Annotated in this window: 55 protein-coding genes (2 of these 55 only partly in view); 18 read left to right on the forward strand and 37 right to left on the reverse strand. The window is 52.0% G+C overall.

Going from position 1 to position 57,671, the window contains the following annotated elements:
- Positions 1–483, reverse strand: the 5' portion of a protein-coding gene (gene pssA, locus M5M_RS08465) for a CDP-diacylglycerol--serine O-phosphatidyltransferase (RefSeq protein ID WP_015047075.1). 366 nt of this gene lie to the left of the window's left edge; the window shows 483 of its 849 coding nt (coding positions 1–483); its start codon is at positions 481–483; its stop codon lies beyond the left edge, outside the window.
- Between the two features lie 24 nt (positions 484–507).
- On the reverse strand, positions 508–2,130 hold the full coding sequence (locus tag M5M_RS08470) for an NAD+ synthase (RefSeq protein WP_015047076.1): 1,623 nt from the start codon (positions 2,128–2,130) through the stop codon (positions 508–510).
- 120 nt (positions 2,131–2,250) lie between these two features.
- On the opposite strand from M5M_RS08470, the gene M5M_RS19860 reads away from it, so the two are divergent.
- The 3 genes from M5M_RS19860 (at position 2,251) to M5M_RS21065 (ending at position 5,863) form a co-directional block, all read left to right on the forward strand.
- Complete coding sequence (locus M5M_RS19860) at positions 2,251–3,858, forward strand: two-component system sensor histidine kinase NtrB (RefSeq protein ID WP_015047077.1); 1,608 nt, start codon at positions 2,251–2,253, stop codon at positions 3,856–3,858.
- Positions 3,858–5,201, forward strand: a complete 1,344-nt coding sequence (locus M5M_RS08480; protein ID WP_015047078.1) for a sigma-54-dependent transcriptional regulator — start codon at positions 3,858–3,860, stop codon at positions 5,199–5,201. The genes M5M_RS19860 and M5M_RS08480 overlap by 1 nt, the downstream gene beginning before the upstream one ends.
- Positions 5,202–5,341: 140 nt before the next feature.
- On the forward strand, positions 5,342–5,863 hold the full coding sequence (locus M5M_RS21065; protein WP_420834869.1) for a GspH/FimT family protein: 522 nt from the start codon (positions 5,342–5,344) through the stop codon (positions 5,861–5,863).
- Here the strand turns inward: M5M_RS21065 and M5M_RS08490 are convergent.
- The 17 genes from M5M_RS08490 to M5M_RS08570 all read right to left on the reverse strand — a co-directional run bounded on the left by M5M_RS08490 (position 5,860) and on the right by M5M_RS08570 (position 22,634).
- Complete coding sequence (locus M5M_RS08490; RefSeq protein WP_015047080.1) at positions 5,860–6,318, reverse strand: type IV pilin protein; 459 nt, start codon at positions 6,316–6,318, stop codon at positions 5,860–5,862. The two genes, M5M_RS21065 and M5M_RS08490, sit on opposite strands and share 4 nt — an antisense overlap.
- A gap of 8 nt (positions 6,319–6,326) precedes the next feature.
- On the reverse strand, positions 6,327–6,620 hold the full coding sequence (locus M5M_RS08495) for a hypothetical protein (protein WP_015047081.1): 294 nt from the start codon (positions 6,618–6,620) through the stop codon (positions 6,327–6,329).
- Positions 6,621–6,630: 10 nt separating this feature from the next.
- The gene (locus tag M5M_RS08500) at positions 6,631–9,978 is read right to left on the reverse strand and encodes a pilus assembly protein (RefSeq protein ID WP_016389309.1); all 3,348 of its coding nucleotides are present in this window, start codon (positions 9,976–9,978) and stop codon (positions 6,631–6,633) included.
- Positions 9,968–10,573, reverse strand: coding sequence for a pilus assembly PilX family protein (locus M5M_RS08505; RefSeq protein WP_015047083.1), 606 nt, complete (start codon positions 10,571–10,573; stop codon positions 9,968–9,970). Before M5M_RS08505 ends, M5M_RS08500 begins: the two co-directional genes overlap by 11 nt.
- Positions 10,573–11,574, reverse strand: coding sequence for a prepilin-type N-terminal cleavage/methylation domain-containing protein (locus tag M5M_RS08510; RefSeq protein WP_029880149.1), 1,002 nt, complete (start codon positions 11,572–11,574; stop codon positions 10,573–10,575). The genes M5M_RS08505 and M5M_RS08510 overlap by 1 nt, the downstream gene beginning before the upstream one ends.
- A 2-nt stretch (positions 11,575–11,576) precedes the next feature.
- Entirely contained in the window at positions 11,577–12,077 is a 501-nt protein-coding gene (gene pilV / locus M5M_RS08515) for a type IV pilus modification protein PilV (RefSeq protein WP_024330507.1), read from the reverse strand.
- Positions 12,068–12,601, reverse strand: coding sequence for a GspH/FimT family pseudopilin (locus tag M5M_RS19475; protein WP_015047086.1), 534 nt, complete (start codon positions 12,599–12,601; stop codon positions 12,068–12,070). The genes pilV and M5M_RS19475 overlap by 10 nt, the downstream gene beginning before the upstream one ends.
- Before the next feature lie 150 nt (positions 12,602–12,751).
- The gene (ispH, locus tag M5M_RS08525; protein ID WP_015047087.1) at positions 12,752–13,690 is read right to left on the reverse strand and encodes a 4-hydroxy-3-methylbut-2-enyl diphosphate reductase; all 939 of its coding nucleotides are present in this window, start codon (positions 13,688–13,690) and stop codon (positions 12,752–12,754) included.
- The gene (locus M5M_RS08530) at positions 13,690–14,127 is read right to left on the reverse strand and encodes an FKBP-type peptidyl-prolyl cis-trans isomerase (RefSeq protein WP_015047088.1); all 438 of its coding nucleotides are present in this window, start codon (positions 14,125–14,127) and stop codon (positions 13,690–13,692) included. The genes ispH and M5M_RS08530 overlap by 1 nt, the downstream gene beginning before the upstream one ends.
- Positions 14,124–14,621, reverse strand: coding sequence for a signal peptidase II (gene lspA / locus M5M_RS08535; protein WP_015047089.1), 498 nt, complete (start codon positions 14,619–14,621; stop codon positions 14,124–14,126). The genes M5M_RS08530 and lspA overlap by 4 nt, the downstream gene beginning before the upstream one ends.
- Positions 14,621–17,425: an isoleucine--tRNA ligase gene (ileS, locus tag M5M_RS08540; RefSeq protein WP_015047090.1), complete on the reverse strand. Its 2,805-nt coding sequence runs from the start codon at positions 17,423–17,425 to the stop codon at positions 14,621–14,623. The genes lspA and ileS overlap by 1 nt, the downstream gene beginning before the upstream one ends.
- A 22-nt stretch (positions 17,426–17,447) precedes the next feature.
- Positions 17,448–18,383: a bifunctional riboflavin kinase/FAD synthetase gene (gene ribF, locus M5M_RS08545; protein ID WP_015047091.1), complete on the reverse strand. Its 936-nt coding sequence runs from the start codon at positions 18,381–18,383 to the stop codon at positions 17,448–17,450.
- Between the two features lie 84 nt (positions 18,384–18,467).
- On the reverse strand, positions 18,468–19,091 hold the full coding sequence (locus tag M5M_RS08550; RefSeq protein WP_015047092.1) for a BamJ family beta-barrel-assembly machinery protein: 624 nt from the start codon (positions 19,089–19,091) through the stop codon (positions 18,468–18,470).
- A 69-nt stretch (positions 19,092–19,160) separates the two neighbouring features.
- Entirely contained in the window at positions 19,161–19,478 is a 318-nt protein-coding gene (locus tag M5M_RS08555; protein ID WP_015047093.1) for a DUF3301 domain-containing protein, read from the reverse strand.
- A complete protein-coding gene (locus M5M_RS08560) occupies positions 19,471–19,776 on the reverse strand; it encodes a DUF3144 domain-containing protein (protein ID WP_015047094.1) in 306 nt (101 codons plus the stop codon). Before M5M_RS08560 ends, M5M_RS08555 begins: the two co-directional genes overlap by 8 nt.
- A gap of 14 nt (positions 19,777–19,790) precedes the next feature.
- Positions 19,791–21,371, reverse strand: a complete 1,581-nt coding sequence (gene murJ, locus M5M_RS08565) for a murein biosynthesis integral membrane protein MurJ (protein ID WP_081640139.1) — start codon at positions 21,369–21,371, stop codon at positions 19,791–19,793.
- A 39-nt stretch (positions 21,372–21,410) separates the two neighbouring features.
- A complete protein-coding gene (locus tag M5M_RS08570; protein WP_016389310.1) occupies positions 21,411–22,634 on the reverse strand; it encodes a cyclic di-GMP phosphodiesterase in 1,224 nt (407 codons plus the stop codon).
- Positions 22,635–22,807: 173 nt separating this feature from the next.
- Between M5M_RS08570 and rpsT the strand changes: the two genes are divergently transcribed.
- The gene (rpsT, locus tag M5M_RS08575; RefSeq protein ID WP_015047097.1) at positions 22,808–23,074 is read left to right on the forward strand and encodes a 30S ribosomal protein S20; all 267 of its coding nucleotides are present in this window, start codon (positions 22,808–22,810) and stop codon (positions 23,072–23,074) included.
- Positions 23,075–23,167: 93 nt separating this feature from the next.
- Here the strand turns inward: rpsT and proB are convergent, their stop codons facing one another.
- The 4 genes from proB to rplU all read right to left on the reverse strand — a co-directional run bounded on the left by proB (position 23,168) and on the right by rplU (position 26,277).
- Positions 23,168–24,349, reverse strand: a complete 1,182-nt coding sequence (proB, locus tag M5M_RS08580) for a glutamate 5-kinase (protein WP_015047098.1) — start codon at positions 24,347–24,349, stop codon at positions 23,168–23,170.
- A gap of 12 nt (positions 24,350–24,361) precedes the next feature.
- The gene (gene cgtA / locus M5M_RS08585) at positions 24,362–25,567 is read right to left on the reverse strand and encodes an Obg family GTPase CgtA (RefSeq protein WP_015047099.1); all 1,206 of its coding nucleotides are present in this window, start codon (positions 25,565–25,567) and stop codon (positions 24,362–24,364) included.
- A 120-nt stretch (positions 25,568–25,687) separates the two neighbouring features.
- Entirely contained in the window at positions 25,688–25,948 is a 261-nt protein-coding gene (gene rpmA / locus M5M_RS08590; RefSeq protein ID WP_015047100.1) for a 50S ribosomal protein L27, read from the reverse strand.
- A 17-nt stretch (positions 25,949–25,965) separates the two neighbouring features.
- Entirely contained in the window at positions 25,966–26,277 is a 312-nt protein-coding gene (gene rplU, locus M5M_RS08595; protein WP_016389311.1) for a 50S ribosomal protein L21, read from the reverse strand.
- Between the two features lie 234 nt (positions 26,278–26,511).
- Between rplU and M5M_RS08600 the strand changes: the two genes are divergently transcribed.
- The 3 genes from M5M_RS08600 to fabB all read left to right on the forward strand — a co-directional run bounded on the left by M5M_RS08600 (position 26,512) and on the right by fabB (position 29,478).
- A complete protein-coding gene (locus M5M_RS08600) occupies positions 26,512–27,474 on the forward strand; it encodes a polyprenyl synthetase family protein (protein ID WP_015047102.1) in 963 nt (320 codons plus the stop codon).
- A 163-nt stretch (positions 27,475–27,637) separates the two neighbouring features.
- Positions 27,638–28,162, forward strand: coding sequence for a 3-hydroxyacyl-[acyl-carrier-protein] dehydratase FabA (gene fabA / locus M5M_RS08605; protein ID WP_015047103.1), 525 nt, complete (start codon positions 27,638–27,640; stop codon positions 28,160–28,162).
- Positions 28,163–28,266: 104 nt separating this feature from the next.
- Entirely contained in the window at positions 28,267–29,478 is a 1,212-nt protein-coding gene (gene fabB / locus M5M_RS08610; RefSeq protein ID WP_015047104.1) for a beta-ketoacyl-ACP synthase I, read from the forward strand.
- Between the two features lie 66 nt (positions 29,479–29,544).
- Here fabB and M5M_RS08615 read toward each other — a convergent pair whose 3' ends face one another.
- Positions 29,545–30,417 (reverse strand): sugar nucleotide-binding protein, encoded by an 873-nt coding sequence (locus tag M5M_RS08615; RefSeq protein WP_015047105.1) that lies wholly within the window; start codon positions 30,415–30,417, stop codon positions 29,545–29,547.
- Positions 30,418–30,592: 175 nt separating this feature from the next.
- Here M5M_RS08615 and prsK point away from each other — a divergent pair, with 175 nt between their 5' ends.
- The 6 genes from prsK to M5M_RS08645 all read left to right on the forward strand — a co-directional run bounded on the left by prsK (position 30,593) and on the right by M5M_RS08645 (position 37,409).
- Positions 30,593–32,668, forward strand: a complete 2,076-nt coding sequence (gene prsK / locus M5M_RS08620; RefSeq protein WP_015047106.1) for an XrtA/PEP-CTERM system histidine kinase PrsK — start codon at positions 30,593–30,595, stop codon at positions 32,666–32,668.
- Positions 32,665–34,026, forward strand: coding sequence for a PEP-CTERM-box response regulator transcription factor (prsR, locus tag M5M_RS08625; protein WP_015047107.1), 1,362 nt, complete (start codon positions 32,665–32,667; stop codon positions 34,024–34,026). The genes prsK and prsR overlap by 4 nt, the downstream gene beginning before the upstream one ends.
- Before the next feature lie 174 nt (positions 34,027–34,200).
- Complete coding sequence (locus M5M_RS19865) at positions 34,201–34,641, forward strand: hypothetical protein (RefSeq protein ID WP_081640140.1); 441 nt, start codon at positions 34,201–34,203, stop codon at positions 34,639–34,641.
- A gap of 203 nt (positions 34,642–34,844) precedes the next feature.
- Positions 34,845–35,594, forward strand: a complete 750-nt coding sequence (locus M5M_RS08635; RefSeq protein ID WP_015047109.1) for a PEP-CTERM sorting domain-containing protein — start codon at positions 34,845–34,847, stop codon at positions 35,592–35,594.
- A gap of 185 nt (positions 35,595–35,779) precedes the next feature.
- Positions 35,780–36,862 carry a glycosyltransferase family 4 protein gene (locus M5M_RS08640; RefSeq protein ID WP_016389312.1) on the forward strand — a complete coding sequence of 361 codons (1,083 nt, stop codon included), beginning with the start codon at positions 35,780–35,782 and terminating at the stop codon, positions 36,860–36,862.
- Complete coding sequence (locus M5M_RS08645; RefSeq protein ID WP_015047111.1) at positions 36,855–37,409, forward strand: acyltransferase; 555 nt, start codon at positions 36,855–36,857, stop codon at positions 37,407–37,409. Before M5M_RS08640 ends, M5M_RS08645 begins: the two co-directional genes overlap by 8 nt.
- Positions 37,410–37,413: 4 nt before the next feature.
- Here M5M_RS08645 and M5M_RS08650 read toward each other — a convergent pair whose 3' ends face one another.
- The 7 genes from M5M_RS08650 to M5M_RS08680 form a co-directional block, all read right to left on the reverse strand.
- Positions 37,414–37,989, reverse strand: coding sequence for an LbetaH domain-containing protein (locus tag M5M_RS08650; RefSeq protein WP_015047112.1), 576 nt, complete (start codon positions 37,987–37,989; stop codon positions 37,414–37,416).
- A 9-nt stretch (positions 37,990–37,998) separates the two neighbouring features.
- Complete coding sequence (locus M5M_RS08655; protein ID WP_015047113.1) at positions 37,999–39,384, reverse strand: phenylacetate--CoA ligase family protein; 1,386 nt, start codon at positions 39,382–39,384, stop codon at positions 37,999–38,001.
- A 1-nt stretch (position 39,385) separates the two neighbouring features.
- The gene (locus M5M_RS08660; protein ID WP_016389313.1) at positions 39,386–40,624 is read right to left on the reverse strand and encodes a glycosyltransferase family 4 protein; all 1,239 of its coding nucleotides are present in this window, start codon (positions 40,622–40,624) and stop codon (positions 39,386–39,388) included.
- 48 nt (positions 40,625–40,672) lie between these two features.
- Positions 40,673–42,130, reverse strand: a complete 1,458-nt coding sequence (locus tag M5M_RS08665) for a right-handed parallel beta-helix repeat-containing protein (protein WP_015047114.1) — start codon at positions 42,128–42,130, stop codon at positions 40,673–40,675.
- 81 nt (positions 42,131–42,211) lie between these two features.
- Positions 42,212–43,351 carry a glycosyltransferase family 4 protein gene (locus M5M_RS08670; protein ID WP_016389315.1) on the reverse strand — a complete coding sequence of 380 codons (1,140 nt, stop codon included), beginning with the start codon at positions 43,349–43,351 and terminating at the stop codon, positions 42,212–42,214.
- Positions 43,335–44,585: an O-antigen ligase family protein gene (locus M5M_RS08675; protein WP_016389316.1), complete on the reverse strand. Its 1,251-nt coding sequence runs from the start codon at positions 44,583–44,585 to the stop codon at positions 43,335–43,337. The genes M5M_RS08670 and M5M_RS08675 overlap by 17 nt, the downstream gene beginning before the upstream one ends.
- Positions 44,582–46,024, reverse strand: coding sequence for a lipopolysaccharide biosynthesis protein (locus M5M_RS08680; protein WP_015047118.1), 1,443 nt, complete (start codon positions 46,022–46,024; stop codon positions 44,582–44,584). Before M5M_RS08680 ends, M5M_RS08675 begins: the two co-directional genes overlap by 4 nt.
- Positions 46,025–46,199: 175 nt before the next feature.
- On the opposite strand from M5M_RS08680, the gene M5M_RS08685 reads away from it, so the two are divergent.
- Positions 46,200–46,823, forward strand: a complete 624-nt coding sequence (locus M5M_RS08685) for an acyltransferase (RefSeq protein ID WP_162141173.1) — start codon at positions 46,200–46,202, stop codon at positions 46,821–46,823.
- Here M5M_RS08685 and M5M_RS08690 read toward each other — a convergent pair.
- A complete protein-coding gene (locus M5M_RS08690; protein WP_015047120.1) occupies positions 46,809–47,501 on the reverse strand; it encodes an SGNH/GDSL hydrolase family protein in 693 nt (230 codons plus the stop codon). The genes M5M_RS08685 and M5M_RS08690 overlap by 15 nt on opposite strands.
- A 23-nt stretch (positions 47,502–47,524) precedes the next feature.
- On the opposite strand from M5M_RS08690, the gene M5M_RS08695 reads away from it, so the two are divergent.
- Positions 47,525–48,529 (forward strand): polysaccharide deacetylase family protein, encoded by a 1,005-nt coding sequence (locus M5M_RS08695; RefSeq protein WP_015047121.1) that lies wholly within the window; start codon positions 47,525–47,527, stop codon positions 48,527–48,529.
- On the opposite strand, the gene M5M_RS08700 is transcribed toward M5M_RS08695, so the two are convergent.
- From M5M_RS08700 to M5M_RS08710, 3 genes are read right to left on the reverse strand one after another with little or no spacing between them, the layout of a single operon-like run.
- Positions 48,507–49,544 carry a polysaccharide deacetylase family protein gene (locus M5M_RS08700; RefSeq protein WP_015047122.1) on the reverse strand — a complete coding sequence of 346 codons (1,038 nt, stop codon included), beginning with the start codon at positions 49,542–49,544 and terminating at the stop codon, positions 48,507–48,509. The two genes, M5M_RS08695 and M5M_RS08700, sit on opposite strands and share 23 nt — an antisense overlap.
- Positions 49,544–51,037 (reverse strand): exosortase/archaeosortase family protein, encoded by a 1,494-nt coding sequence (locus M5M_RS08705; RefSeq protein ID WP_015047123.1) that lies wholly within the window; start codon positions 51,035–51,037, stop codon positions 49,544–49,546. Before M5M_RS08705 ends, M5M_RS08700 begins: the two co-directional genes overlap by 1 nt.
- Entirely contained in the window at positions 51,028–52,128 is a 1,101-nt protein-coding gene (locus M5M_RS08710) for a glycosyltransferase (RefSeq protein ID WP_015047124.1), read from the reverse strand. Before M5M_RS08710 ends, M5M_RS08705 begins: the two co-directional genes overlap by 10 nt.
- Before the next feature lie 75 nt (positions 52,129–52,203).
- Between M5M_RS08710 and M5M_RS08715 the strand changes: the two genes are divergently transcribed.
- The 3 genes from M5M_RS08715 to M5M_RS08725 are packed head-to-tail and all read left to right on the forward strand — an operon-like array spanning position 52,204 to position 55,761.
- Complete coding sequence (locus tag M5M_RS08715; RefSeq protein WP_015047125.1) at positions 52,204–53,352, forward strand: glycosyltransferase family 2 protein; 1,149 nt, start codon at positions 52,204–52,206, stop codon at positions 53,350–53,352.
- Entirely contained in the window at positions 53,352–54,485 is a 1,134-nt protein-coding gene (locus M5M_RS08720; protein ID WP_015047126.1) for a DegT/DnrJ/EryC1/StrS family aminotransferase, read from the forward strand. Before M5M_RS08715 ends, M5M_RS08720 begins: the two co-directional genes overlap by 1 nt.
- Positions 54,478–55,761 carry a GNAT family N-acetyltransferase gene (locus M5M_RS08725; protein ID WP_015047127.1) on the forward strand — a complete coding sequence of 428 codons (1,284 nt, stop codon included), beginning with the start codon at positions 54,478–54,480 and terminating at the stop codon, positions 55,759–55,761. Before M5M_RS08720 ends, M5M_RS08725 begins: the two co-directional genes overlap by 8 nt.
- Here M5M_RS08725 and M5M_RS08730 read toward each other — a convergent pair.
- Both M5M_RS08730 and M5M_RS08735 read right to left on the reverse strand, forming a co-directional pair.
- Entirely contained in the window at positions 55,742–56,791 is a 1,050-nt protein-coding gene (locus M5M_RS08730; RefSeq protein WP_015047128.1) for a GNAT family N-acetyltransferase, read from the reverse strand. The two genes, M5M_RS08725 and M5M_RS08730, sit on opposite strands and share 20 nt — an antisense overlap.
- On the reverse strand, positions 56,788–57,671 hold the 3' end of the coding sequence (locus M5M_RS08735; RefSeq protein ID WP_015047129.1) for a tetratricopeptide repeat protein. Its footprint extends 1,756 nt past the window's final position; only the last 884 of its 2,640 coding nucleotides appear in the window; the start codon falls outside the window, past its right edge — the gene reads right to left on this strand; it ends in the stop codon at positions 56,788–56,790. The genes M5M_RS08730 and M5M_RS08735 overlap by 4 nt, the downstream gene beginning before the upstream one ends.

Consider the following 57,671-nt stretch of genomic DNA (forward strand, 5'->3'; position numbering starts at 1 on the left):
AATCTGGGTATTGAAGCGAGCCAACCGCAGGGCTGCGCCAGCGCAGTAGGTAAAAGCGGCCGCCCAACCGAATTTGCCAAGGTCCTGTAACGCCCAACTGAACATCACCAACGCGGGCGCCACGCCGAAGGAGACCATATCCGACAGGCTGTCGTACTGTTCGCCAAAGGCACTGCTGGTGTTAGTGAGCCGGGCAACGCGGCCGTCCAGCCCATCCAGCACCATGGCTACGAAGATGGCAATCGCCGCCGCCTCAAAATTGCCGTTCATGCCGGCAATAATCGCGTAGAAACCCGAAAACAGCGCCCCTGTGGTAAACAGGTTTGGCAGCAAGTAAATGCCTCGATGGCGGACCTTGCGCCCGTTTTCCTCCACCTCTTCCACATGCTCATCGATTAGCGCGGAATGCAAGGGATCAATGGTTTCCCCTTGAACCGCCTGCTCGTTTTCGACGGGCGACGCACTTTTTTTAGTCTCACTCATTCAGAGTCACTCCAGAAATTCGAATCAATCACCAATGGACCAGCCATTGGTGATGGGGTAACGCCGGTCGCGCCCGAATCCGCGCTTGGTCAAGCGCGGGCCAATAGGGGCCTGACGTCGTTTATATTCATTAATGTCCACCAACCTCAGTACCCGCCGCACGTCGGCTTCAGCATGGCCTGCAGCAATGATATCCGCCGCGCTCTCATCCCGCTCAACGTAGCGCTCCAGAATATCATCAAGTACCGGGTAGGCAGGCAAGCTGTCTTCATCTTTCTGATCTGGCCGTAATTCTGCTGACGGCGGACGGGTAATGACCGAATCGGGGATCACCTCGCGCACCCTATTGCGATGCCTGGCCAGTTCAAACACCAGGGTTTTGGGCACATCTTTGAGAACATCAAAACCACCGGCCATGTCGCCATACAAAGTAGAATAGCCTACCGCCATTTCGCTCTTGTTGCCCGTGGTCAGGACCAGACTACCGTGCTTATTGGACATTGCCATCAAAATCACGCCGCGGCACCGCGCCTGCAGATTCTCTTCGGTGGTATCCAACTGGGTACCGGTAAATGCGGGAGCCAGACTCGCCATAAATGCTTCGTAAATTGGCTCGATGCTCACCACATGGTATTTAACGCCCATCCGACGCGCCTGATCAGACGCGTCATCCTGACTCAGCTGGGAGGTATACCGGAACGGCATCATAACGGCCTCAACCCTGTCGGCACCCAATGCATCCACTGCGATTGCCAAAGTCAGGGCCGAGTCGATCCCGCCAGATAACCCCAATACCACACCGTTAAACCGGTTTTTGGTCACATAATCCCGCACACCCAATACCAGTGCGCGATAGACGCTCTCTAAAGAACACACATCTTCGGTTTGCTGCGCGGGAAGCAACTGCCCTGACTCAAGGTCCAACTCAATCGTAAAGAGCCCTGCGTCAAAAGCGGGCGCCTGCATCAGGCTTTTGCCCCCTGCATCCACCGCCATTGAGTGACCATCGAACACCAGTTCATCCTGCCCGCCAACCTGATTCACGTACAGTATGGGCATATTGCCCTCGACTGCCCGCTGCTTCAGCAGTGCGCGCCGCTCGGTGGTTTTTCCGCGATGATAGGGTGAGGCATTGATATTGAGCATCAGGCGTGCGCCAGCATCCCTTGCCTGCGCCATGGGACCGGCCTGCCAAATATCCTCACAAACAGTGATCGCTACGGGCAACCCCCATAGATCTATCACGCAGGGCTGAGTGCCCGCCTCAAAATAGCGCTTTTCATCAAACACCTGGTAATTAGGCAGACACTGCTTGTAGTACTCGGCCACCAATTGCCCCTGATCGATCAACCCTGCGGCGTTATACACCCTGCCAGCCTTAACCCGGGGATAGCCCACGAGCAGCTTGATGGGTAAGCGCGCCTCGCACAGGGCTTGCAACGCACGATCAATGCGCCGCGCAAGACTGGGGCGCAGCAACAAGTCCTCAGGAGGATATCCCGTCAATACAAGCTCAGGAAACAGAATCAAGCCGGCCTGATGCTCGTCGATCGCCCGACGGGCGAACTCCAGCACCAGCCTTGTGTTGGCATCAATATCGCCTACCAGGGGATTTACCTGTGCAAGCGCCATGGTCACTTTGGCCACAAAACACCTTAGCTCGTTAAATGGGGGCGCTATTTTGATTGAAAGCGGCGCCCAAATCAAAATACCCGTCGGTATTTCTGCTGTTGTATAGTAAGCCCAGCCAAAAACAGAGAATCCAGAATGTCCAGCGCGCAAGACAACAACAATATTCTCGGCCTGGAAAGCACCCATACGCTGCTCCGCATCTACAGCTACTACCGGGTGCTGCTTGGCAGCCTGTTACTGTTCATGTTCCACGGCGGTATCACCACCCAAACGCTGGGTATCGTGTCGCCCGATCTGTTCTCTTATACCTGCCTGATTTATACCGCCATAGGGGTCATGACCCTGCTATCGCTTTGGCAAAAAAATTTCCAACCCTCAGAGCAACAGCTCCTCGCACAACTGACCATCGACATCGCCGCCATTAGCCTGATGGTGGTCAGCAGTGGAAGTGCGACCAGCAGTTTGGGCTATCTGCTGATTATCACCGTGGCCTACGGGGGAATTTTTCTGAACCAACAGCTATCGCTGTTGCTGGCGGCATTCGCAAGCCTTGCCGCCATCATGGTTGGCCTGACCGACGCGCTCAGCAAATCCGGCGGCGAACAAGGCCTGTTTTCCGCCGGCGCTTTGGGCGTACTTCTGTTTCTCACTGCACTGTTGTTCCGCTATCTGGCACAGAAACTTCAATCCAGCCAAACAGAAGCAGCTCAGCAAGCCGCTGTAGCGCAGCACCTGCAATCCCTAACCCAACAAATCGTGGAAAGAATGAATACCGGCATTATGGTTATCGATCCCGTTGGTCGTTTACTGTTAGCCAATAATGCGGCCTATAGGCTGCTTAGCCGCTCACCCCACGAACCGCTTGAAAACCTGCCCGAGAAAATTTTTGACATGCTCAATGCGTGGCGGCAGTCAGGTGCTCACAAACAGCAGCTATTCAAGCCAGAGGCCAGCAGCAAAGAGATCAGAGTAAGCTTTGCGGCATTAAAAACCGATATCGAAGGAGATACGTTGGTTTTTCTGGAGGACAATCGCCAACTCATGCAACAAGCTCAACAAATCAAGTTGGCATCTCTAGGTCGCCTTACCGCCAGCATTGCACACGAAGTCCGCAATCCCCTGGGCGCCATCAGCCATGCAGGCCAGTTACTTGCAGAATCTGCCGATATAAGTCAGGCCGACCGGCAACTCACCAGCATTATTGCCCGCCATTCGGCTCGCGTGAACAATATTATTGAAAATGTACTGGAGTTATCCCGCCGAAAGCCCGCAAAAGCACACACCTTTGACCTGATCGAGTGGACTGAAAGTTTCGTTGAAGAATTTCAACACAGCAGGCTTGATACCTCAGACATCCAGGTCAGGCATCACGAAAGTTCACTGATGGCCACCATGGACACCACACAACTGCATCAGGTTCTGAGCAACCTTTGTGACAACGGGCTGCGCTATAGTAAGCTCAAAAATGAAATCAGTGCACTACGCATTGAAACCGGAATTGATGATCGCAGCGGATTGCCTTATATCGATGTAATCGATTTTGGTGAAGGTGTAGAGCCGGAACAAATTCAAGGCCTTTTTGAACCATTCAGTACAAGCAGCCCCACTGGCACAGGCCTAGGGCTTTATCTATCCAAAGAATTATGTGATGCGAACGAAGCGAGCCTGGAATACAAACCAACAGATGATGGAAAAAGCTGCTTCAGGATTTGCCTTGCGCACGATCAACGAGTATTGAACTGATGAAAAAAACTGTCTTGCTGGTAGACGACGAACCCGACATTCTGGAGCTACTGGACATCACCTTGTCCCGCATGGGGTTGGATTGTCTTCGCGCGGAAAATATTGAATCAGCCCGCCAACAGCTCGTGAAACGCTCACCCGACCTTTGCCTCACAGATATGAGGCTGCCGGACGGCAATGGATTAGACCTGGTCAAGCATATACAACAGCACTTCCAGAACACACCTATTGCTGTGATAACAGCCCATGGGAATGTGGACATTGCCATTGAGTCGATGAAAGCAGGCGCCTTCGACTTCCTCAGCAAACCCATCGACCTGGAACGCTTACGAACATTGGTATCCACAGCGTTAAAGCTAGGTGAAGAAGCCGCCAGTAACGATGAGCTCATACTGGGACAAACACCTGCTATCAGACATCTGAATACCCAAATCACCAAGCTCGCCCGCTCCCAGGCGCCTGTGCTGATTACCGGCGAGTCAGGCTCAGGAAAAGAACTAATTGCCCGCTCCATTCATCTGAAAGGCCCGCGCAATGCAGAGCCGTTCATCGCGGTAAACTGTGGCGCCATCCCAAAAGACCTGATGGAAAGCGAGTTCTTTGGCCATAAAAAAGGCACGTTCACCGGCGCCACCGCAGACAAGTTGGGAATGTTTCAGGCCGCCCAGGGTGGCACGCTATTCCTGGACGAAGTTGCAGATTTACCCTTGGATATGCAGGTCAAATTGCTCAGAGCGATACAGGAAAAAGCCGTCCGGCCGGTTGGCGCGCAGAAAGAAGAGGCCATTGACGTACGAATCCTGAGCGCGACCCACAAAAATCTCCAACGCGAAGTTGAAAACGGAAACTTCAGGCAGGACCTGTACTACAGAATCAATGTCATCGAAGTGCAGTCACCTGCGCTTCGCGAGAGAGCGGAAGACCTGCCGCTACTCACCAACAAAATACTCCATAAAATAGCCAATACCCACGGAGCAAAAACAGCAAGAATCACCGAAAAAGCTTTGGAGAAGTTGAAGCACTACAGCTTCCCTGGCAACGTCCGCGAACTGGAAAATATTCTGGAGCGCGCCTATACGCTATGTGAAAACGATACAATCGATATCAGCGACCTGCAGCTTTCTGAGCCGGAATCGACTACAGCCACCGACAATACACTGGCACCATCCACCCCAAGCATGCATGCGGGCACCTCTCTGGATACATACCTTGCAGACATAGAAAAAGAAGTGATAATCGACGCACTTGAGCGCTGCAAATGGAATCGGACACTAACGGCAAAGCAGCTCGGCATCAGTTTCCGATCGTTGCGTTATCGCCTCAAGAAATTGGGACTGGAGTAACAATCACACAAGAAAGAACATTGAATACTCGTGACACCGGCGCAAAAACTTGACCCGGATATTGGCTGGGATTAATTTGAGCGTGAACTATTCCAAGGATGGAAAAGCGCATGAAGAACGGAGCTCGTTCAAAACGCCCTATGGCCGGGCACACTCTACTTGAACTGTTGATTTATCTGACGCTGCTAGCGATATTAACAGTCTCTGCTACAAGCTTAAGTAACCTCTATAGTACCGTTCTGTTCCGCATCAACGCCCAAGCGCTGCTAGGTCTGGTCAGTGCTACCAGAGAAACTGCGGTAAACACCCGCAGCCACACGTTTCTCTGCCCCAGCTCAGATACTGTCACTTGCAGCCCATCATGGACAAATCAATACTATCTGTTAATCGTCGACATAAACGGCAATGCCCAGCCGGACCCGTCCGATAGGATTTTGAGAGTTACAAAAATCCCTCAAAGCATCAGAATCAGCTGGCAAGCATTTGGCAACAAGAGCACATTGAGGTTCACACCGGATGGTGTGACTGACAATCAAAATGGTCGGTTCCGCCTATGTCATACCGATCTCTCGGATCTGCAACCCGCAACAATTATAGTCAATAAGGCAGGCAGGCCTCGCCTGCATTTTATACCCGACGATAAAAGTCCATGCTCAATTTAGCGCCAACAATAATCAGCTGACTCGGTGCCGGTAGCTTTCTGCACTCCAATATGGTTGATAGTTAATGTCTTGCATTTTTCATCAGTTGCCACCGGCGTGGCAGTTATTTCAAACCCACGACAGAGACTGTTAGTGGCCGGCGCACACCCATTCGGCGAGGTCGTAACCGATAATGTATAAAATCCTTCGGTACTTTTATCGGAGGCCATATTCAACCCGCATGCTGTTCCAGAGCAGCCATTGGGACCCACAAGGGTTTTAGTGTATGACAGGTACTGGGTGTAGAACCGCTCCTGCCTGCTCACTAACTCCATAATAGATGTCTTTGCATCCGAACGACGCGCCTTGGTAACTTGGTCATTATAGGCAGGTATCGCCACTGCAACCAGCACAGCCACAACAGCAACAACCATCATCAGTTCAATCAGCGTAAAACCGCTTTCGTAGCGCTTCATTTGACCCCTCACTCTCTGTCGGAAACAATGGTAACTCGATTTATTGTCCCCGTTTCATGCGGCCCACGATCGAAATCAAACTCGACCAACATGCCCTGCTTCAGCGCATAACGGTTTACCGTCCGCCCTTTTTTATCGAAAAACTTTGCATTCAAGGCGAAACTGTATACGCGATCACCGATAACTACATACTTGTACGACTCATCAACATGATCGATTTCTGCTTCGTCCAGCTCGGCAAAAGCGAGTACCGGCAACACTAGCCCTAGAAAAGCCATGCTACGGATAATTGATTTGACCATAACAAACTCCTTAATGAATAACTGACCAGGATGTACGCCTGGACGGGTTATAGCCACCAGTTTGGGTTTTAAAGCTAATAATCTTACCGGCAGAATCTGAAAGGAAAAGCCGATCGGACAGTTTACTTAAACCGCCGGGAATAGCACCTAATGACAACCCAGCTGTAGGCGTCTCATCGAATACGCCGTCATTATTGTAATCCACCACCGTAAATGCGGGCATGCCACCAGTCATACGATCGGCGAACATCAGCCAACCGGTTCCGCCGGCAGAACATTGTGACGTTTCGGGGATTAGCGTCGCATAAAAAATCACCTTCTGATCAACCAGCATGTCGATCACGGTCCGCTCACCCGTTGACGGCGTGTCGTGATACCAACCGAATTGCCCGCCGGTACCTGTTAAGTAGTTAACCAGATTGCTGGTCAACATCCGGGCCGTACCGCTGGTGGTAATCACCTGCTCAACCAGGTCATCACGACTTTTACCAATGTGACTGGCACCGGCATCCCAGATACCGTAAGCGCTTTGCTGATCGGTATTAAAGTTATCATTTTTCGCAATAAACTGGCCGGTACCAAAATAAACCATCAGATTAGGCCAGGTAGACGCGTTTCGTCTGGTCGGATGCACACCGATGACAGGCATGGCGGTAATGGGTTGACGATTGGCTTTGGTGCACGTGGTACCTGCACAGGCCTGGAACAATGGTTTTGGTGTAGTGCTGTCTTTGTAGGCGACTCCCCAGTTAGAAGCGGTAGACGAAGTCAGGTCAAACACCCAAAGATTACCGTGCAGGTCACCTGCATAAACCCGGTCTATATAGGCATCACCGGTATGATCAAGCAAGAACGGTGTCGACAAACCGTTGCAGTCGCTCGCAGAGTCTTCGCAGTTTGCGTTTGCAACACTGCCCTGCTCGGTATCTATAATAACTGAGCCTGAACCATCCAAATAAACAATAAACAATTTAGCTCGGCCGTCGCCGGTTGGGTCGCTATTGTAACCATTACCGAAAATAGCGGCCCACTTGCCATTGTTCAGACGGCCTATCTGAGGCTTACTGAAAGTATAACCAAGATCTTTGTGGGTGAACTCGAACTTCACAACAGTGCTGGCAAAACTTTCTCGCAACTTCGATGGATCGGTGACATCGAGCACGTATATTCCTTTGCCGCCGTAGTTCAGCGCGCCAACGAGGTATGTGGCCCATTTTCCACCGATGAATACATCCGCAACCGTCAGCGGGCCATCCACGTAGGGTTGATGACCATAGGTTTGCTGAGCCAAGAAATGCAGCCCTTCACCTGAGGCAGCAGAAGCAATCATCTCCGGCACATAAGCAAACACTTCATTACCTAATTTGGCATCGAATGCGTGCAACATGCCATCATTTGCACCAACAAACACCAAGGGATCGCGATTTTTGTAAGCTTCAATGAAGGTACTGTAACCGACAGATTCCATATTTTCGGGGTAGGCGGTCTTGGGCACGCCGGAATAGACCGGCGAGGAATTAATAATATCCCCCAGTCGCTTATTTGTACGGGAGCGGAACTTATCGGTAGCACCCCCCTCATCGGTTCTCCAACCGCGCAAATAATTGACCAGTTTTTCAAGGTACGCCTGATTGGCAAGAATCTTGGTTGGGTCCGTTGTATTGGCGCTGTGCGGAGCGTTAGCCAACAGATCTGCCAACATGGCATTGGACATCTCGCTGGTGGTGGCCGTTTTGTAATTCAGCGGCGCACGGAATGGAACTCCCTTGTTGTTGTTAGAGGTGACAATATGCCGATCTTTCAGAAGAAGATTGCGCGACTCCAGAAGATCTCCGGCAGACCACTGTTTAATCCCCTTATTGCCATCGGCATCCAGGTTATAAGCGGCCAGATCCCCATACCAACCTTTGGGCTGAAAATTTGCCTGAAAAACAAAGGTATCCGTGTCGATACGGGTGGAGTTAAAGGTCACAGACGACGCCGAGCCTTCGCGCTCATCAATACTCAGGAAAGCTTGCGACAACGCAAAAATCAACTCTTCCGTATCATTGGCTTTAAGGAATTCCCCCCTGCCGTTCCACGCAGCATGGACCATATCATCTACGGTTTTGGCACCACCATCATGTGGATTTGTCCATTGGGGATCTTCCAATTCGCTGACAGGACCACCTTCTTTTCCTGTACCTTGGAGCCCACCTGAAGTTGAAAGCCCCAATGACACGGTGTAAGTCACCATATGTTGCGCGGTATTAGGATCATAAGGCTTGCCGGGCAGCTTGTCCGCCAGCGAGGGAGCCAAATCCCGTTGGTAATAATACATCGCCACATCGGCCAGGGTATTACTGTGGCTATCAGCATAGGACAAGCCCGAAAAGGGTTGATCCGACTTATCGGCATTGCCAACATTCGGATCGTCGCCATTCCAATAACCGTCGGACATGATAATCGAATAGTTGGCTTGGCATTCCCCCCCCTTACTGGCAGGCAGTATCGGTGAAGTCAGGTTCCCATTAAAAAGATCTGTGTTTGATTGCGTATCAAAATACTTGCCGGCACTTTCCAACGTCCGCCTGAGAGGAGTTCCACCTGTAGAATAAATCCTGAACAGATTGTCCAGTAGCAACGCTTTACTGGCGGCAGCACTCGAATCAATTGGGGTAGTGATATCATCAATATCTTTTACACCTTGCGGTAAGAAGCCGTAACCGCTTGCATACCCGCCATTACCGTTGTTTTGATTGTTATGCAAGGTTGCCAGGCCGATGCGGGCCTTTGAATAGGTGATGATTTCAGACAAAGCCCTTTTGGTTACATCTTCCCGCGTACGATAATAGCTATACCAGTTCGCATAGTTTTTTTGCTGTTCAGCATTTAAATTTTTTACGTAAACCCGATCACTATCTTTAGTCGAGCACTCACCAAAGTCGTACTTTCCGTCAGCATCCTTATCATCCCATTCCCAGTAGGACCTGTTGGTAATATCGCTGGTGGTCCCTGCAAATGGGTTATTGTACGCGTTGGTAAGGCCTCTATCAGTAAAGGCATTGCCATTCTTGTCCTTACCGACCCACGGAGTGTAAACGGTATTTGGATCGTATGTAATTGAGTTATACCCATAGCACAGCAGCAGCCTATTACGGTTATCCTCACTGCCGTCGGCACCATCCCTGTAAACATAATCCCACCCCATCGAACCGGAGTCGTCCACCAACATTAATACGTTTGGCTGCACTTGCGTGGTCAGGAATAAGGGGGTTTTAGTTAACTCTCCCGGGGCAGCCTGAGCCCACAGCGGGGACAGGGCGAGAATAGCAACGGGAAGCGCCTTGAGCCTAAACTGAGGAAAATTACTCTTCATATTCGAACACTCCTGCACCGGTGCCGGTCATAAAGTAGGATTGAAGGACTGAATACACGGCGGTATCCCTCGCCCATCCTATGGCAGTCACTTTAAAAATATGGGGAGCGCCGCGCTCGATTACCGCGGAAGGGCTCCATACACTAATGCCTGACTGGCTGCGCCGACCGACATATTCAATCGTATAACGGGGCTTTTTACTTTGTACGGCGCTCGATAGGTCATCAACCTCTACGCTGTTCGCAGCAGTCCAAATGGAAGGGTCAGCCGCATCAGCCAAGTCTGTCACCTGTTTAGCCAGCTTGGTCTCCAGAATAATGCCCGGCACGGGATAAGCCGAATAATACCCGGTATTGTCGCCGTTGAATTGAATCAGCTTTGACGTGGCCGTTATTTGCGTTGCAATAAATCGCTCTGCAGCCGCTAAGCCAGATTCAGCCGCCGCCCTGGCCAGCGTACGCTGCTGGGCGTTGGAGGCCATTTTTTCCTGCAAGGTACTGGATACCACTGACGACAACCCGATCAGGCTCATCACCAACAGCAGCACCATCGCAACAACCAGAGTTGCGCCTTGCTGGTTTCTGTTAACTATCATCAGATTTCTCCTGGCAACTGGTTACGCAACATGAACACTTTGTTGACTTCCTTGGTAGCATACTTACTGCCATCCAAGGTTGGCGCGGTTTGCACGGAATTTAACGTCAGCGCAACGAAAACCCGATCTACCGCGTTCCAGTCTGTTACTTTGTCTGCGGTATTGACGATCAAATTGCCCGCAGCATTACGCCAGCCGTAAGTCAGCTGAAAATCTTCAACCCCTTCCGCCATTTCTTCCCCATTGCGGAACAGTGCACAGTACTGACGAGCCGTATCAGAGCAGTCTACTTTGGCGTCAACACCAGATGCAGATGTCTGAATTCGCCACTCTACGGCGGAAGATTTACCACTAAACAAATAAGCAGTGGAACCTGTCACCACATTGGATTTACCGTATTCGCGCTGTAAACTGGTATACAAATTGGCTTGGCCGTCCACCGCCGTCGTGTTGTCATGATGAATGAGACCGTCATTGGCGGGGTCATTGGTAATCATGAATACATCCGCGAAGGAGCAATCAGACACCATGACCACATCACCTTTTTTCAGCTCCTTGTAAAGGGGCTCAGACTCCAACAAAGGCACCGGGCTGGAAACACTTGCCATGCCAGGAGATTGCACCTGAAGCTGGGCTGACGCGCTGAAAAAGCGGGTACGGAGAATGTCACTCTTGCGCAATCCGCTGCCATCTTCACCGCCGAGCAAATTCGAAAAGTCATACTTGGTGGTAATATCTTTGATCAGATGAACCTGGATAAGGGAGTCATCGCCTGTTCCACCTTGATAGGGTATACAGCCAAAATATCCCGTTTGCGTGATATCAGCTTCCAGGCGCGAAAACAGATAACGCATATTTTCCTGTATTCGGGAGGTGGCTTCCTGACTTCTCTGAGTTTGCGTCGCGGTAAGGTACAGCTGGAATACTCCAGCCATAATCAACAAGCCGATAGTGATAGAGATCATCAGTTCAACCAGGGTCAAACCTAACTGCTTCTTCATTTTCACAATCTGAACTCCACGCGGTAGCAGGTCAAATCAACGGCTGGATTCCCGCCACAGTTGGTGCCGTCGACACCTGTCCTATCCCGGTCCCACATAACGACAATCGTATAAACATTATTCAAATAGGAGACAGTACCTCGCCCACCAGGCAAGCGCGATTGAATAATCTGCTGCCACTCATAAGTATCCATTGCCTTAATCTGGTCGGCAGTGCAGCCGGTGTCTTTGCAGGCCGGATCGGTCGCCGCATTGCCGGTATCAATATTGTGGTAGTCGTCGTCATCGTCAGTGGTCAATACATCGTTGTACGCCATGATGCGGTCAATCATGTCTTGCGCAATAATCTGCGCATCTGACGTATAGACGGCGGATTGGGTGCTTCTGACACTACTGAATTGCAACGCCAAAGCTCCCATCAGGCCAACAGCCAGCACGAACAAGCCGACCATCAGCTCAATCATTCCACTACCTGTTTGATGTAATGGTGGTCTTATGGGCATGTGTCTTCCCTCACAGTAATAGACATAGCGCCGGACGCGGCTAACACCGCTTGGTGAACACGCTTAGCATTCGGGTGGCAAAGGGTAACGCGGGTGGCACTTGCCGCAATTCGTTCACCCTGAGCATTAAAACCAAATGCACTGGCATCCACGGTGACAGAGGTATTGGTAGCAAGGCCTTTATCCGCACGCAAAATGCAGTCTTCTGTATCGGTACAGTTCTTAGTACCCAACTCAGGAGTCATATTGCCATTGCGATCGCGGAACAATATCCAGCCACTGACCCATTGTCCGGCAGCACAACTCTCACCATCAGATGATGGACAAATAGATACATTGGCCGCCCGCGTGATCGATTCGGACCGGGCAAATGACAGCGCTGTCGTTAAGCGCGATACATCCGCTACGAGTGAACGCTCATTGATGAAGTTGGTCAGGGAAGGAATCCCAACGCCCAGCAAAACGGAGGCAATAAGCACCACCACCATCAATTCAATTACTGTAAAACCAGAATATTTTTTCATAGTCACGTTATATCAGAAGGTTGAGATACCTACCCGCCAAGGGCGATAAACGGAGGGCTTGAACGACCGGCGACAAGCCGTTGGGTGGGGTTTGACCACAAGCGTGAACCCCGTCACATACGGGGCCTGAGCCCCGACCGGGAAAAGAGTTTACCTGAGCTCGCGGGGGAGGGAGAAGGCGATATTTTCGGGCGTGCCGGCCATTTCGAGCGGCGCCAGGGCCCCCATGGTTTCAAGCCGGCGGATCACACCCTGCACCAGCACCTCGGGTGCGGAGGCGCCTGCGGTAATACCGATCGCGCGTTTGCCGGTCACCCAGGCAGGGGAAATGTCGTCTTCCGTGTCAATCAGGTGGGCTTCGGCGCCGCAGCGCTCCGCCAGCTCCCGCAACCGGTTGGAGTTGGAGCTGTTGACCGAGCCCACCACCAACACCAGGTCACATTCCAACGCCAGCTGCCGCACAGCGTCCTGGCGGTTGGTGGTGGCGTAACAGATGTCGTCTTTGCGAGGCCCCTGAATAGCCGGGAAGCGCTGGCGCAATGCATCGATCACCTGCGCGGTGTCGTCCATGGAAAGCGTGGTCTGGGTGACGTAGGCCAGGTGTTCCGGATCTCGCACCACCAGGTCTCGCACATTGGCTTCGTCCTCCACCAGATAAATGGCACCACCATTACTATCGTCATACTGACCCATGGTACCTTCCACCTCGGGGTGCCCCTCATGGCCAATGAGAATGCACTCCATGCCCGCCTTGGAATAGCGCGCCACCTCGATATGCACCTTGGTCACCAGCGGACAGGTGGCATCAAACACCTTGAGCTTGCGCTGCTCGGCCTCGTTGCGCACTGCCTGGGATACCCCATGCGCGCTGAAAATCACGATGGTATCGTCAGGCACCTCGTGCAGCTCATCCACAAAAATGGCGCCGCGGGCGCGCAAGTCGTCCACCACGTATTTGTTATGTACCACCTCGTGACGCACGTAGATGGGGGCGCCGAACACGTCCAGCGCCCGGTTCACAATATCGATGGCCCGATCGACGCCGGCACAGAAGCCGCGCGGATTAGCCAATTTCAGCTCAGCCGCCATTACGCCGCCTCCACCGACAGAATCTGCACCTCAAACAGGATGTCCTTGCCGGCCAGCGGGTGGTTGAAATCCACCGTGACCTGGTCCTGATCAAAGGCCGTAATTACGCCGGGCAACTCAGCCTTCTGGGCGTCGGCAAAGGAAACCACCAGGCCCTCAGCGAGGTCCATATCCGCTGCGAAGGTATGCCGAGGGAAGGTTTGCACATTATTCGGATTGGACTGACCGAACCCCTGTTCCGGGGCGATCACAAAGGTCTCCCGCTGGCCGGCAGTCATACCGATAAGCGGCCGCTCAAAACCGGGCAGCAGATTGCCATCCCCCACCACCAGCTGCGCGGGTTTACCGTCAAAATTGGAATCCACTACGCTGCCATCGCGCAATCGCAAAGCGAAATGCAGGGTCAACTTTGCCCCTTCTGCCACGGCTAGGGTCATTTTCTTTCTACCTCATCGGGCGTTTTCTTTGTGAAAAACACCATATCAACAATCAGCAAAGCCACCCCCACACAAATCGCGCTGTCGGCAATGTTGAAGGCGGGCCAGTAATAACTCTGGTAGTGGACGGAAATAAAATCCACCACGTATCCCAGTTGTACGCGGTCGATGAGGTTTCCGATGGCTCCGCCCAACACCAGCGAAAGTGCCAGCGATTCGAGCTTCTTGTCATCCGGCAAGCGCCAGATCCAGACCACCAGCACCAAGCTGACCACCAAAGCAATAGCCGTAAAAAACCAGCGTTGCCAGCCGCCCTGGTCACTCAGGAAGCTGAACGCCGCGCCGGGATTGTGCAACAAGGTCCAGTCCAGAAAGGCATTCACCGGCACAGGCACACCGTAACTCAGCGACTCAGTGGCATACCATTTGGTCCATTGGTCGAGCACAATCATCAGTACCGCAATGGCGTAGCCAAACAATATTCGTTTAGACATCATGCAAACGCCCGCGCTTCGCCCTGACCCGCCACGTTGTCCACACAACGCGCGCACAGCTCGGGGTGCGCTGCATTAGCACCCACATCAGCCCGGAAATGCCAACAACGGCCACACTTTTTGTGCACCGATTTAATCGCGGTCACTTTCAACCCTTTCACCTCGGTGGCAAAGCTTTCTGTTGGCGCGTCGGCGGATGACTTCAATTCGGCTTGCGAGGTGATCAACACGAAACGCAATTCGTCTTTCAATTTGGCCAACACCGCCTGCAGAGACTCATCCGCATACAACGCCACTTCAGCGGAAAGTGATGCACCCAGCTCGCCTGCGGCACGACGCTCTTCCAGCACCTTGTTGACAGCCGTTTTCGCCGCCGCCACCTGTGCCCATTCAGTTTTGCTCAATACAGCGTCACCGGAGGCTTGGGGGAATTCATACCACTCGGCCACGAACACCGGCACAGAGCGATCACCCGGAATAAACTGCCACATTTCGTCGGCAGTGAAACTCAGGATTGGCGCCACCCAACGGGCGAAGGCCTCGATGATGTGGTACAGCGCCGATTGCGCCGAACGGCGCGCGCGGCTATCGGCCTGCGTGGTGTACTGGCGATCTTTGATAATATCCAGATAAAAGCCGCCCATATCCACCACACAGAAGTTGTGCAGTTTCTGGTAAATCTGGTGGAACTGGTATTTGTCGTAGGCGCGCAGGATTTCAGCCTGCAATTCCGCTGCACGCTCCACTGCCCAGCGATCCAACGCGATCATGTCATCAATGGCCACCAGATCCGTTGCCGGGTCAAAGCCGGCCAGATTCGAGAGCATAAAACGCGCGGTATTGCGGATGCGACGATAGGAATCGGCCGTGCGCTTCAGGATTTCTTCCGATACGCTCATTTCGGTGCTGAAATCCGTCGCGGCCACCCACAGACGCAACACATCAGCGCCCAGATCGTTCATCACTTTCTGTGGCGGAATTACATTGCCGATGGACTTGGACATCTTGCGGCCGTTTTCATCCACGGTGAAACCATGGGTCAGCACGGCTTTGTACGGCGCCTCATTATTGATTGCCATCGCCGTTTTCAGCGACGACTGGAACCAGCCGCGGTGCTGGTCGCTGCCTTCGAGATACAGGTCGGCCGGGTACTGCAACTGGTCGCGGCGATTGAGCACAGCGTAATGGGTGACGCCGGAATCGAACCACACATCCAGCGTGTCGGTGACCTTGCTGTAATTATCCGCGTCATCGCCCAGTAATTCGCGCGCGTCCAGATCGAACCAGGCGTCCATCCCGGCCTGCTCCACCTTCAACGCCACCTGCTCGATCAGCTCGGCCGTTTGAGGATGCAGTTCCTGAGTATCTTTATGCACAAACAAGGCGATGGGCACGCCCCAGGTACGCTGACGGGAGATACACCAATCGGGCGATGAATCCAGCATGGAATCGATACGCGCACGGCCCCAGTCGGGAATCCACTGCACTTTTTCCACCGCGTCTTTCACCTGCGACAACAAACCGTTCTGGTTCATGCTCACAAACCACTGGGGCGTAGCGCGGAAGATCAGCGGCGTTTTGGTGCGCCAGCAATGCGGGTAGGAGTGGGTGATTTTGCTGTGCGCCCACAGCACGCCATTGGCCTTCAACAGATCAATGATCTTGTCATCCACCTTGTACACATGGTCACCGGCGAAAAACTCCACCTGCGGACGGTAGTTGCCGTTGTCATCCACGTAATTAAGCGTGCCAATGCCATTGGCTGTGCCCACCACAAAGTCTTCCATACCGTGATCGGGTGCGGTGTGCACACAACCGGTACCCGCATCAGTAGTGACGTGATCGCCGGTGATCAACGGCAGCTGTTTGTTATAGAACGGATGATTGACCTTCAGGCCTGCGAGCTTGTCGCCGGAAAGTGTTACCAACACATCGCCCGATTCAACACCGGCCTGCTTCAGTACACTTTCGTACAAGGCTTCTGCCACCAGAATGCGTTCATCGCCGGCCTGTACCAACACGTAATCGAGCGCGGCGTTGATACTCACGGCCTGACTGGACGGCAGGGTCCAGGGCGTGGTGGTCCAGATCACCACCGAGACTTTGCCACTTCCGGGCAGGGATCCCATCCGCGCAGCCAGATCTGCCTGGTCGCTTACGGGGTAACGCACATAAATGGAGTTGGAGGTTTTATCCTGATACTCCACTTCCGCCTCGGCCAGCGCCGAGCCGCCCACCACGCTCCAGTACACAGGCTTGAAACCGCGCATCAGGTGACCGTTATCGGCAATGCGTCCGAGCGCCCGAATGATATCTGCTTCGAATTTGTAATCCATGGTGAGGTAGGGATTATCCCAGTCGCCCAGTACACCCAAACGAATGAAATCGCGCTTCTGGCCTTCTACCTGCTTGGCGGCGTATTCACGACATTTCTGGCGGAAGGTTTTCACATCCACCTTGTCGCCGGCCTTACCCACTTTCTTTTCCACATTGTGCTCGATAGGCAGGCCGTGGCAGTCCCAACCGGGCACGTAGGGGGCGTCAAAACCGCTCAGGGTTTTGGCCTTGACGATAATGTCCTTCAGGATTTTATTGACTGAATGGCCAATGTGAATATCGCCATTGGCGTAGGGCGGGCCATCGTGCAAAATAAACTTGGGAGCACCTGCGCGGGCGTCGCGAATGATCTGATACAAGTTATCGCCGGTCCATTTTTTCAGGGTGTCCGGCTCGCGGTTAGCCAGGTTTGCCTTCATGGCAAAATCGGTTTGCGGCAAATTCAGGGTGGGCTTGTAATCGGTCATCGTTCAGTCAGCCAATCGCTTTTCATTCACTAAAGTAAGCCCGGCCTGCCGCCATATCCTGCTGGATTTGCTGGCGCAGTGCGTCGAGCGATTCGAATTTCTGTTCATCCCGCAGTTTCTTGCAAAATTGCACGGCAAGCTGCACGCCATATAAATCTTTTTCCGTATCGAACAGGTGAACTTCCAATATGGGCTTGGCACCTTCGGCCACGGTGGGTCGAACGCCCACATTGGCCACACCGGTAAACTGCTCGCCACGGGCACTGGCCCGCACGGCAAATACGCCGGCCAGTGGCGACCGGTAACGGTGCAGGTGGACATTCGCCGTGGGTGCGCCAATGGTGCGTCCCAATTGCTGCCCTTTAACAACCTTACCGGTCATACAGTAAGGGCGCCCCAACAGGGCCTCAGCCGTTTTGAGATCCCCCGCTTCCAACAGCTGACGGATACGGGTACTGCTGACCCTTTCTCCACCGAGCGTGAAGGTGGTGGTATCGGCTACGGTAAAGCCCAGCCGCTCACCTGCCGCACGCAAAAACGCAAAATCACCGGCGCGGTCACAACCAAAGCGGAAATCGTCACCGATGATCAATTCGCGTACGCCCAAACCTTGCACCAACACCTGCTCAACAAAATCGTTGGCGGTCATGTTGCGCAAGCGGGCGTTGAACGGCAAGCAGATGACGCGATCCACGCCCACCGACAGCAAGGCGTCAACCTTGTCGCGCAAGCGCATCAGGCGCGCCGGTGCTTGTTCACCGGAAAAATACTCGTAGGGCTGCGGCTCAAAGGTCATGGCCTGGGCCTGCACGCCCAACGCCTGCGCCCGGGCTTTCACCTGCGCCAACATGGCCTGATGCCCACGATGTACACCGTCAAAGGAACCAATGGTCAATACCCCGCCGCGCCCGGAGGCAGGCAGATTGTGCAGACCACGAATGAATGACGCTTGAGACATCTTGAGCCCAGATTTGGCGAGGCGGCAGTATAACCCGTTGCCGGCCAGCGTGGCACCCGCGCTGGCCGGCAGATTCAGACATGATCAGCCGATGATATCCAGCAGCTCGACATCAAACACCAGGGCCGCGAACGGCGGAATTGAGGCTCCCGCGCCACGTTCGCCGTAGGCCAGCTGGTAAGGAATATGCAAACGCCACTTGGAGCCCACAGGCATCAATTGCAGGGCTTCGGTCCAGCCGGCAATCACGCCACCTACGGGGAATTCCGCAGGCTCGCCGCGCTGGTAGGAACTGTCGAAAACGGTGCCGTCGGTCAGGGTGCCGTGGTAATGGGTACGCACGGTGGATTCGCGGCTGGGCTTGTCGCCACTACCTTCGTTGATGACTTCGTACTGCAGGCCGGAGGCCAGTGTCACAACCCCCTCGCGCTTGCCATTCTCTGCCAGGTACGCCTCGCCATCGGCAGCAGCTGCTTTGGCCTGCTCGGCCTGTTTGGCGCGCATGCGTTCACTCACTTCCTGGAAGGCTTTCTGCAGATCGGCTTCTGCAACCTGGCTGTGCTTGCCCGCCAACATGTCGGCCAGACCGGCTACCACGGCGTCAGGCGCCAGACCTTCAAACGGATTGGACATCAACTGCTCTCCCATCTGGCGGCCAATTCCGTAGCTCACCTGCTTTTCAACACTTTCAAACTTCAAATCAGACATGACTTTCTCGCTGGGCAAAAGGCGACCAGTTTAACAGAAAGCCCGGCCGGCTGTCCCGGGCCGCCCGATTCAGTGGATGCGATGGGGGGCCAGCTCTATGGCCTCCACCTTAGGGCCCAGGAGACTGATGAAGCCATTATTGCGATCCTCACCGGTGGCAGTGAACTCAAACGCATAGATCCGGCGGATTCTGAGCCAGCCGGCACTGTCGCGCGCCACGGCCAATTTCCGCAGTGCTACCGTGGCGTCCAACAGCTGCACGCCGTGTTGCTCACAGTGGCGATTTGCAGCCTGTAGCGTCAGTTCTTTAAGGCGCGCTACCTGCAAGGCATACCAGCCAAACCAGAACACCCCGAAAACCCACAACAGGTCGGTCAACTCAAGCATCACCGGCCTCGTCGGTATTGCCGATCAGGGTCTTGTAGTGATTGGCGTAATCTTCCAGATCGTCTGCCAACAAGCTGCGGAACTGGTTCACATAGTCTTTCAGCAACCCGTCCCGGTCATCCTTGAACGATGCCTTATCGATACTGCTTGCAGCGAGCGCATACGCATTGAAGCGCGAAGCGGCCACCATCAGCGCGCCCCCCACCTCGGTCAGCTCCAGCGACTCGGGCGCATCATTGGCCCGCTCAATAAACTGCTCTACCAACTGCCAGAAGGCGTCATCATTTGTTTGTGCCATGCATTTAATTCCGATTATCGATGTTTCAGATCCGCCATGCGCAAGCCAGCCAGAACCAGCAACCCCACATAAGCGATCAACCCCAGGCCACACACCAGCGCAAGCGCCAAAGTACGCTGCCACCAAAGACTGTCACCCCAGGCGGGCAACCAATAGAGACACAAGGCCAGCACAGCCACCATGCCAGCGTTCGCGACGCCGTATTGCCAGAACCGGCGACGCCACCGGCCATCGCTCACCCAGACATTCTGGCGGCGCAACCGGCTGAACAACATGCCGGCATTGAGAAAGGCCGACCCTGCCGTGGCCAACGCCAGCCCCATATGCCCCACCTGCCAATAGCTGTGCAAAGGCACCACGAACAACAGGTTCATCACCATATTGGCCACCATGGCAATGATGCCAATGCGCACCGGCGTTTTCATATCCTGACGGGCGTAGAACCCGGGCGCCAGCACCTTGATGGCCATGAATGCGGTCAAGCCAAGGGCATAGGCACACAAACTCAGGCGCGACATGGCAATATCCGCCGCCGTAGTTTTACCGTACATGAACAGAGTAGCCAGAATGGGCTCTGCCAGAATCAGCAGCGCCAGACTGGAGGGCAGCGCAATCAGGAAAATCAAGTGCAAAGACCAGTTCATCGTCCGGCTGAAGCGCTCACTATCGGCGCCAGTGTGCTGACGTGACAAGCTGGGCAGGATGACCGTGGCAATGGCGACTCCAAACACACCCAGCGGCAGTTCCGCCAGGCGATCGGAGTAATACAGCCAGGACACCGAGCCCGTGGGCAAGAATGACGCCAGCACGGTGTCGAGCAATAAATTGATCTGACTGACCGACACACCAAACAAGGCCGGCACCATCAGCGTGAGCACCCGCTTGACGCCGGGGTGGCTGAAGTTCACCGACGGCACCGGCAGCAAATGGATACGAGCCAGAAACGGCAGCTGGAACAACAACTGTACACAACCGGCGACAAAAACGCCCCAGGCCAGGGCCATCACCGGCTCGGAGATTTGTGGCGAGATCACCACTGCCGCCGTAATCAGGCTGACATTGAGCAACACCGGCGTAATCGCGGGCACAGCAAACCGGTCATAGCTGTTGAGGATGGCACCGGCAAAACCGGTGAGCGAAATCAACAATAGGTAGGGAAAGGTGATACGGATCATATCGCTCACCAAGCCAAACTTCTGTTCATCGGCGGCGAAGCCGGGGGCAAACAGATAGGCCACCACCGGCGCCGCCAGGCACGCCAGCACCGTGAGCAGGAACAGCACCGAGCCCAGACAGCCCGCCACCGCATTGATCAGCTCGCGCACCGCCGCGTGCGAACCCCGCTCCCGGTATTCGGACAGCACCGGCACAAAGGCCTGCGCGAAAGCGCCTTCAGCAAACAGCCGCCGCAAAAAATTAGGGATTTTGAAGGCCACAAAAAACGCGTCCGCACCCGCCTCTGCGCCGATGAAGCGGGCAAACACCACATCCCGCACCAGTCCGAGAATGCGGGAGACAAAGGTCATGGAGGACACCACAGAGCTGGCGCGCAACAGCCCTACGGGCTTCTTATCGGGAGGGGAAATGTCGCTCAATCTCTGTGCCCAGCATTAAAAGAGCGCAGTGTAGCGGTTTTAACCCTGCTGCCAAAGCTCATCGAGATCAGGAAAGCTCCAATCCTCGGTCGGCTCCCGCCCGAGGATTTTATCGTCCACCTTAGCCAGGTCCACCAATTTGGGCGGAATACGGACCTCACTGATGGTACTGAAAAACACTTTCACCTTGGGTTTCAGCAAATTACCTGGATTCTGCTCTACCACCACACCCAGCCGCTTAGAGCCTAGCCGCACCAACGATCCCACAGGGTATATGCCCAAACTTTTCACAAAGGCCTGAAAGATATGGGCATCGAAGTGGCCGTCGCTCCATTCGGCCATTTTTTTCAGGGATTCTGCTGGATCCCACCCCCGCTTGTAGGGGCGATTACTGGTGATGGCATCGTACACATCACACACCGCGGTCATGCGGGCAAGCTCACTGATCTCAGCGGCCTTTAGCCCACGCGGGTAACCCGAACCATTGGTCTTCTCGTGATGATACAGACAGGCATTCAACACCTCGTCACTGACGCCCCCCCTTTCCTTCAGCAGCGCCCAGCCTTTCTCGGGATGGGTTTTAATGATGGCAAACTCCTCATCGGTGAGCTTGCCGGGCTTATTCAGTACCTCCATCGGCACCAGCGCTTTACCCAAGTCGTGCAGCAGCCCTGCCATGCCCGCCTCCCGTACCTGCGCCTCCTCCATACCCAGCTCCCGCGCCAGCGCAATCATCAACGCACACACCGCCACCGAGTGCATGTAGGTATATTCGTCAGCTGTTTTCAGTCTGGCCAGACTGATGAGCGCGCCCGGGTTGCGCGCCACTGAATCGGAAATCTCGTTGACCATGGCCTGGCAGTGTTCGGGGTCGACCGCCTTGCCCATCCTGGCCTCTGAAAACATCTGCTCGACTGCCGCACGCGCTTTTTGACAGATACGACTGGCCCGGCGAACCTCATCGGCCATCGACCGTTTGGGTTGAACCAACGGCTGCGCACCGGCAACAAGCGCCTCTACGTGCACATCCTGAGGATCAGGGCATTCTTCTGCCTGCTCCCGGGTAACATCGGCCCCTTTGGCAGTATCAATCCACACGTGGGTAATATTACTGGACATGACTTTCTGCCTGTCCTGCTCCGACTCCAGCAGGAACTTCGCCCGCCAGAAGGGATGCTCCATCCAGGAACCGCAAAACTCCTCTATATACATTCCCAACGTCAGCAGTTCTTTGGGGATCTTGCGTCTGTTTGATTCATTCATGGGCGGAAACTACGTCCAATCCGGCTCAGCCCATTTAGCCTAGCCTGCCCCAATCAGGATCGCCATAAAGACCACCCTACCGGGAATAGCAGCTGGCTGTTGACACTGGGCGTTAAATGAGCATAATGTCGCGTCCTTGATTTGTACCTAGTGATTTTAACAGGAGCAACACGGTGGCAAACTCACCCCAAGCTAAAAAACGTGCTCGTCAGAACGAGAAGGCTCGTAAGCACAACGCCAGCCTGCGCTCCATGACGCGCACTTACATCAAAAAAGTGGTAGCAGCGATCAAAGCTGGTGACCAGGAAGCCGCAAAAGCAGCCTTCGCTGCCGCAGTACCTGTGATCGACCGCATTGCTGACAAAGGCATCATCCACAAGAACAAGGCCGCTCGTCACAAGAGCCGCCTGAACGCTCAGATCAAGGCCCTGGCTGCCTAAAATCCCGAGCAGGATGACCCAACAAAAACCCCGGCATGCCGGGGTTTTTGCTTTTCTGGGACCGCACGCTTATCAAGTGCAGAGATAAACAGATCAGTCTTTCCAGTCCACCAACACCAGATTGTCGCGATGGATCAGCTCCTGCTCATCCACATAGCCCAATACCGCTTCGATCTGATCGCTACCGGTACCAATCAGCTGACTGACCTCATCGGCACCGTAATTCACCAGGCCGCGCGCGATTTCGGCGCCATTCAGATCCCGGCAAACCACCATATCCCCGCGGGTAAACTGGCCGCTGACCGCGCAAACGCCCACAGGCAACAGGCTTTTGCCTTTGTGCTGCAACGCCCGCACGGCACCGTCATCCAGCACCAATTCGCCCAGCGTCTGCAAATGCCCCGCCAGCCAGTTCTTACGTGCCGTCTTCGGCTCACAATCCGCATACAACAGGGTGCCCACGGACTCGGCAGCCCTGACACTGTCGAGCACTGAAGGTAAGCGACCACCCACTATCAGCGTGTGGGTGCCACTTCTCGCCGCCAGTCGGGCCGCCCGCACTTTAGTCACCATGCCACCTCGCCCCAGGGCTCCGCCATCGCCGGCCATGTCGTCCAGACGCGAATCAAACGCCGGCAAATAGCTGAGCAAGCGGGCATCGGGGTTATTGCGGGGGTCGGCCGAATACATGCCGTTCTGGTCGGTCATCAAGACCAACACATCCGCCTCCACCAGGTTCGCCACCAAGGCCCCTAGCGTGTCGTTATCGCCAAATCGGATTTCATCGGTCACCACTGTGTCGTTTTCGTTCACCACTGGCACCACCCCAAAATCGAGCAATGTGGTCAGGGTTGAGCGCGCATTGAGATAGCGCTCACGATTGGACAGGTCGTCGTGGGTCAGCAACACCTGCGCGGTGTGCAGATCGTGCTTCTGGAATTCCTGCTCGTAATTCTGCACCAGACGCATTTGGCCCACTGCCGCAGCGGCCTGAAGCTCGTGCATGGCGTGCGGGCGCACGGTCCAGCCCAGCCGCCGCATACCGGCTGCAACGGCACCGGATGATACCAGCACCACCTCGATACCGGCCTGCCGCAAGCGTGCAATTTGCGCCACCCACTCGGCAATCGCCGGCTTGTCCAAGCCCTGGCCATTATTGGTCAGCAAGGAGCTGCCAATTTTTACCACCCAGCGCTGGCTGCGCGCCATTTGCGCGCGGGTTTTCAGATTCTGTGACTCGCTATTGCCATCATCCTGGCTATTGTGTGTACTCATAAATCCCTTGCATTAAGGCTCGTAAACAAACTCCACATCGTAATCATCATCATCCCAGTCATCATCGTCATCAGACTGGTCTTTTTGCGCGGCCTTGCGGGCACGGTAACGCTCACGCAGTTCGGCAATGCGCTCACGCGCCTCAATCTGCATTTGCTCCTGCGCCTCAGCCTCCTGCTCGGCCAACTCGGGCGTTTCTTCCTCGGCCTCCCAAACAGCTTCCAGGTGATCCATCAGGCGCCCGGCCAATTCATCGGTGCCCTGCTGACTGATGCCGGCGATGCGGAATACCGGCCCCTGCCAGTCGAGCGCTTCGATCAACGCATCACAGCGGGCGTTAAACTCCTCCGGTTCCAACAAGTCGGCCTTGTTCAGCACCAACCAGCGTTCGCGCTGCGCCAAAGTGGCACTGAATGACTCCAACTCCCGAATGATGGATTGCGCGCTGTCGATTGGATCCGATTCATCAAACGGCGCCATATCCACCAGGTGCAACAACACACGACAACGGGTCAGGTGCTTGAGGAATCGGATACCCAGGCCGGCACCTTCAGAGGCACCTTCGATCAAGCCGGGCAAATCCGCAATCACAAAGCTGCGATGGGCCTGCACTTTTACCACCCCGAGGTTAGGCACCAGGGTGGTAAAGGGATAGTTGGCCACTTTCGGCTTGGCCGCCGACACGGCGCGGATAAAGGTGGACTTGCCCGCATTGGGCAACCCCAGCAACCCCACATCGGCCAGCACCTTGAGCTCAAGCTTGAGATTGCGCTTCTGCCCCTCGGTGCCGTGCGTGGTTTTGCGCGGCGCGCGGTTAACGGAGCTCTTGAAACGGGTGTTGCCCAGACCATGCCAGCCACCCTGCGCAACCAGAATGCGCTGCCCGGGTGCCTTGATATCACCCAGAATTTCATTGGTATCGGTATCAATAATGGTGGTACCCACGGGCACCTTCAGCACCACGTCGTCGCCTTTGGCGCCAGTGCATTGGCTGGAACCACCTTTTTCGCCATTGCTGGCGCGGTATTTGGGCTGATAACGGTAGTCGATCAGCGTATTGAGGCTGTCGTCACCCTCGATATACACACTGCCACCATCACCACCGTCGCCCCCATCGGGGCCACCCTTGGCCACAAACTTCTCCCGGCGGAAGCTCATGAGGCCGTTGCCGCCATCACCGGCCGCTACAAAAATGGGTGCCTCATCAACAAATTTCACGTGCAACTCCCGCCCGAAGGCCTGTGTTGTTGGCCGGCATCAACGCCAACCCCTTTCGCCCATATAAAAAAACCCCATCGCAAGCGACAGGGCTTTTCTTAAAAAACCGGAATAACCGAATTAAGCAGCGGGAACGATGCTTACAAACTTACGGTTGTTCGGGCCTTTTACTTCAAACTTAACAGTACCGGTCGCCTTAGCGAACAAGGTATGGTCTTTGCCGATACCTACGTTCTCACCAGCGTGGAAACGGGTGCCGCGCTGACGAACCAGAATGTTGCCTGCCAATACTTCCTGGCCGCCGAAACGCTTAACGCCAAGGCGTTTACTTTCCGAATCGCGACCGTTACGGGTACTACCACCAGCTTTTTTGTGAGCCATGAGTCAATACTCCTCTCTTAACCTTTGATACCAGTGATTTTCACTTCGGTGAACCACTGACGGTGACCTTGACGCTTCATGGAGTGCTTACGGCGACGGAACTTGACGATCATCACCTTGTCACCACGACCATGGCATACCACTTCAGCGGTAACCTTAGCACCCTCTACCAGAGGCGCGCCCAGAGAAACCTTGTCGCCATCGGCAACCAGCAGGACCTTGTCGAACTCGATGGTTTCGCCGGTCGCTACTTCGATTTTCTCCAGTTTGAGGGTCTCGCCCTCAACTACGCGGTGCTGCTTGCCACCACTTTCAAATACTGCGTACATTTTCCGCTCCAATTAACCAAATTGGACGACACGAAGTAGCTCACCCACCTGGGCTCGCGTTTTATTAACTTGCGTCGTATGCAATTTCAGGGGGCGCGATTCTACTGCATGGTTAAAATGCAAGCAACCTCTGATTGCGTCGATTTCAGCCCTCCGACCCGTCTTTCGCTTGACACCCATGGAGCCCCTCCCTAGCATCCCCCGCAATCATTCCGCTAACTAAAAGATGCCCCTATGCTGTCGTTTCACCAGGCCGTGGCCGAGGATTTCAAGCAGGTCAACCAGCTCATCATCGACCAACTGCACTCCGATGTGGGCCTGGTAGAGAATATCGGCCACTATCTGGTCGAAGCCGGTGGCAAGCGCTTGCGTCCTTTATTAGTGCTGCTGTGCGCCAACGCCCTGGGCCTGGACGACCGGAAAAAGCTGGATCTGGCTGCCATTATCGAGTTCATCCACACCGCGACCCTGCTGCACGACGACGTGGTGGACGTCTCGGCATTGCGCCGCGGGCGCCCTACCGCCAATGCCCAATGGGGCAACGCACCCTCAGTACTGGTGGGTGACTTCCTGTATTCGCGCGCCTTCCAGATGATGGTGGGCATCGGCAGCATGGATATCATGCGCATCCTGGCCGACACCACCAACACCATCTCCGAGGGCGAAGTCCAGCAGCTGGTGAACGCCAAGAACCCGGATATCACCGAAGCCGACTACTATACCGTCATCCATAAGAAGACCGCTGCCCTGTTCGAGGCCGCGTGCGAAACTGCTGCAGTCCTGGCCGGCGCGAGCCTGCAGATGCGCCAACAATTGCGCACTTACGGCTACCACCTGGGCCTGGCATTCCAGCTGGTGGATGACGCGCTCGACTACGAAGGCGACGCCGCCAAGCTGGGCAAAAATGTGGGGGACGACCTGGCCGAAGGCAAACCCACCCTGCCCTTGCTGCGCGTCATGGCGGTGGGCTCTGAAGCACAGGCCGATACCGTCGCCCGGGCCCTGCGCGAAGGCGATGCCAGTGCGCTGCCCGCCATCCTCGAGGCGGTTCACGCCACCGGCGGATCGGCCTATACCATGGATGCCGCACGCGAACAGGTGGCTCGCGCCCTCGCGCAGCTGGCCGACCTGCCAGACAGCCAATACAAACAGGCACTGGTGGATCTGGCCAATTTCAGCATAGCCCGCGACCATTGAACCCCCGTTTGCCCGCCCCCCAGTCTGGACAAGGCAGTCGCAGCCGGTAGAATGGCGGGCTTTGCACAACGGCAGACCGTCGCCACGCCGCTTATCAGAGCAGCTACAGTAAAGGGGCGACACGGTATGACTTACAGAAACACACTAATAAAGCAGGCAAGCTATGATTCCCGCTGACCGAAAGAATGCTTACGAGCGCGACGATTTACTGGAGTGCGGCCACGGCCGGATGTTTGGCCCGGGCAACGCCCAATTGCCTGTACCCAACATGTTGATGCTGGATCGCATCAGCCACATTTCCGATCAGGGTGGCGAATTCGGCAAAGGCGAAATCGTCGCCGAACTGGATATCACGCCCGACCTGTGGTTCTTTGACTGCCACTTCCCCGGCGACCCGGTCATGCCCGGCTGTCTGGGTCTGGATGCCATGTGGCAGTTGGTGGGCTTCTTTCTGGCCTGGAAAGGCAACAAAGGCCGCGGCCGCGCGCTGGGCTCAGGCGAGGTGAAGTTCACCGGCCAGATCCTGCCCACCGCCAAGAAGGTGACTTACCACATCAACCTGAAGCGCGTGATTGAGCGCAAACTGATCATGGGCATCGCCGATGGCCGTGTTTCAGTAGACGGCAAAGACATCTATTTCGCAAAAGACCTGCGCGTTGGCCTGTTCACCAACACCGACAGCTTCTGATATAACGCCCGTCAATCGTCTGGTATCAGGGCAACTATCGAACTCTTGTGCGATAATTGCCCCTGACACCTGCATGGCACTGTGCCCCAATTTCGAGGTCAAGTATGAAACGCGTTGTAGTTACCGGCATGGGCATCACGTCCTGCCTCGGGACTGACAAAGAAACCGTTACCCAGGCGCTGCGCGAAGGCCGCTCCGGGATCAAGTTCAAACAAGAATATGCCGACATGGGCTTCCGCTCGCACGTGGCCGGCCAGGTTGAGATTGACCTGAAAGAACACATCGACCGTAAGACCCTGCGTTTCATGGGCGACGCGGCCGGTTACGCCTACGTTGCCATGCAGCAGGCAATCACCGATTCAGGCCTGAGCGAAGAGCAAGTGTCCAATATCCGCACCGGCCTGATCATGGGTTCCGGCGGCGCCTCCTCCGCGAATCTGGTGGAATCCGCCGATATCGTGCGCGAAAAAGGCATCAAGCGCGTTGGCCCCTACCGGGTGACCCAGACCATGGGCTCTACCGTGTCGGCCTGTCTGGCGACCCCGTTCAAGATCAAGGGCTACAACTACTCCATCAGCTCCGCCTGCGCCACCAGTGCCCACTGCATTGGCAACGCCATGGAGCTGATCCAGATGGGCAAACAGGACATCGTCTTCGCCGGTGGCGGCGAAGAAGAGCACTGGACCCTCACAGCGCTGTTCGACGCCATGGGCGCCCTTTCCACCAAGTACAACGAGACGCCCGACAAGGCCTCACGTGCCTACGACGCTGAACGCGATGGCTTTGTGATTGCCGGCGGCGGCGGTTGTCTGGTGCTGGAAGAATACGAACACGCGAAAGCACGTGGCGCCAAGATTTACGCCGAACTGGTGGGCTACGGCGCCACCTCCGACGGCTACGACATGGTGGCGCCCTCGGGCGAAGGCGCGCAGCGTTGTATGCAGCTGGCCATGTCTACCGTCAATGGCGACATTGACTACATCAACTCGCACGGCACCTCTACCCCCGTGGGCGATGTGGCCGAGCTGGGTGCCATCCGCTCCGTGTTTGGCGACAAAACCCCGATGATCAGCTCCACCAAGTCACTCACGGGCCACAGCCTGGGTGCCACCGGTGTACAGGAGGCGATCTACTGCCTGCTGATGATGGAAAACAATTTCCTTTGCGCCAGCGCCAACATCGAAACCCTGGACGACGCCGCGGCCGGCATGAACGTACTCACCGAGTGCAAGGATGTCAGCATCAAGCGCGCCATGTCCAACAGCTTCGGCTTTGGCGGCACCAATGCTTGCCTGGTGTTTGAAAAGCTGGATTGATCGATCATTCACGATAAAAAAAGGCGCAACCCCGGTTGCGCCTTTTTTGTTGAGGCGGGGTGGCCCTCAGGAAGCCTTTGCCGGCTCCAGATAACCCGTACGCTTGAGCCAGGACCTGAGCGCCGGCCTTAACCCCTGCCGCCAACTGCGGGGCTGAATGCCAAAGTTGTCGCGCACCCGCCGTAACTCCAGCACTGCACTGTTGTCGGTTGGGGTTTCCAGCTCTTCCAATTGCAGGGTCTGGCCAATCTCAGCCTCGATCATTTCACGCACTTTCTGCGCAAAAACAAGTTCGGAGCACACATCGCTGGAGCCGAAATGCATCACACCCCAGTTGTCTGCGCCGTAGATAATTTGTTGGGTGATGGCATAAACGGCACGTACCACATCACTCACCAGCACCGGCGTGCCGCGCCAGTGGTCGGACACCACGGTTGCGCGCCCGGCCTGGAAATCTGCCAGCAATCGGGCCAGCAAACTGCCGCCTACCGTTGACAGCACCCAGCTTGAGCGCAGGCACAATACCCTCGACAAGGCGTCTGCGAGCACGGCCTCCGCCTCGCTGAACACCTGCGAAAGCTCCGTTTCTGCCTTGGGCACATCGGCCTCTTTGTGACTGACCCGACCCTCGCCATGAAACACGCGATAGCTGGACAAATGCACCACGGCACAATCCCGTCCGGCCACCGCTTTGGCCAGACTGCGCGCTCCGGCTACCAGCAACTCGGGCTTCACCGCCGCGCCCTCGCCCCAACCGGTGGTATTGAGGATCAGGTGCGGGGCTATCTGGTCCAGATAGTCGGCCACCTGCGCACTATCGCGCCAATCCAGGTCGGCCGGGTGCTCCGCAACGAAGCGATGCGTGGTGGACTCAAAACGCTGACGCAACCCCGACCCCAGTGGAGAACCGGTATCGGTCAGCAGGATATTGATCGCCATCGGGAATACTACTTACCGTAAAAAGCTTAACTTTACCCATCTGGGCCGTTCTTGACGAGCCCTGCACTTCCACCTTTCGGCACGGCGGAAGGCGTCATGAAATGAACTGAGATGCCACCCGGGCCGATTACCGTTACAATGCGACTACTTTTTCCGCCAGTCACGGACGATTGCAATGGAGTTTTCGCAGGTCTCGCTTACCGCCTATATCGGCGCCGCCATCATGGCCTGGGTGCTCGCCGCGGTATACCTGTTGGACTGGCGCCACCATCGCGCTGAACGGGCGTTGGGCGTCGCCGCGCTGGTTCACGGCCTGAACCTGGCTCTCACCGGCCTGACCTTCAGCACGCTGGCGGCTCCGCCTCAGGCCATGTTAGTAGTGGAAGCATTGCACTACGCCTGCTGGGCGCTCGCGCTGCGGACGTTGCTACAACACACCGGCAGGGCCAAATTACCCCGCGCGCAAACCCTGCTGTTCGCTCTGCCCTGGCCGATTGCCGGCGTGCTGTTGCTGGCTGCCATCACCCAAATGAATTTTCTGTTTTTCCTCGGTACCTGGATATCCCTGGCCTTGTCGGTCATCGCCCTGGTGTGTGTCGAGCAAACCTATCGCTTCGCCACCGAAAACAACCGCGGCAACAAGGTCATTGTCATCAGCCTGGGCGCACTGTTTCTGTACGACACCTACCTCTACAGCTACGCCACCATCTTCCAGCAATTTGACCCCATGCTCTGGCAATCCCGCGCAGCCGTTTCCATCGGTGTATGCCTTTTCATGGCGCTGGGCAAGCAATTGCTGGGCAAACAGTCCAACATCAGCTCAGACCTGTCGCTATCACGCCCCATGGCGTTTTACTCCACCTCGCTGATTGCGGTGGGATCGCTGTTCATGGTGCTGGCGCTCGGTGGCTACTATGTGCGCATCTACTCGGGCAACTGGGGCTCGGTGGTTTATTCGTTGCTGGTAATCGGCGCGGTGCTGCTGGTGTTCTCCATGCTGGTATCGCGCTCCTTGCGAGAGCAGATGTCGGCCATCATCAACAAACACCTGTTCCGGCACAAATACGATTACCGCTCTGAATGGCTGCGATTAATCAATTTTTTGTCCATGCCCACCGATGGTAGCGAAGCCGCACAACGGGCTTTTTTGGCCGCCACGTCCATCACCAAAGCCTCCGGCGGTGCCCTGTGGCTGAAAAAGAGCGACCATTTTGACCCGGTGTTCCAGCTTGCCCTGCCCACGGGCAGCCATCCACCCAAGGTCGATACTGCCAGTGAGTTCTGCCGTATCATGCAGTCGCACGAATGGGTATTCCTGATCCATGCAAAACCCGGCCAATCACAGGCCAAGTACAACGAATTGCTGCCCCCTTGGGTGATCAACAATAAACAGCACTGGCTGCTGCTACCATTGATGGCCGGTCACGAACTGGTGGGGTTCCTGCTCTTGTGTGAGCCACACAACGCCAACCCCATCACGTGGGAAGACCTGGATTTATTCAAAACCACCGGCAGGCAGCTGGGCAGCTACCTGAAATTGCATCAGCAATCCGAACAGCTGGCAGAGAACCGACAGTTTGACACCTTCAACAAACTGGTCGCATTCATTGTGCACGACATCAACAATGTTATCGCCCAACAATCGTTGGTGGTGAAAAACGCAGAAAAACACAAACACAAACCCGAATTTGTGGACGATGCCATGCACACCATCGACAACTCCGTTGAACGCATGCGGCAATTGCTCAAGAAACTGTCGCCGGGCGCCAACGAACTGGTGCAGAAAGTCAAAATTCACGATGCGGTCCGGCTCGCCATCGACGAGAGCAAACAGTCGCGCTCAAAAATCAATAAGCAGTTAGACCTGGGCAGCCATTGGTTGATGGCAGATCAGGTTCGACTGGTGATGACCATCAGTCATTTCATCAAAAACGCCGTGGATGCCACCGCAGAGCAGGGCGAGGTCCGTGTTACAATGACGCTGGAGCCTGCCCGCGCCACGATTCTCATAGAAGATACCGGCCACGGCATGGATAGCAATTTTATCCAGCACCGTTTGTTCAAACCCTTCGACACCACTAAATCGGGCAAGGGCATGGGCATCGGGGCCTATTTGTCGCGCGAGTACATCAAAGAGCTCGGCGGCACACTAGAAGTCAGCAGTAAAATCGGTGAAGGCACCCAGGTGGTATTTACCCTACCGGTGCAATCCACGGAATCAGAAAAGATCAGGGAAGCCAGCAGACTATGAGCAACGACAAACCCACCCTGCTTGTCATCGAAGACGACAAAGGGCTGCAAAGTCAGCTGCGCTGGCATTTTGAGGATTACAACACCGTATTTGCCGAGAATCGCCAGGATGCCTGCGCTGCCTTGCGCATGCACGAGGCACCGGTTGTCATTCAGGACCTGGGCCTGCCACCCGACGCCGACGGTGTCGATGAAGGCATGAAATGTGTGCGCGATTTACTCAGGCTTTCACCCAACACTAAAATCATTGTCATGACCGGAAAGACCGGGCACGAGCATGCGGTGCAGGCCATTGGTCTCGGCGCCTATGATTACTACCAAAAGCCGGTGGACCCAAACGCTCTGGACCTGGTGGTTAAACGAGCCTTCCATATTCATTCTCTCGAAGAAGAAAACAAGCGCCTTCAGCAACGGAATCAACAACCGCTGGAAGGCCTGATTACCAATGACGAGCAGATGCTGAAAATCTGCCGTACGCTCGAGAAAATCGCCCCCACCAACGTGACCTGCACCATCCTGGGCGAAAGCGGCACCGGCAAAGAAGTGGTGGCGCGGGCGATTCACGAACTGAGCCCCAACGCCACCAAGCGCTTTGTCGCCATCAATTGCGCGGCCGTGCCGGAAAACCTGATAGAAAGTGAACTGTTCGGTTACGAAAAAGGCGCCTTCACCGGTGCAGCCAAACAAACCATCGGCAAGGTAGAGCTTGCCAACGAGGGCACCCTGTTTCTGGATGAAATTGGCGACATGCCACTTAACCTGCAAGCCAAGCTGCTGCGCTTTTTGCAGGAGCGGGTCATTGAACGCGTGGGCGGACGCACCGAGATTCCCGTGGACGTACGGGTGATCTGCGCCACCAATAAAAATCTTGAACAAATGGTTGCGGACGGCAGCTTCCGCGAAGACCTGTATTATCGCATCAGTGAAATTACCGTCGACATTCCGCCGCTGCGGGAACGCAACGGTGACAAAGTGCTGCTGGCGCGCCATTTCAAGCGCAAATTTGCCAAAGAACACGGCCAGCAAATCACCGACTTCACCGCCGACGCCCTGGCGGCGATCGAGTCCCATCGCTGGCCCGGGAATGTGCGTGAAATGGAAAACAAAATTAAGCGCGCCGTGATTATGGCCGACAATAAAATGATCAACTGTGATGATCTCGGCCTGTGCGGTGATCACAATGCGCTCAGCCTGAATTTACGTCAGGTGCGCAGCGAAGCAGAAAAATCTGCCATCGTGCGCGCGCTGTGCATCACAGAAGACAATATCTCAGCCGCCGCGAAACTGCTGGGCATTACCCGGCCCACATTTTACGACCTAATAAAAAAGCATGACATAAATATTGGTAATGCCAGCTGAGAGTGTGTCTGCCGCCCTGTCGGACATTAGCCACAAAGTCGGAAAAATTTACACCCGCACCAATGGCGTCACACTTTGATGATTGTGGCGCCTAAATCCCTTGCACACGCGCACCAATCCTTCAGAATCCATTTGCATTAATGAGGTAAAGGTTATTTCGAAGTGCAATATAGTGTGAAGCACGTCTCAATTCTGGCGCTCGCTCTGTGCATCACGGCATGCGGCGGAGGTCAATCACAAACCTTTGCCCAGGAAGGCGCCAACAAACCCACGCCAACGCCCACCCCGGCGCCAACCCCAACACCCGAGCCGACACCCACGCCCACCCCCGCACCGCCAGAACCCGGCGTACACTACGTTAACGGGCAAGTACTGATCATGTGGGCGCCGCCCAGTCATCGGGAGAATGGTGACCAACTAACGCCATCAGAGATCGGCGGTTACGAAGTCAGGTTCCGGGAGTATGAGGCCCCCACTTATACGTACCTTTTGCAAAAGCCCAATGCCGGCGACGCCATCCTCATTAACTACCTTGAAGGCTACTACGAGTTTGAGGTGGCAGCCTTCGATACCAACGGCCTGTACAGCCGCTTTGTGCCGGTGACTCCCCAGTAGAACAATACGTCGGTTTTTTTTACATCAACCCAATCCATCTTCCTTTGAATGCTGGTAACTGCTTGATATTACAAAGCATTTATCGATGGCATGCATCCTGCTAACTAGTCTCTGCCCCAAGAAAACGGGCCTCGCCAAAGGCCTTAATCGGGCAGCAGACTAACGGAGAAGCTCGCGCCCCGTGCCGTGCAAGGATGAAGAAGATGAACGCTATTACACGTAAAATTTTGTCACTGTGTTTGGTTTTGGCCCCGGCCTGCGCCAGTGCCGGTGTGGTCGTAAACTACAATCCAGACGCCACAGCGGGTGAAGCTGCATTCCTGGCGTTCCTGAATGGCCCTACCGTGGTAGAAAACTTTGACAGCCTGGGTGGTGCAACGGTGGATGACAACACATTTCAAGGCAGCTGGGAGAGCCACGCGGCCAGCTACAGCACTAACGCAGGCACATTCACACTGGTTACGGCCGGTCAGGGCGGCAGCAACAAACACAATAACCACCTGATGATAGAAAGCGCAGAAACCGGCGAATACGGTCGCGAAGTTTTATCTGATTATCAGGGAGATTTGTGGCTCGACAGCAATGACGCCAGAAAGGTGTCCTGGACCTTCGACAACCCACAAACCTTCGGCATGAATGCATTTGGCTTTTTCCTGGCCGACGCTGCCGATATCAGTGCAAAACTGACGCTTATCTTTGATGACGGTAACTACTCCGATACTTACACTATCAATCCGTACACCCAAAGCGGCAGTATGGGCTATGTATCGGTAATCAGCAGCATGGCCATTGCAGGCGCAACGTTGACCTTCGATAACAGCACAGGCAACGATGGCTGGGGGATAGACGACATCACCATTGGCACCGTCAGCGAGCCGGGCTCTGTGCTGCTGCTTACACTAGGCCTGCTGAGCCTTGGCGTGGCGCGGCGTCGCATTAAAGCAGAGAAATAAAACGCCTTTCTACGCCGGCTTCTGCCGGCGTGCCTTCCCGTCGCCCAAATCCCCACGCACCGATTCCCCCCTTCATTCATGCTAATCACAACATCTGTCTGATCAATTGCTCATTAACATGCGAGCTGTGTTAACATTTCGCCCGCGAACAGACCCAATAGCAGGGATAGAAAGGGCAAAGATTTGTGATCATTGGTCATTTTATAGAGACGGAGCATCCCGGCGGCGCAGAGCAAGTTTTACTTGATATATGTGAACGTCTTCCAGAAAAAGGATGCACACCTGTACTGTTTCACTTTTCCCACCCATGGTTGGCTTCGGAATGTGAAAAACGTGGCATTAGTCAGGTGCCAATCCCCTTCCCCAAATTATTCAAGAAATCCTACCTTCTGCCTATATTCGCTGTGCGAATGGCAAAACTTTTGAAATTTCATAAAGTAGACGTGTTGCACAGCCATCTATTTGGCCCAATAGTCGGTGGTTCCCTTGCGGCTAAGCTTGCAGGTATACGCCACATTGGCACCCTGCATGACACTTACATGATTGAAGAAAAACCCAGTAGGATTCAGCAAATCAAGTTGGCATCCGTGTTGGGCAGCCAATTGGTGGCAGTATCGCGCTCGATGCAGGATTTTTATATCAGCCGCCTAAATCGGGGCAAACGTGCAGTAGGCTGTATTTACAACGGGATCGACCTGCAAGAATTCGAGCCAACCCCAGCCAAACGCAGAACACTGAAATTTATTTGTGTAGGCAGGCTAGTACCACTGAAGCAGGTAGAAAAGGTCGCAGAGACCTTTATTCAACTGGCTAGAGATTACGACGTATCGCTCACTATCATTGGCGGTGGTGACACCGCAATAAAACAGAGATTAGAAAAGCTGCAACATGCCAATCCCCAGCTCAATATTGAACTCGCCGGCCAACAGTCAAACGTCAGTAAATGGCTGACCGAGTCCGACATTTTCGTTCAATACTCAACAACCGAGGGACTGTCACGCAGCATTATTGAAGCTACAGCCGCTGGATTACCTTGCATTGTGAGTAATGTAGGGGGCAACAGTGAAATAGTAGAAAATGGCATTAACGGTTTTCTGGTAGACCCTGACAATTCGGACGAACTAATCAACGCAATGAAAAAGTTGTGCAATTCACCCGAATTACGCAACCGTTTTAGTGTAGCGTCCCGCCAAATAGCAAAAGAGCGCTTTTCAGCACCAAGCACACAAGCTCAATACCAATCGCTCTATGGAATCTCCAATGATTAAAGTACTAAAAAAAATATACAATCACTTCATTCGAAGAAAGCGCGAACTTTATATTCAAGATTTGGTAGACAAAGGGTTAAAGATCGGTAAGAACAGCATTCCAGTTGCAGACTTCTTTTTCGATCCCAGCCACTGCTTTTTAATCGATATTGGTGACAACGTAACCTTCGCGCCAAATGTCCGACTTATTGCACACGACGCTAGTAGCAAGTTTCTCACCGGCTACACCAAAATCGCAAAAATCACGATTCAGGACAACTGCTTTATTGGCGACTCAGTAATTGTTTTACCCGGCGTAACCATCGGAGAAGGCTCCATCATTGGTACCGGATCAATCGTTACCAAGGATGTGCCACCAAACAGTGTGGCTATAGGTTCACCCGCGAAGGTTGTTGATACGACAGAGAAGTATAAAAATAAACTCAAGTCACAAATGACGAACTCTAAGCAGTTCGACGAGTCTTATCACATTCAAATTGCATCTGAGTCTAAAAGAAAAGAAATACTAGAAAGCATAGAAGCTTCAGGAACTTGTTTTATAAAATAGCAATTTATAACATGGGAAACAAAACTCCTTGTTTTTCTACGAACTTAGTACTTGCAGATATCTTACTATATGCAGGAACTACAGCGCCGCAAGGAATATTGGCCCCCGGCAACACAACCACGCCAGTACCTAGCCAAACATCATCCCCAATAAAAACAGCTCTAGGCTCATCAACGGAATCAATTCTCTTCACACCAGGTGGCAAAAATATTTCATGTGCGTTTGAGTCCATAATTTGACAATTTGCCGCAACAAGACAGCGCTTGCCGAGAACTACTTTTTGTCTCGCATTGATACAGCTCGCATGAAATCTTGTTTCCTCACCAATGGATATGACGGCACCTGAACGAACCACCAGCTTCACTGGCGAGTACATAGATAAATGATAATCATCATTAAAAGAATTCAACAGCACCTTGCCGCCCAATTCCAAACGACCACCCTTTTCCAATAGCAAGACCGGCGCACCAAGCGTTCGCACATTTGAAAAAACAATATTAGGACTAAAAAAACGTTTCACTCTTAAGGCAAACCAACCCTCTATGAGAGACATTGCTTTTTTAATTTTTGTGAAATTCAACGCAATTCCTTATAGCACCTTTGAGACGACTGATCTGAACTTCCCCGCAGCATTTCTGGGTATTTCGTCGCATTTCACGACCTTGAACTCTATCCTGTCATCAAGTCTTTCGCGCAGATTTCCTTTGAGCCTATTGATTGGCTCTTCACCAGAATTACTATCAAGCACGACATTCAACACCAACAAATCAACAGCTTCCTGCACGATCTGGCACTCCACTATCCCAACAACACCTTTAAACGCAGGGTCTAGTCTTCCGACTCGACGTCCATCGGAAAGGGTTACTACATCATCCTGACGCCCTTCGATACTACGAATTTTCAACGCATGGGACCCCGCCAACGCGCTCGAATCATCAAGAACTGTAACTCTATCGCCAATTCGATAACGAATTAAAGGCATTCCTTCATTCACAAATCCAGTCAACACCAAGGCCCCTGATTCACCTGGCAACACATGGCGACCATCCTCTCCTAACACCTCTGCAATACCATAGAACGGGTTTGCAATGTAGTGCTCTATCGTCCCATACTGAGCGAGAAAACCCGCCATTTCTGCCTGCCCGTACTGATCATATACAGGGCAACCAAAATAGCCCTCCAAAAAGACACGCTGATGTTCATGTAGAGTTTCACTGGATGTGACGATGCATTTTAATCTTCCCCTATACCTGATTCCTTGGCTTAGGGCTAAACGAGAAAGCTCATAAATAGCAGAGGGATAAGAGTCAATAAACTCAGGCGCCCAACGCTCAAGATCAGCCATATAAGCGGCCGCAGTTGAGGAAGAAATATGATAACTCGAACACAAAAGCGTATTCATAGCATAGTTAATGCGACAAAACCTTTTTCTCTCACCATTAGAAAAAAGCTTACGCCCTGCAAATGTGGCGCTTCTATCAAGCGACGAAACACCACACTTCAATAAAAAGTTTTCAAAATGCGCATAATTTAACTTCAACGCATTCTTACTGCAGCTTATATTTAACGGAGCCCCCGAAGACCCACTGGTCTGAATTTCAACATGATCCCGCTCAGCAAGTCTGGCCTTAAATAATTCGGGAGAGCGGCGAACAATATCTTTATCTAGAATAGGAATGGATTTCAACATATCTGCTACAGACATGTTAGGTCGCAATGTCAAATTTTCGTAGCAATCCTGATAATAGGGCACATTCTTCTTTGCATATTCAAGCAGCTTAAACAATCTATTACCTTGATAATCAGTAACAAATCTTGAATCCTCAAAACCTATCGATAGATCTTTTACCTCATTAAGACACTGAGTAAAACCGGCCCCATACCGATCGGACTTCAGTCTGTACCCATAAAAGGATAGCGCGAAATCCTGCAACCTGGCGGGCAAGGCCATGTAAACACTATCTAAACTCAACATATTACTGACTAATTTCCCAATAGTCCTGAGCTAATTTTGCCCCTATCGCGCAAAAAGAATATTGGCATTCGACCAATTCGCGCCCCCTCGCTGCCAAACGGCTACGTTTATCTTGATTAGAAAGAAGATCAACAGTAGCTTCTACAAACTCATCTGCGCCGCTCGCGCATACAACACTTTCTCCATCGACAACATCAATACCTTCGCAAGCTATCGGATGCGCAACCATCGGAATCCCCATAGATAGCGCATCCAAAACTTTTAGCTTTGTGCCACCACCTACAAAAATAGGGCAAACATAAACTGCCGCAGAGTCTATATAACACCTAACATCATCGACAAATCCCGTGATAGTTACTTTTTCAGAAGAAACATATTTTCTAAGTTTCTCACCATCACGACCTACAATAGTCAAAGTTAGATCAGGCAGAAGCAATGACAACTTTGGCCAAACCTCTAACAGAAAGAATTTCATAGCGGAATAGTTTGGATACCAACCGATTCCACCAGCGAAAATCAATCCTTTTCGCATTGAAATATCAACTGATTTTGATCGAAAATAATTCACATCCACACCATTAGGGGCAACAACGCCTCCAACACCAAGATTAGACTTCATCCTTTCCCGGTCAAGATCTGAACAATAAACATTGAGACTTGCGGCCGAACAATACTTTGCCTCTAGCCGTCTAATCTTATATGCGTCTAGAAGAAAGTATATTTTTTTGAAAAAATTGGACTCCTCTCTCGCTCGCCTATACTGCATATCTGATTCGATATTATGATGATTTATTATTACTGTATTTGCTGGCAGACCAGCCACAGAATAACACATGCCAATTGAATCCAAATGGACAATCGCGTCTGGATTCTCGACCAATTTTTCCGCAATAATTGATTGAATAGCGGAAGACTTTACCCAGTATTCAATAAATGGCGATAAAGAAAAAAATGCCCCAGCAGCAGCAATGTATTTTTGAAGCGTATTTGTTACCGACCGATCTGCGGCGATAAATTTAACATCTGCAGCCAACTTAGACAGCTGCTCCTGGCAGACATCTAAGCCACGATTCAAATCACCAAAATTATCACGCACCAACCTATCACTTCGAATACATATTAGGTCTATATCAAAGTGATTCGAAAGCTCTTTCAACAGATTGTAACTTCTTTGAAGGGCGCCGCCTTTTGGGGGATATGGAATAAAATGCGAGACCCATATTAGCTTTCTATTCGCCATTCGAAAATCTTCCTTGACTCAAAATAAACTCCCATTCAGGCTTTATACTTAACAGTCTGCATTCGTCATCGGAGGGCATGGTGCGAGCTCATCCGGAATTCCGATCTTATCATTTCTATTTGGGTATGCGCCGAGATCACTACCATTTTTACCCGCGCCACGGGCCGGCGAATCCGGCATCAACCGAAAGTTACCACCAACAACATTATAAAACTTTGGATCACCCTCAATAGATGAAGACTCTGCATTGGATTGAACATCCATATCCATTCCTCGATAAGGCTTCAATGCCAAAGCTGATCGCCAAGCAGACAGATTCTGAAACACCTCTTCTTCGGCTGAGTAATAGAGCCCAGCCTGAACAGAAAATAGGGGATATGCTAGGTTGTGGTCCGTATACTTAATGCTTGGGCCATATCGTTTTGTAGGATTGGTAAATATAACTGAACTATAGATAGTTCTGAATGCAGGTGACTGAGCGAGATCCAAGCCCTTCTGAATGTTCGTGCTCACTCCGTAAAAAATATTATTATATATTTCTACATTTTTGGTTCCACGAACCTCAATGCCACCTGAGTTCACAACGGTATTATTGAAAATCTTCAAACCGTTTGCTTGAACTGATGACTGATAAGTATCGTCATCGTAAAAACCACCGCAGTTATAAACAATGTTCTGTGATATTACATTATCTACGTGATGACCTGGCGCTGTATCATTATTGCTCAGCTGTATGGCGTCGAGAATTGTATCGTGAAAATAGTTCTTCCGAATAATCGTGTTCCCTCTACTCTCATCATCTGGATACTTGTAATAGATGCCATTCGCTGCGTTATATATCTCATTGTTTTCTATCGTAACTTCCCACATGCGATAGGAATGAACCCCTGCGCCATTTTCCTTCGCCATATCGCCGCCAACTCGTATATCGTGAATCAGGTTATTGGCTATATAAGCCTTTCCTACTCTATCGGCCCTTATACCGCCGACGTTTGTACCTGACGGCCCGTCAATCGTATGTATATGATTGCCCACGACGGAAATGCCGTAGTTTCGTGACACAGAACCGCTTTGAATCCAGACTCCAGCAAACTGACAATTGCGGAGCTCAAAGCCACGTATCTCCACATACTCAACCCCGTAAATTGTAAAACAGGGTGCTTGCATATTGTTATCTATGACAACGGACTTTCCCTCTACCGCTTTGAATACAATAGGGCTATCAGAGGTTCCAGAATTCTTGGGCCGAATACCCCACCATTGCGTACTCGGCGGCACTGGATCCGGTTCGCTATATACTCCCTCATCTACATAGACCGTATCACCAGCAACAAGATTTTGGGCCGCATGCTGAATCGTTAACCAAGCTGAAGACGGCGATAGACCATCATTGCTGTCTGAACCTGCTTTTGACACGTAATATTGCTCAGAATACGCTACTTCGGCAGCTAAGAACGAGCACAGCGCTACAAACAGGACTATGACGTTTTTAATTAATAGATTCACTTGACGGACCTCTCGACGCAGATAACAGCAAAATCGACTAGATAATACTAGTGGAAGCGGCTGTAGTCTGTTGTCCATTTATCAATTTCCGTTTATAACTTTTTTGTATAGCTCTATCGTTTTTAAGTAATACTGACTTCTACCATATGGCCCACCCTCACTAACGTTAACAAGAGCCGCTTCTGCAAGCTCTTTCCGCAACTGAGGGTCATCCATAAGCGTTAATAGCTTTTTCTTGAGGTCATCAATATTTTTAGACTCAAAAAGCAATCCGTCTTTCATGTCTGTAATGACCGTTGGAATGCCTCCAGCGGCTGCCCCTAAACGAGCAACACCGCAAGCCGCAGCCTCAACCAAAATTCTACCCATTGCCTCAGATCTGGAAGGAAGAACCAAAATTGATGCGCGACCTAAAACTGCGGGCATCTCAGAACGATCGATCGGCGGCTGATAGACAATTCCATCACAATCCAAAATCAAATTATCAAGAATAGTTCTGTCTGGAAACCAACCCAATATACGAAGACGCCAATCTCTCCTTTCGCTATAGATCTTTTTAAAAGCCTCAACCAGCAAGTCAACCCCTTTCCTATACAGCGGGAATCCAACGAATAGAATTTCATTTTCCTGCTTGCGCGGAGTAAATCTGGAGACATCGACATAATTAGGAAAAACACTTACCTCAAGATGCTTTACATCATTTGCAAAATAGTCAAGCTGCTCCTTGTAAAGCAACTTGGCTCCACCTGCATTTTTTAACACGAATCGCTCAACTGTACGCATCATGAACAGCTTCAAACTCTTTGATAACCCTTTTGGCATATCTACGTAATTATCTTCGCCAGCATAGTCCCCGTTCACTTCAACCATCAGCTTTGACTTGAAGATCCACTTCATGATCACACCAAGCAGGCCAGTCTTAGTTGGATCGTAAGTTGTCACCAAATCTACGTTCTCTTTACCACGAACCGCCCTCACTTCGCGAATCGCCATAAAAAGCATTCCTATGGCAGCGACCCATGATGCAGGCCGCCTAGAGGCCATAGTATATATTTTAAAATTAGCGTATTCGTAAACTGCATCCTTATTCGAAACAGTAAACACCAAACCACGAAATTCCTTAGACAAACTTTCAACGCGCTCTTTTAGATCGGAGGATACGTTATATCTCGGCCCTGGAAATAGCATTACAATAAATGGCAAATCAGTTTTTGAATTCATTTGAAACCCTTTTCTCACGAACCAGAAGCTCTAAAACAACATACAGCGCGACAACATGCCACACCACTGGATAGTACAAAGTTGTAATGAACAAGCTGGATATAAAATAGCCCACTAGACCTGTAAATATGATTTGATAGTATATGCTTGATTTTCTATCTAACCCGCTATTTTCCATCCCCATTTTCATGCATCTTCTTAGCACCCCATAAAAACAAATAATGTAAAGCACAGTTCCTAGGGTTCCAGTCTCTGCAATAATGGTGAATGGCAATGAATGCGCCCATCGACCGCCAAGTGATTTTCTATTTGGGTCATACTCTGGATGAAGATATTCATAGTGAGAGACATTATACGGGTAGTTATTCGCGCCCACCCCAACAACTGGATTGTGTTTATACATTATCCAGGCTATTTCCCAAGAGTATATCCGCTCGTTTCTAGTGCCATCACTAGAATCAAAGATACTTACAATTTCCTGTTTATAGTGATCACCGCCTGGAAAGAGTGGCAACGAAATAAAACCAATCACGGAGAACACTACGCCAAAGATCATTCCCTTTATTATCTTTCCAGAAAAGTATAGCAAGCATCCTATAACCGACATCAAACCAAGAAAGCCGCCTCGAGAAGAAGTAACAACTATTGCAAGGGATATTACGAGCCCAGCAAGCCCCCAAAATATTTTATGCTTAGCCCCACTCCCCAATTTATAAACACCAACTGAAACAGCAAGGCCAACACAGAGAGTAGCGGCAGCATCATTTTCATCCCAAGTAAAAGAGCCGGCCCCCCTACCTCCGTTTTTAAATACTACAATCGCTAGAATCAACGACACTATTCCAAAGGCTGGAATAAATCGCTCAAAATTATTATTAGCTAGAAGAATTGCAATAGTCGGAATAATCGCTGTAAACAAAAAAATTATGTAGGTCAAAGACTTATCATATGCGTGAAAATTGTTGACAGCAAAAGGGATGTTGACGATCAAAACAAGAGTAAACAGTGCGTAATACTTAACCTCTCGGATTTTTAGGACTTGCCAGATTCTAACTTTAGTCAAAACAATAAATACCATCATGACACCTAGCAGCCCTGACAGGCGCAAAACTGACAAAGCAGGTATCATTGAATTCTGGGGCCGACAGTATTCCATAAAATAGTAGGAAACAAGCAACAAAAATGCCCATTTGGGCATATCTGCGGACTTGATGATTCGGTCAATCTGACTCATTTCTTTCTTATAATCTCCAATAGCGCTCTAATATCAGCTCGCATAAAAACTATAATTAGCAAGCCATAAATAAGACCGCCTGATGCCACAGCGCAGATCAACCTAAGCAATGGTGACAACTCATCGTATAGGATCGACACGCACCATAGAGACACTATAAACACAACATTAACTAAGATCACATCTATAAATGATTTTAGGAATTCCCCAATGCTAGAACTGATTCGCGGAAGCACATACTTCAAAATCTGTATGTAAAGCAACGGATATACGAGCAGTAACGCAAGAATCATTCCCTCAAGATGCCATTGAGCCCCAACAAGCATGGCAATCAATGACATCACAGCCAAAGTTATCTGAAATTTAAATACTTCGTTTACTCGGCCAATACTTTCGAGGAATCTTGGCAACAATAACAGTGAGACAGACATAGCCGCTACGCAACAGACCAACTGCAACGCAGTTTTCATTGGCAGCCACTTATCGGTCAGCACTATGAGAATGAGATCTTCGGCAACAAACGCCGCGCCCAGTAGAATTGGGTAAGAAACAAATACCAGATACCGGTGGAACCTGAACAATAAGTTCTTAGAAAGCTCCACATCATCCTGAACTTTTGAAAGACTGGCAAACGCTATACTCTGGAATAAGCCACCAATTTTATCCGTCGGCATTCTAGCCAGCGTTTCAGAGAACTGGAGGTAGCCGGTGCTCACCTCCCCCAGTACGCCACCGGAAACAATCACGCTTGTTTTTCCATTGAAAAACTGAACCATTCGGGACATCATTAATCCAACGCCAAAGCGCGCAATCGGCTTTACCTCCACCCAGGAATAGTGAAAACTTGGTCGCCAGGAAGAACCATAAAAATAAATGACAGTAAGCACCAGCTCACCTGCGAGCGTGGAAACCACCAAACTCCAGATCCCATATCCTGACCAGGCAAGCAAAAATGCCGTTAGCGTGATAATGAATCCACCCGTCATTCCGGCTAGTGATGTGAAACGGAAGTCCAGCTCTTTTAATTTGATTGCACGAGGAATGATACTCAGCCCGGAGATTAACAAAATGAACGCAGCCACCCTGATAACGTCGGTGAGCATAGGGATGGCATACCATTTCGCTATAAAGGGTGCCAGACAGAAGAGGATGCCGAACACCAAGCCATTGAGGCCCATGCTCAGCCAGAAAACCCCGTCCATCTCGGCTTTAGTCACGCCCTTTTTTTGGATCACCCCGGCACACAATCCAAGCCCGCCCAGCATAAGTGACAAGCCCACAAAGATGCCAGATATCGCAACGATGCCATAATCTGCCGGCGCTAATACGCGTGCAACATAGATAGTAGAAATCCAGGAAAAAACCTGAGCAGAAGCTTTGCAGGCGGCCTCCCAGGCAAAACCGGAAACCAGCTTTTTATGAAGATCCATTTCTGCCATATGACCGTTATCCCTGTGTCATGCCTTCAGCTTGAAACGACCACCGAATAGCGGCCAAACGAGGGCATATATTGTAAAACGATTTAACGCTGAACTATACTGGTTTTTTGACGATAAGGAGGCAGCGTTGATCAGCTTGCTACGCCAAAGGATACAGGCACTTAGAATCCAACGATTGCTAAACTCACTCCACCGCTCCGCCACCATCGGAGATCACTTCGAAGTTGACGGCGGCGCCTCTATCTGGAACGAGTCCAAAGATCCGACCAAGGTGGTGATTGGCCACCATACCCGGCTAACGCGCTCCACCATCGTGTGCAAGGCTAATGCTAAAGTACGAATCGGCAACTACAGCGTACTGCAAGACAGGGTCGCTATTCAGTGTGCCAGTGAAATCACCATCGGGAATTACGTCGGCATCGCCTCCGGCACTGTGGTATCTGATAACAACACCCATGCACTTGGCGCAGAGAACTGGATCAAACACCGGATAACAGTGGCGCCTGGCGGCCCTGGTTACCCGGGGCTCGGCAATGGATGGGAACTCAGCGACAAGGCGCCAATCGTCATTGCAGACGCAGTCTGGATTGGCGCAAACTGCAGGGTATGCAAAGGTGTCACCATTGGTGAAGGAGCGGTTGTAGCCTCCCATTCGGTCGTAACCAAAGATGTTGCACCCTATACGGTCGTTGCAGGCAACCCCGCCAAACCCGTCAAACAGCTTGATGCGCCATCAGAAGCCATAGAGGCCATTGCAGCCCGCATCCTGGCTGAGCAAAACGCCTCAGTGAGCCGGTAATACAGCCTTTAGCCCGCGCACCAAGGCACGGTACCCCTGCTCATTCAGGTGGAGACCATCCGCCTCATAATATTCTGCTGCAGGCAGGCCATCGGCACCCTTCAAGAATGGATTCGGATCAATGAAGCGGCAATTAGATACAGACCCGCAGAGCTGCCCTGCAGCCTGGTTATAGCCTGTGATTCTGTTATTAATGCCATTGCATCCACTTGCAAACAACTCCAGCTGCAGCCCAATCACATTGATATCCGGGCTTTTACCAATAAACTCCAGGGTTGCCGCCAAAGCTCTCAACGTTTGCGTCTCTCCTGCATCACACAAGTCATTGTAGCCTGCAAGTATATATACCGCAGCTGCGTGATGAATCTTGGGATACTGATGCAAACGGTGTGAAAGCGCTGCCAAAGTCTCACTGCCTATGGACAGGTTGATCGAATTAAGCGCCACCTGAGATACATCAAGGCCCTGCATAGTGGAAGCACCGAGAAATACATGCGAGCTCGAAGTGATGGATCGAGCCAAGCGCTTATGGTGATCAGCCAGTACTTTCCGATAATTTGCATAGGCATCCGGACGCCCCACGCAAACATACCAAGTGGTTGCAAATGCCAACAGGCCCAGTAAGCTAGCGATACCTAGCAATTTGATCCAACTGGATTTCCCTAACCACCATTGCATTTCAAATAACCCTTCCGAGGCCCATGCGAAAAATCATTCCCGCCACTAAATCCGTAATAAAATCGGCCTTGCAAGCCATCGGCGCGGTTGCCTTTCACGCAACCTCCAGTAGCGATCGGGATGCTCTGACGATACTAATGTACCACAGAGTGCTCCCCGCGGATGATCCGCGCTACGCTGAAGAAGAACCCGGCATGGTGGTTGAGCCTCAAACGTTCGATTTACACTTAGAGATATTAAGTCAGCACTTTGAGGTCATTGGCTTACAGAGTTTTCTGACCGACAAAACCACCAAATTAAGCAAAAAACCCAAATGCGCTATCACTTTTGATGATGGCTGGGCAGACAATTATCAGTTCGCCTGGCCGCTACTCAAAAAGCACCGGATGCCCGCCACTATCTTTCTCGCGTCAGACTACATTGGGACCGATCTCGATTTTTGGCCTAATCAAGTCAACCGGCTATTGAAGCATGCGCGCGACGCCTTCTTAAATGCCTTCACTCTAGACGTGGACATAAATCCGCAATTAACCGAAAGGGAGTTCGGCTCCAACCTGATTCGCAGCTTAAAACGCCATACAGACAAAGAAATTTACCGCGCTCTGGACGCACTTCCCCCCAACCTGCAATCGCTTCGTCGAGCGGACGTGCCGGGCCTGATGAATTGGACGCAGGTGATGGAAATGGCCCAAGACCCTCTGATTGATTTCGGATCACATACGAGAAAACATTACCGCCTGAACCTGCTTAACGACGAAACTGACCTTACTTCGGAAATTGTTTTAAGCAGGAATGATATCGAGCAAAAATTAGGCAAGCCGGTTTTGCTTTTTTGTTACCCCAACGGCAATACCTCGAAACAAACCGAACAACTGGTAATGACTCATTACACCGGTGCAGTGACTACTGAGAATGGCAAAAATCCATTACCCTTAGCATCGACACACCTTTTAAAAAGGATAGCTATCCACAACGATGCAACCCGCACCAAAATAGCATTTAAATCTAGGCTTTCTGGCCTGCTTTAAATCGCTGCTTTCGCAATACGGTTTTCGCCTCTTCTATCCAGGTAGAGTACTGAATAAAATCGTCGTATTCAGCGGGCAAAGCATAGCGAGGCAGCGTATACATATTCGTATTTGAATCTATTAGCATAGAACCTGGAACAGCAGTCACCGCAGCTTGCATACCCGACCGGGCGACCAATGAAGCCTCCCTGGCCGAATAGTCAGTAGACTTGCCCACGGGATAACAAAATACCGACAGTGGAGAATCACACATTTCCTGTAGATCCAGCCAAGAACCCGCAATTTCATCCTGCGCGCGCTGATCATCCAGACTCGTCAGAATCCTATGCGTTCGCGAATGCGGCCCTATAAGCATTCCATCATTTTCAAGCGTGCGTACGGAGGACAGATCAATAGTTTGATATTTTTCGGTAGGCTTCGTGGGCACTAACACCCCCGCAATTTCAGCGATATCATTCAGCGCCTGGTCTACCTGTTCGGGCTGCTGCAGTTTTATCCTGCAAACCAAAGATTCACAAAAAGCCTCTTTCCCAGCGAACGCATCCAGATCAAACCGGGCGGCCAACGCTGATAGGGCTTGAGGATTCTCAAAAGCCTCATCAACCAAAAACTGCAGCTTAGCGTCCCAGATCCAACTTCCCTGCTTAATTATTTCCGTCGGCAAAAAATATGTGCAGGGCACATCGTATTGTTTGAAAATTGGCAGCCCAATATCCAAGTGATCCTGATAACCGTCGTCTATCGTAAACGCGACGGCCGGACGATTAAGACGTTCACCTAACGATATATAGTTCATGGCCTGCTCGAGCGAAATAATATCTACCTTCTTCCGCCTCAAAAACTCCAAAAACCGCTTAACCTGGCTCGTGCTGTGTCCAGGCAATTCGAGGTCTGGTATCTCGAACCTATGCAACATAAAGACCGGAATGAAAGTGCCACGCGTGACAGCAGGCCACAATCCAAATGGAAGGCGCCCCATCGTTTTTACAAGTGCTGACTTTATATTTCCACGCATTATTGACTCGCCTCAGAAACAACCACATCCATAGAAGCTGCTACTGCCGAAAAATCGAGCTGCCGAAACTGATTCCACTCTTCATCCGTACATCGACGAGACTTGCAGAGATAACTTAGGGTATGAAGAGCTGATACTGATTCACCGGTCAATCCGTTTAACGCCTCGTAAAGCTTTAATTTAAGCGAGTGCGTAGTCGCATATCCACCAACTCGATACTGCCAAGCCACTAAACGGCCCCGCAATGCGCCATATAACTGCTTGACATTGAATCCATCAATATTGGTAGTGCGCACAGCAACCTCTTCACGGAGCGCGATGTCATTAAGATAATAAGCAAGTTCCTTTCCCTGTTCTTGCTTAAAATAGAGCAACAGATCAGTCCGAACCGGAATACCAGACAAACTCCCCTCCCAAGCAGAATATTCGTCATAACCTAAAAAACGAACAGACGGCTCCGGCGCATGCAATGGTCTAAAGCCTGGCATCGTAAATCGACCTGACGCAGCAGGGACATCTGGAGAGTTTAATACTCGCGATATAATAAGTGTGGAAACAGCAAGACTAGCGCTTAGAAGGACCGCAGCAATGACCCGTGTTTTAATGGCCTGGGAATCGGGTTCCGGCGCCGCTTCCGACGTTTCTGCTCCACTCGCGGCCCGCCTCATCAGCACAAACATGAATAACCCGAAGAAAGCGAGATAGACAACCCAACCATAGAATTCATGGTCATAAACCAGCGCGCTTTCCATTTTGGAATAATGAGCAATCAGTACCAACGAATATATTCGGACCCAGTTGGCAACCACGCCAACAACACAAGCCGCCAAAACAATCATTACGCGCTGAGTGAAAAGAGGGAAGTACAAGGCCGCCATAATAATAGAAAGCGCCAGACTGGTTAACAAATAGACCAAGCCACTACATCCGTGCGCAACCTCAAGAACACCATACGCCAATTCAATTTTAAAACCATCGATGTAAGCTGGAATCTGCAGTATCTCGAGCCCGAACTCTGTAACAGCCACAGCCACAACCCTGAGAGGTACGCTCAAAACTTCCCAAAAGGGGATGGCAGTATACAAAAGCCCTATGGGGATTATCGTTGCCCTAGCAGCGGCCCCGCCAAACACACCGTACACCCATGCAAACAACAGAGCAGGCATTAACAGCAACATTACAATGCGGACCTGCACATAGTCTGCAAGAACAAATAAACCCCCCATAGCAACACAGGTCATCATTGCTAGAAACGTTTCATACTTTGCAGCAGCAGCTGCAAAAGCTCCGTCCTGTTGATGCCGCTCATACAAAAGGTACAACGTACAAGCCAGCACCATATAACCATGTGCATAGGTTTCTGAAAACTTGCCCCAGTAACCTGCCAGCGCACGCCATGCTTCAATAACAGGCAAGAAAAAGACCAGTAATAGCAGCACTAAAACAACATTGGTAAAATTGCGGTTTCTCGACAATCCAGCAACTACTGACATGTAGCCACCTCAGCTTGTCGCGCACCATAGAGCTCGCACATCCTCACTGCCATCTGATCAGCGGAATAACGCCGCATAAAACGATCATCTCGGCAGGATTCCTGCCCGGCTACCACCTGTAATGCTTCCAGCAAAGCATGGGGTTTAGATTGATCATAAATGTGGCAACCGTTGAAACCTTTCAAACTGCCCAATCCACCTACACCGTTACATACCAAGTGCCTACCCAAAGCCAATGTTTCCAAGCCAACCATCGGCATACCTTCATGCTCCGAGCACATGACCACCGCGTGGAACTGAGAGAGATAGCCGGCAGAGTTGTTGACATGACCGTGGAAGCTGACCCTATGTTCAAGACCCGCGGCTTTGACACTGCCCATCAACGATGATCGCTCCGACCCATCGCCAACGATATGAAATCGCCAATGACTGTCAGGGTTCATGCTGCAATGTTCAGTTGCCGCCTGTATAAACCTATCAACTCGCTTTACAGGCTCTAGCCGGCCCACTATGCCAATGTGCAATTTATCCTGCTCCAAATCCTTGCTCGCAGCCGCTACGGCAGACTCGAGAGCACATAGATCAATGGCATTTTCAACCAAACTCACTCGAGAGCTGCCCAGCTGTGCTTGCAGCTCTGGCAACATAGGCTCAGATACAGCGATGGTACGTACGCATTTACGACGAGCCATCCATTGATCTAAGCCACGAAGAACACGCTGAGGAATCGATGGTGTAAATTCGGCCCCGCCGTGCACGGTACGGAACAATTGCATTCCGCCACTCAATCCTTTGCAGAGCGCTGCGATCAGATGTTCTTTTAGCCGGTGGCTGTGGATAATATGAGGCTGGAAATCACGAACTATTTGCCTGGAGGCAAACACTAGGGTAGCGAAACATAATTTGGATTCATCAAGAACGTATACGGGGATTTTGTCCTTACGCAGGCGCAGCGCCAACTCACCCTCATTCAACAACAAGACCCTGACATCAAGCCCTTGTCGTTTCAGGTTGCGAACCAGCATCCAAATCTGGACTTCCGCGCCAGCCCACAAATCGCCAGACGCCACGTGTAAAACCTTTGATACCATGGGCGAACCCCTTGCAAATCCTTTTACAGCCCGCTATTTTACCACGCTTGCAATTATATTTGGAACGGACGTCAAATGTTAACCGCGGCATTCTGGATCAGCTTGCTGGGAGTGGTTTACAGCTATTTCCTCTACCCTTTCATACTGCTCTTGCTTACCAAAGCCAAGAATGCAAAGCCTTCGGCTGAGAACATAACCAACGAGTTGCCGTTTGTCTCATTGGTCATTACCGCGTACAACGAAGAGCGGAATATCGCAGACAAGCTTGATGACACCTTAAAGGTTACCTACCCCGGGCAACTCGAAATAATCGTCGCATCAGATGGCTCAACCGACAAAACCGACGAAATCGTCAACGCCTATGCGGATAGGGGTGTAAAGCTGGTCCGGCCGGAACAGAGACTCGGCAAGGAAAACGCCCAAAAACACGCTATTGCTCATTGTGCTGGCAGTATAGTGGTTTTTTCGGATGTTAGTACAAAAATACCGGAAGACGCCCTGGTTCACGTTGTAAAGTATTTCGACGATCCGCGTATCGGCGCGATTTCATCCGAAGACCGCTTCATCGCCAATGACAACAACGAGACACCGGGCGAAGGCCTGTATGTTCGCTATGAAATGTGGCTACGCAGCCTGGAATCCAAACTCGCAGGGCTGGTTGGCCTGAGCGGTTCTTTTTTTGCTGCCCGCATCAATATTTGCCAGGAGTGGGACATCCGATCGCCGAGTGACTTCAATACGGCACTGCAGTGTGCCCGCCAGGGGTACAAGGCCGTTACCGCACCCGATGTATTGGGATACTACAAAGACTTGGCCGACCCTAAAAAGGAATACCAACGTAAGTTACGCACTGTCATCAGAGGCATGACCGCCGTATCGCGCAATCCTGCCTGCCTCAACCCTCTGGCATTTGGCTTGTTCGCATTTCAGCTGTTCAGTCACAAAATCATGCGCTGGCTGGTGCCCTGCTTTATGGTTGCCTGCTTATTCCTTAATGCCATCCTGGTTATGTCCGGCGGCGCCTGGATTTACCAGGCCCTGTTAGCCTGTCAGCTTGGCTTCTACAGCCTGGCGCTGCTTGGTCACGCCCTACCAGCGCTGCAGTCCGTGAGTGTGATCCGCTTGATGGTATTTTTTGTTCGCGTTAATTTCGCGCTGTTAGACGCAGGCATACAATTCGTTTCCGGCAAGCGAATGACGGTGTGGGAGCCATCCAAGCGGTGATGTTTGGCACAGCCGCCCCCGTGGGTGAAAGTATCTTACTGTCTACGCAGGAACCGCCAGGTACTCTCCTTGACGGGCATCTGACAAGCTATTTCGAATCCGGCACGGCGGCGCTGGCAGCAGCAATACGGTTAACAAGGGACTCGCGTCAATTGGCGAGGCCTCACGTCATAATTCCCGGCTACTGTTGTCCCGACTTGGTTGCTGCCTGCCTATACGCGGACGTCGAAATCCGAGTGGCAGACACGCTGCCAGATGCACCCTTTTATTGCCGCCAGTCACTTGATGCCATGCTGGATTCGGATACATTAGCTGTCATTTGCGTCAATTTTTGCGGATTGCATGAGCATATTGAGCACGTAAAAGAACTGCTCCGCGCGCGCGAATCAAAAGCCATCATCATTGAGGATTGGGCCCAATACCATCCACAGGCCTCAGACACGCGGATGCCAATTGACGGGCTGGCAATTCGTTCTTTTGGCAAAGGGAAACCTGCGAGTATATTGACCGCTGGCGCAGTCATCTGTTCGCCGAATTTCAAACAGCAGGCCGGGAAAAGTTGGGAAAACTTCGAATTTGCACCGCCGTCGTTATCACCGCTTAAGATCTGCGCATTTAACACGATTCTGACCCCCGAAGTGTATCGCCTCGCGCTTTTGTTTGGCGTCATTCGCCCAGGCAAAACCGAGTTCCACCCACTAAAACAAGTAACCAGATACCACGCGGCAGATATGCAGCTCCTGGCCGCCAATATCGCAGCCTGGCAACGAGGGCCGAATCAGGCTCAACAGGCCATTGTGGCCCACCTGGAAGATCATACTGGCATGCAGCCCATCAACGATCTCAGTCACTATCGACAGAGCCGCCTGCTCAGAATTCCAGTTCTATTGCAAGACAAGGTCCACCGGGATGAAGTGCTTCGCAAGGGTGCGAGCCTCGGTCTGAGCCCAATGTATCAGAAACCCATAATAGAAGTTGCAGGCGTCCCAACGGACGCGATTACACGACACGATTGCAAAAACGCTGCAGTGCTCGCCGACAGACTGATTACCCTACCCTGTCACGGCAGGCTGCGAGCGACACAAATCAATAAGCTTTTACAACTGATATCCGGATCAAACGCCCATGACTAAGCCTACACCCAAAGAGCTTAAACGGCAGATAAAACAGCTAAGACAACGGATTTCAGCGACTCGCAAAGCGATAGAGGCACGCGAGGGTGAGGATACCAGCGATTTGCTAGAGCAAAACAGGGTCGACAGTGCAGATTTGAAGCTGCTGGAAAAATCGCTTAAACAGCAACTAAATAAGGTCTGCGATTCCAACGAAGACGAGATCAAGGCACTAATTCCTCCTGCGTTTGAACCTCTGCAAAAACGCGCTGGCACTGACTTCACGATCATTGAGGCCGACCTTGAATCACAAGGCTGGCAGGAATTCTCTGAGAAGCATACGCGAACAACCAGTTGCCACGGCCCCGCGCTTTTGAACGCGATTCATCAGGCCTATCAACATGACGCTATAGTCCTGTTAGCGAAGGAGGGCGACGCCATTCTTGGCGTTCTGCCTATCGTAATACTCGACAGCCCTATTTTCGGTCGCTACGGCGCCTCAATTCCTTATTTTAATTATGGCGGCCCACTCACCCACTATTCCGATGTTGCTGAAGCGCTTATTGCTTATTGCAAAACCCTGCTGACAGAATACCAACTCAAACACATACTCATCAGAACCTGTCTGGAGGGATTGCCATTCAGCTGCTCAACAGATAAAGCATCCATGATTCTTCCGCTGCCCTCCAACAGCAGCGCGCTGGATGGTTCATTAGGCTCAAAAGTAAGATCGCAGGTTAAAAAAGCCGGCGATAATTCATTCAGCTTCGAAACGGGGCATTCGGATTTACTGGACGACTTTCACAAGGTACTTTCTGAGAACATGAGGGACCTTGGGTCTCCCTTTCACGGCAAAACATTTTTTACACACTTACTTAACCAACTCGGTGAGCGATGCATCTTAGCCGTGGCTTACCTTGATGATCATCCAGTATCCGCAGGCCTGCTCGTAGCAAGTGACACTACGCTGGAAATTCCATGGGCGTCCACAACCAGAAGTGGCAATAGATTAAATGCCAACATGTGGTTCTATCATCAAGTCCTGACTTATGCGGTAGAACACAATTTCGCATTCTTTGACTTTGGACGATCAAGCATTGACGCAGGGACCTTTAAGTTCAAAAAGCAGTGGGGCGCCAACCCTGTACAACACTATTGGTACACAATATCGAACACCCAACAAAGCTCTGCTGCCCCCGCTGCGAAGGAGTTTGGTCTTTTAGTGAAGTGCTGGCAACAGCTACCCGTATGGCTTGCGCGTCCGATAGGTGCTTATATTATTCGGGGTATCGCGTAATATTCTTATTGCGCTTGAGACAATCATTTAATTGGTAGGCAAGTTTTAACCCGATTGAGCGAACCACATAGTAGTCCCCCATGGAAAGGGTATTGTTGGCAATCGACGCTTTATAGTTTGCCGACTTGCCGTCACCTGCCATAAAGTCATAATAGTGACAACGAGATAAGCTAAACGATTGCTCGATCTGCATGCCAAAATGAACCATGCCCAGAGATACCCGCCCAAAATCCAGCGCTGAAAATCCTGATTGCAGATTGTAGACCCACCCATCAAGTTCTACGTCGAGCATGACGGATACACATTTATCATCGAGCATCAGAGCAGACAGATCGACGCACCCGCCTTCTTGCTGCAAGTGAGTCAGAAACAATCTTATAAACTGCTCCGACTCTCCAACAATACACGGCTTTCCCCAACGCACCTCATGAAATTGATTCAAGATCTTCAGGAAATGGTCAATATCCGGCCAAAGATTACGCCGGTGAAGCTCGCCTCTTTTCTGAAGTCGACGACGCCCACCCAGCACCCTATCTCTTGTGGACTTTCCGAGACCTGCGCAATAATCATCAAACGTTGCATTGGCTGTATTGATGCCATATGCCGGCATATCCTCCCGCCGCATTAACAGATATCCACGCGTAAGGCAGTACTGTTTGAGTAAATCCACTTCGAAGTCTTTGTCGAGAAGGCCACGCAAATAAAGCTGATCCCATTGCCCCGACTCTGCTTCCTGTAAAAACAGGGAGAAGTCCGCCGGCGAATTGAAACATAAATATTCGCTAGCAAACCCTTCGAGACAAGGTGTAGAGATGGCTTTCGGCGCCGCGCTTTGGAATCTAAGCAACTTGGCAAGGTTGATGGGATATTGAATCAGGTTGGACGAGTGGCCGGAATAAATCGGCCGTTCCGGCACGTCGCAGGGCCAGACCTGATCCCATGCCCTGAGCCATGACGCCGAACGGAACAAACCGGGCCGTACTGCGCAGGCACCTGGAGTGCCTGCGTGCATTAACTTACTATCGTTCAAAGGCGGCTTCTTGCACGTTCCAGATGGGTCGCGATTTCAGCATTGTCCGGCGCAAGTCGACTTGCCTGCTCGAGTAACTTTACCCCCTCCTGCACTTCACCCGCCTCGACCATAAACCAGCCCAACGTGTCGATAATCGCTGGCGAAGAAGGGGCTAAATCGTACGCACGACGAGCAAGCTTCAGGGCTTCTTCAATTGAATCTTTTTGAACGATCCATGCCAGATTGTTCAGCACCACAGGTTGGGCCTTGTTGATTTCCAACGCTTTCAAATAGTAAGCCTTTGCGCCACTTTCGTCTTTTTCCGCCTGTGCATTCATGGCTTTGTATACCAGGGGCTGGGCGGAATCGGGCAAACCGCTATGCCATTCATCCAGAAATAACGCAGCCTTGGTGAGCTCGTTTGCCTGACGTAACATAACAAACAATGCCTGCCCGGCAAGATCGGAAGGGGCGTGATCCCAGCTAGTACGGTATGCCATCAATGCATCAGGTAACTTTTTCTGGTGTTCAAAAATTTTACCCTGCAGGTATGCGCGCGTAGCCTGATCGCCTTGCCCCGCATTAAACTGGTCGAGCATTGATTGTGCACTGGCTGCATTTCCTGCATCCAACTCCAGCTTGACCAAATTTGCCAGATAGCCCATGTGGCGTGGCATTTCAGCCGCAGCATTCAGGAAGTGTTTTTTCGCTAAATTAAGATCGCCATTGGCGTATGCTTGAAAAGCTTTCTGCTGATAAGCCTCCGCTGCCAATGCATGCGCACGCTCAAACCCAGGACGCTTTTCCAACACGATTTCTGACAACTGTAAAACCTTGTCATAATCTTTCTGCCGCAGCGCCAGATTGGCCAAAGTGTATTCAGGTTGCCAATACTCAT

Origin of the sequence: Simiduia agarivorans SA1 = DSM 21679 (genome assembly GCF_000305785.2) — a bacterium.
GTDB lineage: Bacteria > Pseudomonadota > Gammaproteobacteria > Pseudomonadales > Cellvibrionaceae > Simiduia > Simiduia agarivorans.

Bases quoted from the DNA above. Each gene is read 5' to 3' on its own strand.
- M5M_RS08660 (WP_016389313.1), bottom strand. From the start codon at position 40,624: ATGGCGAATAGAAAGCTAATATGGGTCTCGCATTTTATTCCATATCCC.
- M5M_RS08705 (WP_015047123.1), bottom strand. From the start codon at position 51,037: ATGTCAGTAGTTGCTGGATTGTCGAGAAACCGCAATTTTACCAATGTT.
- M5M_RS08480 (WP_015047078.1), top strand. From the start codon at position 3,858: ATGAAAAAAACTGTCTTGCTGGTAGACGACGAACCCGACATTCTGGAG.
- M5M_RS08635 (WP_015047109.1), top strand. From the start codon at position 34,845: ATGAACGCTATTACACGTAAAATTTTGTCACTGTGTTTGGTTTTGGCC.
- M5M_RS08550 (WP_015047092.1), bottom strand. From the start codon at position 19,091: ATGTCTGATTTGAAGTTTGAAAGTGTTGAAAAGCAGGTGAGCTACGGA.
- M5M_RS19475 (WP_015047086.1), bottom strand. From the start codon at position 12,601: ATGAAAAAATATTCTGGTTTTACAGTAATTGAATTGATGGTGGTGGTG.
- pilV (WP_024330507.1), bottom strand. From the start codon at position 12,077: ATGCCCATAAGACCACCATTACATCAAACAGGTAGTGGAATGATTGAG.
- ribF (WP_015047091.1), bottom strand. From the start codon at position 18,383: ATGTCTCAAGCGTCATTCATTCGTGGTCTGCACAATCTGCCTGCCTCC.
- fabA (WP_015047103.1), top strand. From the start codon at position 27,638: ATGATTCCCGCTGACCGAAAGAATGCTTACGAGCGCGACGATTTACTG.
- M5M_RS08675 (WP_016389316.1), bottom strand. From the start codon at position 44,585: ATGAGTCAGATTGACCGAATCATCAAGTCCGCAGATATGCCCAAATGG.
- M5M_RS08700 (WP_015047122.1), bottom strand. From the start codon at position 49,544: ATGCGTGGAAATATAAAGTCAGCACTTGTAAAAACGATGGGGCGCCTT.
- prsK (WP_015047106.1), top strand. From the start codon at position 30,593: ATGGAGTTTTCGCAGGTCTCGCTTACCGCCTATATCGGCGCCGCCATC.
- M5M_RS08615 (WP_015047105.1), bottom strand. From the start codon at position 30,417: ATGGCGATCAATATCCTGCTGACCGATACCGGTTCTCCACTGGGGTCG.
- ileS (WP_015047090.1), bottom strand. From the start codon at position 17,425: ATGACCGATTACAAGCCCACCCTGAATTTGCCGCAAACCGATTTTGCC.
- M5M_RS08710 (WP_015047124.1), bottom strand. From the start codon at position 52,128: ATGGTATCAAAGGTTTTACACGTGGCGTCTGGCGATTTGTGGGCTGGC.
- M5M_RS21065 (WP_420834869.1), top strand. From the start codon at position 5,342: ATGGCCGGGCACACTCTACTTGAACTGTTGATTTATCTGACGCTGCTA.
- ispH (WP_015047087.1), bottom strand. From the start codon at position 13,690: ATGGCGGCTGAGCTGAAATTGGCTAATCCGCGCGGCTTCTGTGCCGGC.
- M5M_RS08560 (WP_015047094.1), bottom strand. From the start codon at position 19,776: ATGGCACAAACAAATGATGACGCCTTCTGGCAGTTGGTAGAGCAGTTT.
- M5M_RS08600 (WP_015047102.1), top strand. From the start codon at position 26,512: ATGCTGTCGTTTCACCAGGCCGTGGCCGAGGATTTCAAGCAGGTCAAC.
- M5M_RS08715 (WP_015047125.1), top strand. From the start codon at position 52,204: ATGTTAACCGCGGCATTCTGGATCAGCTTGCTGGGAGTGGTTTACAGC.
- M5M_RS08495 (WP_015047081.1), bottom strand. From the start codon at position 6,620: ATGGTCAAATCAATTATCCGTAGCATGGCTTTTCTAGGGCTAGTGTTG.
- M5M_RS08655 (WP_015047113.1), bottom strand. From the start codon at position 39,384: ATGTTGAGTTTAGATAGTGTTTACATGGCCTTGCCCGCCAGGTTGCAG.
- M5M_RS08490 (WP_015047080.1), bottom strand. From the start codon at position 6,318: ATGAAGCGCTACGAAAGCGGTTTTACGCTGATTGAACTGATGATGGTT.
- M5M_RS08725 (WP_015047127.1), top strand. From the start codon at position 54,478: ATGACTAAGCCTACACCCAAAGAGCTTAAACGGCAGATAAAACAGCTA.
- lspA (WP_015047089.1), bottom strand. From the start codon at position 14,621: ATGTCTAAACGAATATTGTTTGGCTACGCCATTGCGGTACTGATGATT.
- M5M_RS08670 (WP_016389315.1), bottom strand. From the start codon at position 43,351: ATGAATTCAAAAACTGATTTGCCATTTATTGTAATGCTATTTCCAGGG.
- M5M_RS08680 (WP_015047118.1), bottom strand. From the start codon at position 46,024: ATGGCAGAAATGGATCTTCATAAAAAGCTGGTTTCCGGTTTTGCCTGG.
- M5M_RS08510 (WP_029880149.1), bottom strand. From the start codon at position 11,574: ATGAAGAAGCAGTTAGGTTTGACCCTGGTTGAACTGATGATCTCTATC.
- proB (WP_015047098.1), bottom strand. From the start codon at position 24,349: ATGAGTACACACAATAGCCAGGATGATGGCAATAGCGAGTCACAGAAT.
- M5M_RS08500 (WP_016389309.1), bottom strand. From the start codon at position 9,978: ATGAAGAGTAATTTTCCTCAGTTTAGGCTCAAGGCGCTTCCCGTTGCT.
- M5M_RS08690 (WP_015047120.1), bottom strand. From the start codon at position 47,501: ATGCAATGGTGGTTAGGGAAATCCAGTTGGATCAAATTGCTAGGTATC.
- M5M_RS08645 (WP_015047111.1), top strand. From the start codon at position 36,855: ATGATTAAAGTACTAAAAAAAATATACAATCACTTCATTCGAAGAAAG.
- fabB (WP_015047104.1), top strand. From the start codon at position 28,267: ATGAAACGCGTTGTAGTTACCGGCATGGGCATCACGTCCTGCCTCGGG.
- rpmA (WP_015047100.1), bottom strand. From the start codon at position 25,948: ATGGCTCACAAAAAAGCTGGTGGTAGTACCCGTAACGGTCGCGATTCG.
- M5M_RS08570 (WP_016389310.1), bottom strand. From the start codon at position 22,634: ATGAATGAATCAAACAGACGCAAGATCCCCAAAGAACTGCTGACGTTG.
- M5M_RS08695 (WP_015047121.1), top strand. From the start codon at position 47,525: ATGCGAAAAATCATTCCCGCCACTAAATCCGTAATAAAATCGGCCTTG.
- rplU (WP_016389311.1), bottom strand. From the start codon at position 26,277: ATGTACGCAGTATTTGAAAGTGGTGGCAAGCAGCACCGCGTAGTTGAG.
- M5M_RS08530 (WP_015047088.1), bottom strand. From the start codon at position 14,127: ATGACCCTAGCCGTGGCAGAAGGGGCAAAGTTGACCCTGCATTTCGCT.
- M5M_RS08505 (WP_015047083.1), bottom strand. From the start codon at position 10,573: ATGATAGTTAACAGAAACCAGCAAGGCGCAACTCTGGTTGTTGCGATG.
- M5M_RS19860 (WP_015047077.1), top strand. From the start codon at position 2,251: ATGTCCAGCGCGCAAGACAACAACAATATTCTCGGCCTGGAAAGCACC.
- M5M_RS08555 (WP_015047093.1), bottom strand. From the start codon at position 19,478: ATGCTTGAGTTGACCGACCTGTTGTGGGTTTTCGGGGTGTTCTGGTTT.
- prsR (WP_015047107.1), top strand. From the start codon at position 32,665: ATGAGCAACGACAAACCCACCCTGCTTGTCATCGAAGACGACAAAGGG.
- M5M_RS08720 (WP_015047126.1), top strand. From the start codon at position 53,352: ATGTTTGGCACAGCCGCCCCCGTGGGTGAAAGTATCTTACTGTCTACG.